This is a genomic window from Curvibacter gracilis ATCC BAA-807 (genome assembly GCF_000518645.1).
In the GTDB taxonomy this organism is placed as follows: Bacteria; Pseudomonadota; Gammaproteobacteria; order Burkholderiales; family Burkholderiaceae_C; genus Curvibacter; species Curvibacter gracilis.
Map to the genome: position 1 here is coordinate 1 of NZ_JADZ01000033.1, position 56,687 is coordinate 56,687.

Genomic DNA, 56,687 nt, shown 5'->3' on the forward strand with positions numbered 1-56,687 from the left:
TAAGGATCCAACTACTCAGAATTTCTTCTTTTCGCAAACTTCGCTGCGATCAGCGAAGCCCTCTATCTTAGCACAGTTTTTAAGTAACTGGCAAAACTTTTTTTCTTTTCTGCTTCAGCAACACCACCAACTTGGCAGCACCGCTTTCTGCAGAGCCTCGAATTATACATCGCTTTTTACAGCAGCAAACTCAAAACCAGAAAACTTCTCAAACCACTCACAACCACCACCCCAACCAGGCACCAGAGGCTTTCCACCTCCGACACCCGTAGAGCACTGTTCTGTGCAGCCGAGCCAGCTAGTATACACAGAGAAACGCGACGGAAAGATGAAACGGCGCAGAATTCATTAATGACCAAGTTACTGATTTGGGTATTGGGTATCAAATTCAACCGAATCCAGAAGCGCACCCACGTCAAAGTCTCTTCGCTCAGATGGCTTTCTGTACCAACCAGCCTTTGAAGAGATAGGGCAAGCGCGGGCCCTGGCTATCGCTGACGCCGCCCTTTTCCTCGACGCTGATCGCGAGCTCGGTCACCCCACTCAAGTCGTCGATCTTGGCCGGCAGTTGGAGTGTTTTGTACCGACTCAGCACCAGTCCCAATGAGCGAGGGGGCTGACTCCCACCACTCAACGCCCAGACCTGCATGCTGTCTTCGGGCCCCTCGGCCACGTTGTTCAGCCGTTGAAGCTGCAAAACGCCTGCAGTTGGATCAAATGTGATCAACAACGCCGCTTGCTGCTTGTCGTCTAACAGCACCGAGACATACCTGACTTGCGGAAGTACTTGCAGCTTGGCTTGAAGGTGCCCGATCTGAGCTTTCAACTGCTCGTACATGCTTGCGCTGGCTGCCCAGCCGACCAAGAGCGCAACCATCAAAGCGACGGCGACAAGACGCCACCATGAGCTCACGGTCCGGCCGGTGGCATAGGGCTGGGTTGACACTTGAGTGTCAGAAGGAGAAGTGTCGACCATGTTTTCAGCATTCAAAAGAGGGGGGGCACAGGCGCCATAAGGTGAAAGTATGCATCGTCGCGCTGGCTTCCCCAGCCGGAGACTTTGAATGATGGATCAAGCCTGCACTGCTGCCATCCAGCCCATCAATGACAGCGACATGGGTTTGGACGGGCACTCGGCTCAGATCATGAGAAAGATCTGTCCGCGCTCAACGCCCCTGAGTTCGTCTCAAATTTGCATCAAGCCCTGCAATAGGGTGTCCATGGTCATCGCACCCTCACGCAGCGGTGATATAAAAATGTCAATCTTTCAGAATGAAATCGGGGCAACCCCGTTTCGCCTTGCGCCTTCAATTTTCAATGCCACCAGATACCCTCCCCTCGCGTTTACAAGACGACAGCTCACACAGCTCAACTGTTTCTCAGAACTCTCGGCACGCCACGGCTGGCGATCTTTTCTTCATCCTTTTGTTGATCGCTGTTGTGCTCGCCATCATCGGCATGGTCTGCTTTGGGGTGTATACCAAGATGATGGCCTGATCTTCGGGAGTCCCTGGTTGCTTTTCACCCCGCCATGGGTGGAGGGCTTGTTAGCGCATGTGCGCTACCGTGCTCGATGATCTTTCACGCGTGAATATTTCAAGGCAGATTGGACCCGACAACTCCAGCTTGCTCGTTATGCTGATGTCCAGCGAGGGCACGCAAGAGGCTAGGTGCGGGGGAACCATTGGAATCCAGTGGCTGATCCACGTTTTCTCAATCAAGTCTGAAAGAACAGTGGCATGGACCTAGATGGCACCGTGGAACATGGTGATGGGTCATCAAATCGAATGGCAGGCGACGCGATCTTTTCCATTTGGCTCGCGCATCGTCAGGCAGACCCTTACGACCCAGTCTGTGCCGCAGCCACCAGACGTCTGTACGGCAGCATTTGGAAGTTGTGGCTCTCCCACTTACACCGCCGAGGCGTGCTCTGGATGGATGCCAGCGCAGTTGACGTGTCCCAATTTCTGAAACAACTCAAAGCACGTCGAGCGAAAGCCAGTGACGGGACGATCAGATCGGTGAGTGAGGTATCGCAGAAACGGTACTGGCAATTGCTCCACTGGGTCTACGGGTACGCATTCGATTTAAAGCTGAGCCAGAACTTACCGACCGGTGAGTTGCACGGCATTGACCGCCCTCGCAAGCTGAACGATGACCCCACTGTGTTGGATCCTGCATTGTGGCGCGTGCTGCCTCAGGCCTTCCCTCGCGCTGAATCCTGCGACTGTTACGGCATTCGCGATCTGGTCATTTTGAAGCTTCTGTATGAGCATGGGCTGACCAGCGAGGAAGTGCGCGGAATGCGGACAGAGGACCTGATATGGGATGACCCGAAACTAACCGACACAACGAAAGACAGTGTGCCTCGATTGGTAGGTGCCCATATTCAAGGGTCCAGGTCATGTCAGGAACGATTGATCTCGTTTTCGATGCCCTTGAGTAAAAGCATGGAAGATTGGCTCGATTTCAGGGCGTCGCAGGCCAAATACTCCAAAAAGGAGTGGGTTTTTTTATCAGACCGCTCAAATCAAATATCAATTCGCATTCTTTTTCACCTGGTCAGTCGAACCATTGTGACCGCTGCACGAGAAGCGAATCTGCCTCTACCCCTGCGTTGCGGGCCACAAGTCATTCGCAACACGGTGATCAGGGAGAAATTGGATCAGCAATGGCCCCTGGAGAAGATCATGGCCTTTGCAGGCTTGAAAAATCGCGAGAGCGTGTGGCGCCACGCCAGGTGGAAACCGGGTCAAGGATTTGCATAGACCCGCGGAGCCGCATGGGGCTCGTCGCTCAGAGCCAGAGATTCAAATCCATGAGCTGTGAGCGCTCATGACCCGCGAAAAGCACTGGCGTCGTGCCATTTCTTGTCACGCTTTGGCCCCAGAAGAGGCTTGTAAAAAGTCGGAAATCGCTTGGTCATCAGGTTCGCCCCAAAGTCGAACGGCGAGCCAATCGTAGAAATGAACCTGGACAATCTTGGCTTCCAGGCCTTTTCTCCTGGCGGTTGAAGCAAGTGTTTTGTTCCCGAATGAATCCATCTGGTTCAGGTATTCGTGCCAGATGTTGTCGCTCTCACGCCGAGTCATCTCCAGGAACAGATTTTGGGCTTCTGTGCGTCGATGGGAGATCAGCTCCAACCGTGCCCGCTTGGTGTCCCTTTCCACTTGGGCTTGATTCGGTTTGGCTGGTGCTTGAGTCGAGGTCGTTTGTTCCTCAAAGACCATGCCATCGGCGTAGTTGTTCTTGATGGCCGCTTTGAGATAAGCCGTTGGGTTGCGCAATGCGGCTGACTCGGACACCGCTGCACTTCGTTGCTTCACGTAGGCCACGTTGGCCATCACCCGTTCAGAGCCATAGGTCGTGACGATGGAAATAGCCTCTGTGGCCTTCAAACCAAGCGCACGCAATTCGGCTTCGGCCAATTTGATCGCCTCTTTTGCCGCATCTCCCAGCAGCAGAGGAAGAACTTCGACCGTCTTTGGCTCGATCCGGAATTGAATCTCGACTACGACTCTGCCTTCCTTGTGTTCAATCAGTTCAAGGTTCAAGTGTGTCAGCCGGTTGACTTCCTCGATCGCTGGCAGCAGCGTGTCTCGCTTGAAGTACTTGTACTCAAATGCCGCCCCGTGCCCCTGAGGTTTGACACGCAGGTACATGTCCCACTCTTCGGGAGGTTTTCTGAAGGTCAGTTTGGAGGGGTTGGTCTCGTAGGCTACAGCGATCCGATAAAGATTCAGCGCTGATTGATTTTTCAACTCACGCGCCATGATGAGGTTCAGTTCCGAAAACTGTTCAAGTTCTCGAACGCCGCGACTGATGTCTGGCGGGAGGCTGACCTCCACAATGTTCTGTGAGGGGCTTCGGATGATCTTTGCTTGGGAAAGCAGGCTGCTGACCGTCCATTGAGTCCCGCCCGAGTTGACTTCGTTCCACTCAACCTGCACGGCGTTGAGTGATCTCAGCGTGGATTTGAGACGTTCGTAATTGCTCTTGTCACCCAGGAAATCCATCAAGACCGGCATGGGGATCTTGTAGGTGTCGGCCTTGGGCTGTTGCTGGATCTCCCGCACGATTTTTAGCCAGGTCAACATCATTTGGCGCGTGATGGCGCCATTCATCGGCTTGAGCGCGATGCTCGGCATCGGTTGTTGAACCACCTGCGCGACCGCCGTGGCACCTTTGCGCGCCGCCTGTTGCGCAGGGCTGTCTTGCGGGCCCTCGTCGATGAACCCATCAGGGTGGGCAGGAAGGTCCTGTTCGTCGAACAGACTTTCAGAGGGTGTTTCAGAGCGCTTGCGTCGCGTGGCCATGGTGAAAGTTTACCACTTGTATTTTTTCACCTGAGACAAGCGCGGCGACACCCCTTGTAGAGTGTTTAGAAGATAACACTTGAATACTTAGAGAAGACATAGAGATTGGCGAAATCGTTGTCTGGCGCGGGTTTCAAGGCATCGAGGTGAGTTTTTTGTTGGGATGCAGTGAGACTTTTGTTGTGGCAAGGTGAGTGGATTGTTGTGCGCTTCGCACTTTAGGTGAGGTGCTTGTTGTGCTTAGGTGAGTGAGTTGTTGGGTTTGATGCACCTCAGGTGAGGGTTTTGTTGGGTCGCTTTTTTTCGACTTTTTTCGTCGTTGGCGATGCAATGTGCACCGCCTGGCGCCTTCTCGCAAGCCTCTGGCCTGCTGTGCAGCAAGAACGCAGGTCCATTTTTTGGTTCTACCTGTCTGAATGCGTTCAAGGTGAGCTTTTTGTTGGGGTCGGGCTGTGGATGAGTCGAACCGAAGGTGAGAGATTTGTTGGGGGGCTTGGTTGGCTGCTGCCTGATGGGTGAGAGTTTTGTTGGGGGATCGCCGATCCGGTCTTGCACCGTTTTGGGTGAGAACTTTGTTGGGGTCGGAAGTTGATGGCCTGATTTTTGAGGGTGAGAGATTTGTTGGGGCGGTCCAGCCTTGGCTCATCGATCCTGATGGTGAGAGTTTTGTTGGGGTTGATCGAGGAGGTCATTTCGAGATTGCTGGCCGTGCCCAACAAAATTCTCACCTTTTGCCACCGCGGCACCCAAGCGACCCCAACAAAAATCTCACCTGAGACTTCCAAGTGAGCAAATGCAGGGCGGTTTTGCCCAACAAAGTTCTCACCTTTGGGTGTTCAAAGTAGCTGCCCGATGATTGCGGCCCCCAACAAAGTTCTCACCTGATGGCCCACATTTCTGTGTTTGATGCCGTATCCGGATGCCCTCTTGGCCTGTCGTGATGTCCCCCAACATTTTTCTCACCCATTGCACATAGGTGAGAGAGTTGTTGGGGTGTTTTTCGTGAAATGTAAGTACCTGCTTCTATTGAGAGCCTTTCAAAACAATATTTCATGTCTAGAAGACTGAAAGGTGAGATTTTTTTTGGGGTGTGCACCTAACTCAGCCGCGAAGCCCCAACAAAAGACTCACCTTGCGCACATGGACGCCTCATGGCGGTAGGCGTCGGTTCTTCCATTTCGGGACGGAAGCACATCAGCCTCACCTGGTTTTCAGGTTGGGTGTTCTAAGGTGAGTCAATTGTTGGGGGTCACCCTGTTCAAAATGATCAATGGGGCCGCATTGGTCCTCGACTTGGGTGGCATGTAGGGCCTCCAAGGCCAATAGGTGAGCTTTTTGTTGGGGTCAAGAATGGGTGTCCGCTCGATGTTTGCGCAAGCGTCTCACCTTTCGCGGTACCACCAGAATCCGGTTCAGGTCTGAACAAGGTGAGAGTTTTGTTGGGGGGTGACGGTGTCCATGCCTATCAATGAGCTTTGCTGCAGTTGTGGCTTCAGTGGCACATGGGACCGGCTGCAGGCTGATTTCGGGGGGGCAATGCCGGTGTGAGCGGGTGTCGGAGAACAGCGGGTTCAAGCGGCAGTTGGTCGATACACAGTTGGATTCGCCGGCTCAAAAGCGTTTCGGAGGTAAATCGCTAGCCTGCAGGGCGAGCTTGAGGTGGTTGAGTGAATGGTGAGTGATCCCCATTTGTCTGAACATCGTGTGTGCCAGCTTGTGGGAGCCATCTGGGACTGCTACCGCCTTCCGTCACTGGCCGATCAGGCCACCGTGCCACGGCACGAGAAGATCGTGCAGATGACCCATGTACGTTGTAGCCCTGGTTGCCCGCGTATTCACGACGTATTGAGCCTGCAGTCTTCTTATATCAAGCACCTGCGGGTGTTCCTGTCTATGCCGACGACAAGCCAAGCCGGCTGTGCGCATGCGCAAACAGGGCAGGCGGTCCATGAACGAGCGGTTGCCGCTGAACGTGTTGTCGAGCGAGGTCGTCAATGTGCAGGCGATCTGGCTCATCACCTGCCAACCCCCAATCAATCGGAATCACCTTGATCTTGCAGATCGGCGTTGAAGTGGGTCGTCTGGAGACCGGGTTGCTTGGCAGTGCCAGTGGTGGTCACTGGCGCGCTGGGGCATTGCACCTCAGCGCATCGGTTCAGTTTGCTGCTCAGCCAGGCATCTCGGCGGTCGGGGCTGGGGTATTGGGTGTTTCCGCCAGATCGAATCGGCTGCGCAGTTCTGCAACAAGCGCTTCTCGGTCGGCCGTGTCGGCCAGCACGATTTCAAATGAAACCTTGCCGGAGTCCCATTCCTTCAGGTGTCCAATCTGTTGTCCATTGCGTTGAATCTTGTATTGACGGGAGATTTCCTTGCGTTTGCGCTCCCGCGGTGACTGCACTTTGGCCCTCGCCTCCTGGATTTCCTTGCGACCGGCCTCCCCGTCCTTGACCAACTTGGCCATGGCCAGCGCGCTTGGGGTATCCACGGCCTGCTCGTACAGCACCAATTCATACAGTGCACTCATGGCGAAAGCCTTGGGGTCCTCTTTGAGGACCTCCAGCACAGGTGCAGACAAGCGAAGGATCGCCAATGTCTTGTTCACATTGGGCTGAGATTGGCCCGTGGCTTCTGCAATCTCCGTCTCGCTGGCAAAAACGCCCTGGTCCAGCAAGGTTCGCCATGACAGCGCGTTGTCCAGAGCGGTCTGTGTTTCCCGCTCGGCGTTTTCGCGATAGCTGTGCGAATACAACTCGCGATCGTTCAATGAGTCATAGACCATCAGGTCCATGGTTTTGGCACCGATCAGCTTCAAGGCACGAAGCCGGTAGTGTCCGGCTGCCAGCACGTAGCGCCCGCCTTGCTTGGCTGCCAGGCCAGGGATCTCTTGCCCGTGCGCGCTGATACTGGCGGCCAATTCACTGACACGTTCGGGGCGGTAGATGTGGCGTGCGTTGAAGGGGTTGACGTCGATCAGCTCAATCGCCACCTTTTCGAAACGCGCACCTGAGGAATTTGTTGGCTGTACCTCTGGGATGGCAAGGGCCTGAAGGCTTTGCCCGACCGGGATGAACGAGGCTCGAGGGGTTTCGTCTGCAGGGTGGGTGTGCACCAGGTCCTGGGCATGACGAAGTCGGTCACCGATGGTTGGCGCACTCTTGGCGGCCAGGGCGGCGCGCGCAGCCATATCACCTTTTTTAATATTCATTTTTTACTTAGCCTTAGATACTTTTATTTCCAACAAACCTGCTACCTCGTCGACCAAAGCATCGACTTCTGAGGCTGCCACCGACTTGCCAAAAGAGCGAACAACGCAGCCATAGAGCTGAGATTCCGGGAAGACATTGCGCATTGCCAAGGTGGACTTCAGGATGGGGATCTGTGCGCCTGACTTGAGCGTTTGCAGGCAACTGTCAAAGATATTGCCTCGGCGCACCATGCTGAGCAAGTAAACCGCCTTCAGGTTGTCGCCACCGCGGCTGGCCCGTGCTTGACGGGCCTCCAACACCAACTCTTCTGCTTGTTTGGAAGCCCAAACATTGTCCATCACGGGCACAACAGGAATGATCGCCAAATCGGACGCCACCAATGCAGCCCATGGCACTCGAGAGCCCAGGGCGGGTGGGCAGTCAATGATGATCACGTCGTACTTCTCGGCAATGGCCGACAGCTTGTCGAGAAACGCCTCTTTCAACGGGGCCATCGACAGCACTTCCGCAGGGAAAGGGGCCTCGGTCGACGCCTGGTGAAACCACAGTGCCGCGGTGTTTTGGGGATCCATGTCGACCACAAACACCCTCAAGCCACGCAAACCAAGGGTGCCAGCCAACTGCATGGTCGTCATGGTTTTGGCGCAGCCGCCTTTTTGATTGAAAACAGTAACGATCTTGGCTGTCATGAGCACCCCTTTTGACCTGTGCGTCTATTCACGCGTGAATGAAATGGCTGCTTGATTGTAGCAATGACCTTTCGTGTTAATTTTAAATTAAAGAGAAATATTCAATGAATATAGATGAGGTTGTGCGTTCTGGTTCTGGTTCTGGTTCTGGTTCTGGTTCTGGTTCTGGTTCTGGTTCTGGCGTTGGTGTTGGTGTTGGTGTTGGTGTTGGTGTTGGTGTTGGTGTTGGTGTGTGGGGTCTTGGGGTTCGTCGGGGTGTGTTTGGTATTCACGCGCGAATGAATCGCGGGGCTAGGTTCGATGGGGCTGGCTCTGTGGTGTGTGAATTTGCTGCCCAACGGGTATTCACGCGTGAATGCTTGTTGGTGGCTGGATGTGCCATCTCTAGCGAGCAGGTGGCTTGGCGGAATGTTGTGGGTGGCCACGCCCTTTTGTGCATCGCATGTCAGGTCTCTGTCTATCGCGTGCGGGCGTTTGTGCTGTTTAGATGCCAGGCCCACCTCAGGGCTCAGAACTTGTTGCTCGTAAATTGCTGGGCTGTCTCCAAGCCCTGGTGATGGGGGTGTTTTTGCCCGTTCAGGCTGCGTGTCTGGTCTGGGGTGCTCGGCGGCGCGGGGGAGTCTGGCCTGTTGGTAAGCGTTGCGTCGTGCGCCGTCTGGGGCTTGAGGTGGGGCTGAAAGTGGGGTGGGGCGGGTTGTTTGGCGCTTTGCATGGCGGCGGGTGCGTGCTCCGGCGTCATGCCCTCCCTGTTTGTGCGCATCATCCGCCAATCACTCATGCCATTGATGTCTGATATTTCAAGCCCGAATGTGGTCCATCAGGGTGGCGTTGGCGTCCTCTCCATGGCACTTGACGCGTGTTGTCCTGTCATTGCCATTGCGCGGCGAGTGCTATGCCCGCCCTTGATCGTCTGTTCGTTGCGATCGTGTGGCCTGCCTGCCTGCCTGCCTGCGCGGTGCCCAAAGCCTGTTGGCATCCGTGCTCAAGGCGTGGCGGGCGGAGGCTTGTTCGAAAGCGCGCGGCGCTCATGTTTGGCTGCGCAGTGCCAGTCCACTTCTTGGGTTGGCAATGCTTGATCGTTTGATTTGATGAGGTGGTGAGTTGAGTCAGCCCTTGGAGTCGCTGGCTTGCGCTCGGGTGTGGCAATGGGCAGCCGGGCGCGGTACTCCTCCCGAGGCTCATATCAAGATCAAGTCAGCATTCTTGCGGCGCAAGGGATGGATGAAACGGCCCATGGTGTCGCCGGTCCTGTGCTGATTCTTCAATCGCCCTGGGTGGCCTGGTGGCACGGCCTGACGGGATGCGCGCTGCGCTTGCTCAGCCAATCGCGGCCGGTTTGCCGATTGCATGGAAGATCGGGTGCCGTCGCGCTTCATCGGTTCTGTGGGGTTGCGCATTGTTTGAAATATAGAGTAGTCATTATCAAGAGAACGGCTGACTCACACCGGTGAGATTCAGCAGAGGAGATCCCGGCGCAGTGCATGAAAGTCTCTTGGAAAGAACATCTCTGCGCAGGCAGCCCTTTTGATGCTCTTCAAGACGGGCGTGTTTTTAGGGCGAGGCTTCGTTGATGTTCTTGTGCGCTTGTTGCCTGTGGGCCCAGGCACGGCTTGTCCTCGTCGCATGGAATCAATTTGGAGCCATTTGAAAGATTCGCTGGTGCAGCCTTCACCAAAAGTGCCTGGCCTGTCAGGCGCCCCTCAAGGGGGCATCATCGAGCCCGCTGCAAGCGTCGCCCGAAATTTGCTGTTGATGTTCCAGGTGTTGGATTCCCCTATGTATTTGATCCCAACGATGAAAATGAATTGATGTATTTTCAGAATCTGCGCTGGCTTGCCGTCGAACTGGGCTCTTCAAGCTTGGCCTCGAGCCCGGCCACTCTGTCCGTCAAGCGGCTGATTCCTGCCGCAATCCGACTCAGCTCCAGGAACGAGTCACCGCCTCGGCCTTCTGCCCCGCCGCCGCGATTCGATTTAAGTTCGGCAATCAGCTGCAACTGCATGGCATTGGATTCGTCGTACTTGCGCATCAAGGCCATCCTGGCGACTCGGAAGTCGGACGCGTCACGTTGTATCTCGCGCATGCTGCCCATCATTTGCTGAACCTGTTCGCTCAACCTGTGCAACTGATCCTGCATGGCTTGGAAGTCCGCGGCGGGCAATGTCAGCATGGGGATTGCGGTGGGGCTTGGTTCGGACATGGCTGGTCCGGCCCCACCTTGTCCACCCGTCGGGCCAGGGGGCTCCGTCACAGCAGCGGAGCCATGGCCCCCCCCTGGCGCCCCTTCAGCCTCCTGGCGCGGGTGCCAGCGCGCAAGAATCAAACGCCTGGCAATCACCAGATCAAATTTGACCCGGTGGCTTCGACCATCCTTTGCTTGCTCGTACTGCCGCGCCGTGTCCAGCAACCCTGCTGCAGCCCAGCGCTTGAGTGTGGCGATGGAGGGGCCGTGCCCATTGAACTCCTGGTCCAGGCGCTGTTGCAATGCGGGCAGTGAAAGGTAGCGAATCTGGCTCATATCGGAATCAATTTGGCATCATGATACCGAAACGTTGACGATCACGGAAGCCGTCGTGAAACATTCCGCCAATTTCCAAGAAATGACATCTCAATTCAACGATAAGCCCATGTTTTTAATGAAAATTATTCTGTGGTCAGGGGTGGCCGTGAAACATCGACGATTGGCTGGCCATGGCGGTGTTCCAGGGGTGGGATGGGCACCAGCCACGCGGGTCGCCCGCCCATGGCTCACAGGCTCTGTCATCGTGCCAAAGGGTGTGCGCAGTCAAGCGCCCCTGGGCGTGTCGCAAGGCTCGGGATCCGCTTCAATGGCCTGTTGCACTCATCGGGCAGAATTCGCCCACAACCAAGCAGGCATGGCATGAGTGACCTCACGATCTACACCCCCAGTGCTGAAGAAGTCCACTCGGGCGAACTGGGCCGGCGTCTGCGCCAGTTCAACTACCGGGTGGTGGGGGAGTACGGCCAGGTCCAGCCGGTCTGGCTGAGCGCCAAGAACGCCAGCGGCGCTTTGGTGGCGGGCTTGCGCGGCTTTGTGTTTCTGCACTGGCTGAATGTGGATGTGCTCTTTGTGGATGAGCCGGTCAGGCGCCAAGGCCTTGGCCAACGCCTGCTGGCCGCAGCAGAGCAAAAGGCCCGCGACCTGGGTGCACGCCATGCCAAGCTGGAGACCTTCGAGTGGCAAGCGCGCGAGTTCTACCTGAAACAGGGCTACCAAGAATTCAGCCGCATCGACAACTACATCGGCCCCTACTATCTGGCCTTGATGAAGAAGGCCTTGTAGACCCATGGCGCCCTGCGGCGCGCATTTTTCAAGCAGCCTGTCCACGCCAAGTGTGGCACGGGCATTCGGGCCGTGCCGGCAGCGGGTCAGCAGCCTGGTGAGCCTTGCAATTCCGTTCAATACGAAAGTCTGTGTGCGCCACACACTCCCGCCACTTGAATCACGATGGTGGAGGGTCGGTCGATGGGATTACTTTTGATGGCGATGGGTAGCTTTGCCCTGGTCGGGGCGATCACCCCAGGGCCGGTCAACGTCCTGGCCCTGCGGCACGGCGCCGCTGCCAGGCGTGGCGTGGCGCTGGCCTATGTGCTGGGGGCCAGTCTGAGCTACGCGTCCGTCGTCTGGCTCATGGGCGTGGGGGGCGAGATCGTGCTGAGCAACCCAGGGGTCGTCCAGACGGCTCGCTGGATGGGGGCCGCTTACATGGTCTACCTGGCTTGGCGCATCGCAAGCGCAGCGCCCTCTGAACTGAATGGCCAGGTGCCCCTCACGCGTCATTCCGGTCTCCAAACCCTGGCTGAAGGAGTCCTCACCCAGTCGCTCAATCCCAAGGCATGGATCGTTGCACTTTCCGGCGTCAGCCTGTTCGTGCTGCCGCAAGACAACGTACCGCAGGCCCGCTGGCTTTTTGTGGCGGTCTCGCTGCTGGCCTGCTTTGTGGGCGTTGGCAGTTGGGCCTGGGTCGGCAGGGCGTTGGCTCAATGGCTGAGCTTGCCCGCGCGGCAGCGGGCATTCAACAGAACGATGGGCATCGTCCTGGCGCTGTGCGTCGTCGGCATGCTCGGATAATCTGGCGCTCGATATGCCTGCTGACAGCCAAAATCGAATCCACCGACACCCTGCAGCCCCTTGGGCCGAGCTGCGCGTCAGTGTGGACACGCTCGCCTGCTACCGTGCCCACTCCCACGATGAATACTCGATCGGCGTGGTCGATCAGGGCAGTGCCACCTTCCACCATCCCAGCGGGCCGCATGCCGTGAGAGCGGGCACCGCCGTTCTGATCGAACCCACGGTGGTGCACTCCTGCAATCCCTCGTCGCGCCAACGTTGGTCGTATCGCATGCTGTTCGTTGACGCCACTTGGCTGCACGGGGCCGTGGCGCAGATCTGGAACTTGCCAACCCCCCCTGAGCACCTGGAGTTTCTCTCTCGCTGTGTCGACGATGCGGCTGTTGTTCAAAGGGTCAGCAGCTTCTGTGATCCGCTGGCTTCCGATGCTGCCGCAAACGCCTTGGCCCTGGAGCTGCCCGCATGGCTTGCCACCTGGGCCCGCCCAGGGCGGGCGCAAGACGCCGAGCCCCTGCCCGCTGAACTGGCCCCGGCCCTCGAGACCTTGCATGCGCAGCTTGAGCGCAAGATCACGGTGGGTGAATTGGCCGCCCGCTGCAACATGCCGGCCTCGCAGTTCATCCGGCGATTCCAGGTGGTGTTGCACATGACGCCGGGCCGCTACCTGCAGAACCTGCGCATCAACGGCGCAAGAAGGCTCTTGTCCCAAGGCATGTCGCTGGCCGAAGCGGCGCACACCATGGGGTTTGCCGATCAGGCGCACCTGCAGCGCACGTTCAAGGCCCACCACGCCATGACACCCGGCAGCTATCGGCTGCGGCCTTGATCAAGGGGCGGCCTGCAGCAGGTCAAGCAGTGAACCCGATGGGCCTCTGCCAACTCGGGGCTGCACAGGCGATCGCGTGAGCCGTGCCCTCTTTCTCGGCTCACGCCGCAGACCGGGCCAGCGCTAGCTCGCTGCGGCCATCTGGTCCATCCTGACCGCCGCCGCCAGCAGGGTCTGGCGCAGCCACAGCAGGCCCGGGTCCTTGGAGCGGTGCTTGTGCCATTGCATCACCTGCACCATGGGCGGGATCGGCAGGGGCGGGGCCAGCAGCCGGATCGGCAGGTGGCGGCTGGCCTGCAGGGCCAGGCGCCGGTGCAGCGTGGCGATGCGGTCCGTGCCCACCACCAGGTGGGGTGCGGTCATGAAGCTGAAGGTCGACACCTCCACCCGCCGTTCCACCCCGTGGCGCCGCATGAAATCGGACTCCAGCGATTGCCCGCCCGCCGGCGGCTGCATGATCACGTGGCCCGCGGCCAGGTACGAGTCCAGGGTCAGCTCGCGGTCGCGGAAGCGGCCCTGGTTGCACACCGCGCACACAAAATCGTCCAGAAACACCGTGTCGGTCGGGTGGTCGGGCGAACAGAACTCTGTCGGAATCACCAGCAGGTCGGCCTCGCCCTGTTCCAGCGCGCGCTGCGGCTGCTCCACCTGTGGCATCAGGTGAAAGCGCACCCGCCGGGCCTGCTCATGGGCCAGCACCATCAGGTGCGGCATCAGGGTGCTCAGCGAGTAGTCCGATACAAAGATGCGGAACTCGCGCTCCGAGCGCATGGGGTCGAACTCGGGCTGGGCCGTGATGGTGGTGTCCACCCGCATCAGCACATCGCGCACCGCCTCCTTCAGCACCTCGGCGCGCGGCGTCAGCTCCATGCGCCGCCCCACCTGCACCAGCAGATCGTCGTCGAAATACTCGCGCAAGCGGGCCAGGGCATTGCTCATGGCCGATTGGCTCAGGTGCTGGCGTTCGGCGGCCCGGCTGATGCTGCAGGTGCTCAGCATCGCGTCCAGGGCCACCAGCAGGTTCAGGTCCAGTTTGTTGAAGCGCATCGTGGGGGCCGGGGCTGCACCTCAGTGTTAACCCCTTAGGTATTCATGAGATCGATATCTTAGATGGATTGAAACCATTTTACGAATGTGTCTCGTGTTCGTAATCTTCGTGTCAGCGATCGGTGAAGCCGGTCACAGCCTCAGCAAGAAGGCCCCTGAAACCCACGGAGACAAACACGATGCACCTCAGACCTCAGCGCCTGCGCTTGCGCACGGCATCGACGCGACTGCCCTTCCAGCTGCGTACTCGACTGCCCTGGCTGGCCCTGCCGATGTTGCTGGCCCAAGGCGTCCACGCCCTGGAGCTGGACACCGGCAACGACGACCTCAAGATCCGCTTCGACAACACCGTCAAAGCCAGCACCCAATACCGCCTGCAAGACGCCAGCCCGGCCCTGGTCAACAGCACCCGCCAACTGGTGCCGGGCGTGGCCGCTTCGGCCTTTCCCCAGGCGCTGAACTTCAACGCGGGTGACGACAACTTCCGCAACAAGGGCATCGTCTCCAAGCGCCTGGATCTGTTGAGCGAACTCGACGTGGTGTACCGCAAAGACCTGGGCCTGCGCGTCAGTGCCGCGGCCTGGTACGACGCCTCCTACAGCGGCAGCACCGCCGCCACCGATGTGGCCAACGGCCAGGCCGTCTACAACCAGTTCTCCAGCGCCACCCGCGACCTGGCCGGCCGCAAGGCCGAGGTGCTGGACGCCTTCATCTTCGGCGCACTGCCGCTGGACAACGGCAACAAGGCCACCGGCCGCCTGGGCCGCCATGCCCTGCAGTACGGCGAAAGCCTGTTCTTCGGCGACAACGGCATTGCCCGCGCCCAGGGCCCGATCGACATCTGGAAGCTGATGTCCTCGCCCAACGCCCAGTTCAAGGAGATCATCCGCCCCGTGCCCCAGGTCTCGGCCCAGGTGCCGCTGTCGTCCGATGTGTCTGTCGGTGGCTACTACCAGTTCCGCTGGGAGGCCGATCGCATGGCGCCGGCCGGCAGCTACTTCAGCAGCGTCAACAACGCCTGGGGGGGCTCGGGCCTGAACGAAGTGGTCGGCACCAGCGTGTTGCAACCCGGCTCGGATGTGCGCCCGCCCAACAGTGGCCAGTTCGGCGCCCAGCTCAAGTGGCGCCTCGAAGAGACCGACCTCGGCTTCTACGCCGCGCGCTACCACGACAAGGCCGGTCAGCTCTACTCGCAGCTCAATGTGACGGGCGGGCAGGGCAACTGGTACTACGTCTTCCCGGATGCCGTCAAAACCGTGGGCGCCAGTGCCAGCCGCTCGCTGGGCAACACCAATGTGTCGATCGAGACCTCGCTGCGCACCAACATGCCGCTGGTCAACAGCAACATCGTCTATGCCAACGTGGCCCCCGCGGGCACCCTGGCCACGGGCAAGACGGCCCACCTCAACCTGTCGTGGATCAGCTCGCTGGGCCCCAGCTTCCTGTACCGCGAGGCCAACTTCCTGGGCGAAATCGCCTGGAACCGCGTGCTGAGCAAGAACGACCCCCAGGGCCACCTCGATCCGCTGCGCAGCCGTGACGCCACCGCGCTGCAGATGGTCTTCAGCCCCAGCTACCGCCAGGTGCTGCCGGGCCTGGACCTCAGCGTGCCCGTGGGCCTGCGCTATGTGCTGGACGGCAACTCCTCGGTCACCGGTCTGGCCTGGGGCCCCAAGGGCACGGGCTCGGCCACCCTGGGGCTGGAGGGAACCTACCAGGGGGTATGGCAGTTCGCGCTCAACTACACCCGCTTCCTGGGGGGCGCTGCGCCCTTCGTCAACTACACCCCGCTGCTCACCGGCGGCAGCGCCACCTACACCACCGGCAACCCCCTGGGCGACCGCGACTTTGTCTCGCTGTCGGTGCGCCGGACCTTCTGATTTCGACTGGAGACAAGCGTGAACAAGACAATGCTGATTTCGATGCTGACCGCCGCTGCTGCGGTTTCAGGGATGGTGCCCGCAGTGGCGGCGGTGAGTGCCGATGAGGCCGCGAAGCTCAAGTCCGAGTTGACCCCCTTCGGGGGCCAGAAGGCCGGCAATGCCGACGGCAGCATCCCGGCCTGGACCGGGGGCCACACCCAGCCCATCCCCGGCGACAAACCCGGCGGCCGCCGCGGCGACCCCTTCAAGGACGAGAAGCCCCTGTACTCGATCAACGCCAAGAACGCAGATCAGTACGCCGCCAAACTCAGCGACGGCACCCGGGCCATGCTCAAGAAGTACCCCGACAGCTTCCGGCTCGATGTGTACCCCAGCCACCGCACGGCCGCCGCCCCGCAGTGGGTGTATGACAACACCTTCAAGAACGCCACCCGCGCCCGGCTCAACAACGATGTGATCGAAGGCGCCTACGGCGGCATCCCCTTCCCCATCCCCAAGAGCGGTGCCGAGGCCATCAGCAACCACAGCCTGCGCTGGCGTGGCACCACCTGGCAGTGGCAGGCCACCCAGTACCAGCTCACCGCCGACGGCAAGGCGGTGCTGACCACCGAGGGCCAGGCCGACCAGCAGATGCCCTACTACTTCGAAGACGGCAGCCCCGAGCAGTTCGCCAAGAAGAACGAGTTCTGGCTGATCCGCCTCATCAACACCGGCCCGCCCATCCGCGCCGGCGAGGCCATCGTGGGGCGCAACCAGGTGGACGGCAGCAAAGACCAGGCCTGGGTCTACCTCACCGGCCAGCGCCGCGTGCGCAAGCTGCCCAACCCCTGCTGCGACACCCCGGCGCCCGCCACCGCCGGTGTGATGAGCTTTGACGAGCTGGAGACCTGGGCCGGCCGCATCGACCGCTTCGACTGGACCCTGGTCGGCAAGCAGGAGATGGTCATCCCCTACAACGGCAACAAGCTGCTGCAGCCCAAGACCGACGCCGAAGTGCTGGGCGCCCACCACCTCAACCCCGACCACGTGCGCTGGGAGCTGCACCGCGTCTGGGTGATCGAGGCCAAGCTGCGCCAGGGCCAGCGCCATCAGGCGGTGCGCAGCCGCTACTACTGCGATGAAGACACCTGGAACTGCGTGCTGGGTGACCGCTGGGATGCCAATGGGCAGCTCTGGCGCACCCTGTGGTCGCAGACCTTCGTGGCCCCCGACCTGCCGGGCACGGTGATCGGCGCCATGGGCGTGAACGATCTGCTCACCGGCCAGGCCTACGTGGCCAACCTCTACAACAGCAAGCCGGTGCAGTACGCCATCAAGCCGCGCCTGCCCGACACTGTGTTCACCCCCGACGCCATGGCCGGTGAGGGCATCCGCTGAACACCCCCGTGCGCCAACCCACCATCCCACACCTTCCCAGGTCTGCGGCGGGCACGCTGTGCCCGGCCCGCGGCCCGCATCTGCACAAAGAGACAAGCCATGAACGCGCAAGCTGACGCCCCGACCGCCCTGGAGGGCCGGCGTCCATCCCGTGCCGTCGCCCTGCTGTTCGGGGCCCTGCTGTCGGGCCTGTTCGGCCAGGCCCAGGCCGCTCCGGTGGGCGACAGCCTGGACCGCCCCGCGCTCACCACCCGCCTGGGGCCCGCCTCGGTGCTGCTGGCGGCGGCCCAGGCCGGCCCGACCACCGTGGCGGTGGGCGAGCGCGGGCTGGTGCTGCTCAGCGCCGACCCGGCCCGCAGCTGGCGCCAGGCCCAGGTGCCGGTCAGCGTCACCCTGACGGCCGTGCGCTTTGCCGACGAGCGCCACGGCATCGCCGTGGGCCATGCCGGCGTGGTGCTGAGCACCGACGACGGCGGCCAGAGCTGGCAGCAGCGCCTCAACGGCCGCCAGATCGCCCAGGCCCTGCTCGATGAAGCCCGGGCCAGCCAACAGAGCCGACCGCAGCCCCACACGCAACCCATGCCGCTGGCCCAGGCCGAGCGCCTGGTCCAGGACGGCGCCGACAAGCCCCTGCTCGACGTGGCCCTGCTGTCGCCACGCCGCGCCCTGGCCGTGGGCGCCTATGGCCTGGCCATGGCCAGTGAAGACGGTGGCCAGCACTGGGCCCCCTGGTCGGCCCGGCTGGACAACCCCAAGGGCCTGCACCTGTACGCCGTGCGCCACCGGGGCGGCGCCATCCTGCTGGCCGGTGAACAAGGCCTGTTGCTGTACTCCAGCGACGAGGGCGCGCATTTCCAGCGCCTGCCCAGCCCCTACGCCGGCAGCTTTTTCACGGCCGAGATGCTGAGCCCCACCGAGTTCGTGGTGGCCGGCCTGCGCGGCCAGATCTGGCACACCCGTGATGCCGGCCAGCACTGGCAGCCCATCGCCAACCCGGTGCCCGCCAGCATCACCGGCTCGGCCCAGGGCGCTGGCGGCCAACTGTGGTGGGTCAACCAGGCCGGCCTGCTGCTGCAGCAGCGCAACGGCGCCCTGCAGCCCGTCAACGCCAAGCCCCTGGCCCCGCTGAGCGCCGTGCTGCCCCTGGCCGGCGGCCGCTGGCTCACGCTCGGCTTTCAGGGGGCCCAACTGCTGGCGCCTGATGGGGCGCCTTTGCCGAGGCCCGTCAGAGAACCTGCCAACCAGCCTGCCAACCAGCCTGCGTCAGAACCTTCAACCGCGCCTTCGACCCAAGCTGCGACGGCCTCCGTGGCCACCGCCCGCGCCACGTCCTCCCCCTCTGCCGGATCCCAGCCATGAGCGCCATCGCCCCTTCCCTGTCTCAGGCCAGCCCGCCGGCCCAGGCCGATTTCGATGCCCGCTCGGGCTCGGCCATCGAGCGCCTGCTGTTCAACAACCGCCTGTGGGTGGTCCTGCTCTGTGCGCTGGCCACCGTGGTGCTGGGCTGGCAGGCCACGCGCCTGCAGCTCAACGCCAGCTTCGAAAAGACCATTCCCGCCAGCCACCCCTATGTGCAGAACTACCTGCAGCACCAGGGTGAGCTCAGCGGCCTGGGCAATGCGGTGCGCATCGTCGTGGCCAACGAGCGCGGCAGCAGCCTGTACGACCCCGCCTACCTGGAGACCCTGCGCCAGATCAGCGACGAGGTGTTCCTGATCCCCGGGGTGGCCCGCACCCAGATGAAGTCGCTCTGGACCCCCAGCACCCGCTGGGTCGGCGTGACCGAAGACGGGCTGGAAGGCGGCCCGGTGATCCCCGACGGCTACGACGGCTCGCCCGCCAGCCTGCAGCAGCTGGCGGCCAACATCGCCCGCTCGGGCGAGCAGGGCCAGGTGGTGGCGCTGGATGGCCGCTCCACCGCCTTGTACGTGCCCCTGCTGGAGCGCGACCCCGACGGCCGCCGCCTGGACTACACCGCGCTGTCCGAGCGGCTGGAGGCCTTGCGCACCAAGTACGAGGGCCGTGGCGTCACGCTGCACATCACGGGCTTTGCCAAGATCGTCGGCGACCTCATTGCCGGGGTGCGCATGGTGCTGGTCTTCTTTGCCCTGGCCGTGCTCATTGCTGCGGGCATGGTGTATGGCTTCACCCGCTGCGTGCGCTCCACCGCCCTGGTGGTGCTGGCCTCGCTGGTGGCCGTGGTGTGGCAGCTGGGCCTGCTGCCCACCCTGGGCTATGCCCTGGATCCGTACTCCATCCTGGTGCCCTTTCTGGTGTTCGCCATCGGCATGAGCCACGGCGCCCAGAAGATGAACGGCATCATGCAGGACATCGGGCGCGGCATCCCCCCGCTGGTGGCCGCCCGCTTCACCTTCCGCAGGCTGTTCCTCGCCGGCCTCACCGCCTTGCTGGCCGACGCCGTGGGCTTTGCCGTGCTGCTGGTCATCGACATCCAGGTGATCCGTGAGCTGGCCATCGCCGCCTCGCTGGGCGTGGCCATGCTGATCTTCACCAACCTGATCCTGCTGCCCATCCTGCTCAGCTACACCGGCGTCAGCCAGGCCGCAGCCGAGCGCAGCCTGCGCAGCGAGCTGGCCGATGCCGCCGGGGCCGCCCGCCACCCGGCCTGGGCCCTGCTGGACCGCTTCACCCAGCGCCGCTGGGCCCTGGCGGCCCTGGCCGTGGCCGCCGCCCTGGCCGCGGTCGGTTACCAGTGGAGCACCCGGCTGCAGATCGGCGACCTGGACCCCGGCGCCCCCGAGCTGCGCGCCGACAGCCGCTACAACCGCGACGTGGCCTACGTCAATGCCGCCTACGGTGCCTCCAGCGATGTGCTGGCCGTGATGGTCAAAACCCCCGAGGGCCAGTGCGCCAACTACGCCGTGCTCAACCGGGTGGACGCGCTGGAGTGGCAGCTGCGCCAGATCGAGGGCGTGGAAGCCACCAACACCTTGTCGCTGCTGAACCGCCGCGTGCTGTCCGGCCTCAACGAGGGCAGCCCCAAGTGGTATGAGTTCCTGCCCAACCAGGACATGCTCAACACCGTCACCGCAGGCGCGCCACGCGGCCTCTACAACGATGCCTGCAGCCTGCTCACGGTGTATGTGTACCTGCGCGACCACAAGGCCGACACCTTGAACCGCGTGGTGGCCCAGGTCGAGGCCTTCGCCCGCGACAACAACGGCCCGCAGGGCGAGTTTCTGCTGGCCGCAGGTTCGGCCGGCATCGAGGCTGCCACCAACATCGTGGTCAAGAGCGCCTGGCACGACATGCTGCTCATGGTCTATGCCGCGGTGGTGCTGCTGTGCTTCATCACCTTCCGCTCCTGGCGCGCCGTGCTGGTGGCCGTGCTGCCCCTGATGCTGACCTCGGTGTTGGCCGAGGCCCTGATGGTGGGGCTGGGCATGGGCGTGAAAGTGGCCACCCTGCCCGTGATCGCCCTGGGCGTGGGCATCGGGGTGGACTACGCGCTGTACATCCTCAGCATCACCCTGGCCCGGCTGCGTGCCGGTGCCACGCTGTCGCAGGCCTATTACCAGGCCCTGCTGTTCACCGGCAAGGTGGTCATGCTGACCGGCGTCACCCTGGCCATCGGGGTGGTCACCTGGGTGTTCAGCCCCATCAAGTTCCAGGCCGACATGGGCCTGCTGCTGGCCTTCATGTTCCTCTGGAACATGCTCGGCGCCCTGGTGTTGCTGCCCGCACTTGCCCACTTTCTGCTGCGCCCTGCCACATCCGGCACACCCGGCACGGGCCCGGCCATGAATCCGCCCCAGCCTGCCTGACCTGGCGTGAACCCACCCGAACCCACCCGAACCCGAAAGAAGGACCCCATGAAGCTGAGCAAGCTGCTCTTTGGCCGCCACCCCCTGCGCGCGGCGCTCGCCGCCGCCCTGATGAGCGGCCTTGCCGTGGCGGCCCATGCCCAGACCGCCCCCGACCAGGTGTTCCAGCAGTACCTGGCCGCCGTCAAGGCGCATGACAAGGCGGCCGTCGAGGCGCTGATCGCCGACGACGTCGAGCGCTCCGACTTCCCGGCCTGCCGCCCCGAGATGAGCAACAAGCAGTGCCTGTCGCTGTACATCGACGCCACCGTGCTCAGCCAGGCCGGCGAGATCACCGTGCTGCGCACCCAGGTCCAGGGCGACACCGTGCGCGCCACGCTGGAGCTGCGCAGCGCCCTGACCCGCCGCGCCGGGGTGGAGCGTGCGCTGGGCACCGACGAGGTGCGCGTGCGCCAGGGCCGCATCGTGGCCTTCCGCTTCGTGCCCGACTTTGCCGACGAGCCCACCCGCCGCTTCTTTGCCAGCCTGGGCATCGGGCCCGGCGCGCACTGAGCCCGGTAGCTCACCCACCGCATTTTTGAAGAGGACCTTGCATGTTTCGTTTCTTCCCCACCAACTACGTCTGGGATCTGTCCATCAACCTGGCCATCGAAATGGGCGCCCGCATGGGTGAGATCCAGGCCATGTGCGCGCCCCTGACCGAGGCCGCCAAGCAACCCGACGCGGCCGGCACCGCCGCCTTTCGCGAGACCTGGGTGCGCATGGCCAACCAGCTCAGCGAACTGGCCGCCGAAGACGAGGGCCGTGGCCGGCTGATCTCGGCCGGCGACAAGCTCAACCGCGCCGCCACCTACCTGATCACGGCCGAGCGCCTGCTGGCGCACGGCAGCGAGGGTCGGCTGGCCCTGTACCAGCAGTTTCTGCAGACCTTCCGCCGCGGCGTCGAGCTGACCGGCGAGAACTGCGAGTTCGTGCGCATCCCCTACGAGGGCCAGCACCTGTCGGGCCTGTTCGTGCGCGCCCACGGCGTCACCGGGCCGGCGCCCATCCTGGTCCAGGTCAACGGCCTGGACTCGACCAAGGAGATGAAATACCGCGTGGGCCTGCCGGCCTGGCTGGCGCAACGCGGCGTGGCCTCGCTGATCATCGACCAGCCCGGCACCGGCGAGGCCTTGCGCCTGCAGGGCCTCACCGCCCGCTACGACAGCGAGCACTGGGCCAGCCGCGTGGTGGATTGGCTGGAAACCCGCAGCGACATCGATCCCCGGCGCATCGGCCTCGAAGGCGTGTCGCTGGGCGGCTACTACTGCCCGCGTGCGGTGGCCTTCGAGCCGCGCTTTGCCTGCGGCGTGGTCTGGGGCGCCAACCACGACTGGCGCGACGTGCAGAAAAAGCGCCTGGCCCGCGAGGGCAGCCTGCCCGTGCCCCACTACTGGGAGCATGTGCGCTGGGTCTGGGGCGCCAAGGACCAGGACGACTTCATGCGCATCGCCGAGAACGTGCACCTGGACGGCGTGCTCGACCGCATCCGCGTGCCCTTCCTGGTCACCCATGGCGAGAAGGATTCGCAGATCCCGCTGCACTGGGCCCACCGCACCTACGAGCAGCTGGTGAACAGCCCCAAGCGCGAGCTCAAGGTCTTCACCGACCGTGAAGGCGGCGTGCAGCACTCGAGCTTCGACAACTCGGCCAACGCCGGTGCCTACATCGCCGACTGGGTGGCCGAAACCCTGGGCGGGCGCACCGCGCAGGGCACCCCCCTCTGATTCAACCGCCCTCTTTTCTGGAGACATTGCATGAACATCATCGGACCCGATGCCCTGGTCTTTGGCGTGGACGACCTCGCCGCCTGCAGCCGCTACCTCACCGACTACGGCCTGCAGCCGGTCGATGTGAACGCCGAGGGCGGCCGCTTTGAAGCCCTGGACGGCACGGCCATCGTGCTGGCCCGCCGTGACGACCCCACCTTGCCCGCCCCCCTGGGCACGGCCAGCCAGCTGCGCAAGACTGTCTACGGCGTGGCCGATGCCGCCACCCTGGACGCCATTGCCGCTGAACTGGGCCGCGACCGCGAGGTGCGCCGTCTGCCCGACGGCTCGCTCGAAACCCAGGACGACATGGGCTTTGCCCTGGGCTTCCAGCTCAGCGTGCGCCGTCCCCTCGATTTGCCGGCCGAAACCGTCAACGCCCCCGGTGCACCGGCACAGCGCCCGGCCAACCAGGTGGCGGCCAGCGACGACACCGCCATCCGCCCGCGCACCCTGTCGCACGTGGTCTACTTTGTGCCTGATGCGGCCCGGGCCGAGGCCTTCTATGTGCAGCGCCTGGGCTTTCGCTGCACCGACCGCTTCACCGGCGTGGGCCCCTTTCTGCGCCCCGCCGGCACGCTGGACCACCACACCCTGTTCCTGATCCAGACCCCCCCGTTCATGAAGGGGGTGGAACACTTCACCTTCCACCTGGGGGGCCCGTCCGAGCTGATGCAGGCCGGCACGCGCTTCGTCAACCAGGGCTACCAGTCGTTCTGGGGCCCGGGGCGGCACCGCTTCGGCTCCAACTGGTTCTGGTACTTCAACAGCCCGCTGGGCTGCCATGTCGAGTACGACGCCGACATGGACCTGCACGACGACCAATGGCAGGCCCGCGAGACCCCCATGGGCGCCGACGCCTCGCAGCTGTTCCTGTTCCAGCACCGCGAGAAGTGGGCCCCCTCCGGCCCGCCGCCCGGCGCAGCTCAGGCCGCTCACTCTGCTCAGGCAGAACACTGAGGCGAGCGCCACCGTGTCACCCTGGATCCGCCTGTGCCACCTGGACGATCTGCCCGAGGGCAGCTCGCGTGGCTTCGACCCCCTGCAGCAGGGGCAGGACTCGGTGCTGCTGGTGCGCCGCCAGGGCCAGGTCCATGCCTACCGCGATGCCTGCCCCCACCACGGCGGCACGCCCATGGCCTGGCGCAAGGACGCCTACCTCAACGCGGCCGGCGACCGCATCGTCTGCCACGCCCATGGCGCACAGTTCGACATCGCCACCGGGCAATGCACCCTGGGCCCCTGCCTGGGGCAGGCCCTGGCCCGGCTGGCCATCGAGCAAAGCCCCCAGGGCGAGTTGAGCCTGCACCGCCACCAACTGATTTCAAAGAACGGAGACATCCCATGACCCCATCCCACCCTCAACCATCGTCCCAACAACACAAGATCCTGATCATCGGCGGCGGCTTTTCCGGCATGGCGGCTGCCATCGAGTTGCGCAAGCGCGGCCAGCAGGTTGACCTGGTCGAGATCGACCCCGGCTGGCGCTCCTATGGCGCGGGCATCAGCCTGGGTGGCGCCACCCTGCGGGCCTTCCGACAACTGGGCATCCTGGACCCCTTCCTGCAAGTCGGCCATGCCTCGGATGGCGTCGAGCTGCTGGCCCCCAACGGCGCCACGCTGGCCCTGCTGCCCACGCCCCGCATCGCCGGGGCCGATGTGCCGGGCGGCGGCGCCATCATGCGCCCCGTGCTGGCGCGCCTGCTGGCCGAGGCCACCCGGGCCTCGGGCACCCAGGTGTTTCTGGGCAGCACCTTCACCGAGATCCGCCAGGACGCCGAAGGCGTCGACGTGCGCTTCACCGACGGCAGCCAGCGCCGCTACGACCTGGTCATCGGTGCCGACGGCCTGTACTCCAAGGTGCGGCAGGCCGTGTTCCCGCAGGCCCCGACCCCGCGCTACAGCGGCCAGGCCGTGTGGCGCGCCGTGCTGCCCCGCCCCGACAGCGTGGACCACGCCATGATGTGGGTGGGCCCCAAGATCAAGGTGGGCGTCAACCCGGTCTCCAAGACCGAGATGTACCTGTTCCTGACCGAAGACCGCGAGCACAACACCCACGTGCCGCCGGCCGACTTTCATCGCCTGCTCGACGCCTTGCTGGCCCCTTTCAGCGCCCCCCTGGTCCAGCAGCTGCGCAGCCTGCTGACGCCCGAGTCGCAGATCGTGTTCCGCCCGCTCGAAGGCCTGCTCATGCCGCGCCCCTGGCACCAGGGCCGGGTGGTGCTGATCGGCGACACCGTACACGCCACCACGCCGCACCTGGCCTCGGGCGCCTGCATCGGCATCGAAGACGCCCTGGTGCTGGCCCAGGAGCTGGAGCCCGGCGACGGCTTGGACGCCGCCCTGCAACGCTTTGAGAACCGGCGCTGGGAGCGTTGCCGCATGGTGGTCGAGAACTCGGGCCGCCTGGGCGAGATCGAGATCACGGGTGGCGACAAGGCCGAACACGCGCGCATCATGCGCGCCTCGCTGATGAGCCTGGCGGAGCCCGTATGAGCCAGCCGCTGTCCACCACGCGCGCGCCGGCTGCGGCCACCGCAGCGGCTTCTGTTCCTGCTTCCGCTTTTGCAGAACGGGCCGACACCGAGCGCTGGCCGGCCCGGCTGGCGCTGATGCTGGCGCACTGCGCCGGCATGCTCGACCTGGTGGCCCTGCCGGTCTGGGTGGGCACCCTGGTCTCGGCCTACCAACTGGACCCGCAGCAGGCCGGGGGCCTGGCCACCCTGTTCCTGGTGGGGGCGGTGTTCAGCAGCCTGGCCGTGGCGCCGCGCCTGCACCGCCTGCCCGGGCGGCTGGTGGCCGCGCTGGGCTTTGGCCTGGCCGCGCTGGCCTTTGCCGGCGTGTCGCAGACCACCGACTACGCCACCATGGCCGTGCTGCACGCCCTGGCCGGCGTCACCTCGGCCGCCGCCCTCAGCTGCACCCACGGCACCATTGCGCGCAGCGCCAACCCGCACCGGCTGTTTGCCTTTGTCGGCATCGCGCTGGGGGTGTTTGCCGTGCTGTTCTTTGCGGCGGTGCCACCCCTGTTGGCCCAGCTGGGCGGGGCTCTGCTGTTCCAGGTGTTTGCCGGCGTCATGGCCGTGGCCTGCGTGGCCACCGCGCTGGCGTTTCCGCAGCGCGTGCGGGGCCAGGTGCCGGTGGCAGGGCAGGGCAGCCCGGCTGCAGTTCCCCGTGTGGCCCTGGGTCGAGCCGTCTGGCTGGGGGCCTTGGGGGTCAGCTGCATGGCGGTGGTGCAGGCCATGATGTTCAGCTTTCTGGAGCGCATCGGCATGGACCGGGGCTTCGGCCTGCAGGCTGTCAATGCGGTGCTGGTGGCGCTGGGCCTGGTCAACCTGCTGCCCGCCGGCCTGGCCGCGCTGCTGCAGCGGCGCTGGCTGGCCGAGCGTGTGGTGCTGTGCGGCCCGCTGGCCCAGGCCGTGCTGGTGCTGGTCATCACGCAAAGCCAGCAGTTTGCCCCTTATGCCGCCGCCGCCTCGGTGTTTGCCGCGGTGATGATCTTCACCCACACCTTTGCCTTCGGCCTGCTGGCGCGGCTCGACCCCAGCGGCCGGGCCCTGGCCGCCACCCCGGCCATGATGATGGCCGGCGCCGCCCTGGGCCCCGTGCTGGGCGGCACCCTGGTCAAGTGGGCCGGTTACGAAAGCCTGGCCGTGGCGGCCGTGCTCACGGCGGCCTGTGCCGTGGCCTGCTTCTCACAGGCTCGCCAGCGCACATCAGCCCATCCAGCGCAGCCCGCCTGAGCGCGCCTCCCTTCAAGTCCTAGCCAAGCTACCCATGAGTACCAAACCCACCCGCCGCCTGGTCGACCTGTCGATCTACCTGGAAAACGATGTGCTGTCCGACCCACCGCCGCTGGCGCCGCGCATCACCTACCAGACCCACGCCGACACCCTGCCCGAGTTCATGCACATGCTGCCGGGCACCGTGCCGGCGGACTACCCCGACGGCCAGGCCGCCGCGGCCGAGTGGGTCACCCTCACCACCCACAACGGCACCCACCTGGACGCGCCCTACCACTTCCACGCCACCATGGACGCCCGCCTGGGCGAGGCCCGGCCCGCCATCACCATCGACCAGGTGCCGCTGGAGTGGTGCTTCCAGCCCGGCGTGAAGCTCGACTTCCGGCATTTCCCCGACGGCTACGTGGCCACCGCCGCCGATGTCGAGGCCGAGCTGGCCCGCATCGGCTACAGCCTGCAGCCGCTCGACATCGTGCTGGTCAACACGCGCGCGGGCGAGCGCTACGGCCACAGCGACTACCTGAACGCCGGCTGTGGCATGGGCTACGAGGCCACCATGTACCTGCTCGAGCGCGGTGTGCGGCTGACCGGCACCGACGCCTGGAGCTGGGATGCGCCCTTCTCTTACACCGCCCAGCGCATTGCCGAAACCGGCAACAAAGCCCTGATCTGGGAGGGCCACAAGGCCGGGCGCGACATCGGCTACTGCCACCTCGAGAAGCTGCACCAGCTGGAGGTGCTGCCCCCGCACGGCTTCACCATCAGCTGCTTTCCGCACAAGATCCGCGGCGCCTCGGCCGGCTGGACCCGGGCCGTGGCCATCTTCGACCCGGTCTGATCCGCCTCTTTCCATCCGAACGAAGCTTCCGCAAAAACCCTCCACACGAACCCTCCACACGAACCCAGCGTCTGCACACCATGAGCACCACCCCCTCTTTCCCGCCCATCCACCGCGTGGTCACCGGCCACGACGGCCAGGGTCGGGCCATCATCAGCAGCCAGGGCCCGCTGCCCACCGTGGTGGCCATCGAGGCCATTCCGGGCACCGTCTTCCATGAGGTCTGGAGCACCGACGCCAGCCCCGCCCGCGTGGACAACGGCGCCGATCCCACCCTGGGCGCCCTGCGCCTGCCGCCGCCGGCCCAGGGCACGCGCATGCGCTTTGTCGACATCCCGCCCGACACCGCCGACTACCTGGCCACCGGGGCCGGCCGCATGAAAGAGGCCTTCACCCAGATCGGCGACGCCGCCGCCTCCACCGTGGCCGCCGATTCGCCCCACCCCCTGATGCACCGCACCGAATCGGTGGACTACGGCGTGGTCATCGAAGGCGAGATGACCCTGGTGCTGGACGACTCCGAGGTGCTGCTGCGCCCGGGCAGCGTGGTGGTGCAGCGCGGCACCAACCACGCCTGGGCCAACCTCTCGGGCCGGCCGTGCCGCATGTTGTTCGTGCTGGTCGATGGGCACTACGACGCCGACATCGCGCGCGGCCTGGCCGGCCGCGCGGCCCACGCCGCAGGAGCCGCCTGATGCATGTGCTGATCACCGGGGCGGACGGCTTTGTGGGCGCGGCGCTGGTGCGACGCCTGTTGCAGGGGCCGCCCACAGGGGCAGGGCAGGGCGGGGCCGGGCAGGGTGACATACGCCTCACCTTGGTTGACCGGCATTTCCGCCAAGGCCCGCCGGGGCCCCAGCATCGCCACTACACCGGCAGCTTTGCCGATCCGGCCTTGCTTCAGCATCTGTCGGACGACCCGCCGCAACAGGTGTTCCACCTGGCCAGCATGCCCGGCGCCCTGGCCGAGCGCGAGCCCGAGGCCGGTATCCAGGCCAACCTGCTGGCCACCGTGCAGCTGCTGGAGCACCTGGCCGGCCTGACACGTCAGGGGCGCCAGGGGCGTACATCGCCACCCCGCGTGGTGCTGGCCAGCTCGGTGGCCGTCTACGGCGCCCTCGGGCCCGAGCCCGTCACCGAGCAGCAACTGCCCCAGCCCGAGCTCAGCTACGGCGCCCACAAGTGGATGAGCGAGCTGCTGCTGGCCGATTTCAGCCGCCGTGGCGAGCTGGACGGCTGCAGCCTGCGCCTGCCCGGCATCGTGGCCCGCCCGGCCACCGAGAGCGGGCACGGCTCGGCCTTCATGAGCCAGATCTTCCATGCCCTGCGCGAGGGCCGCCCCTACGAGTGCCCCGTGTCGCCCGAGGCCAGCGCCTGGTGGATGTCGCTGGCTTGCTGCCTCGACAACCTGCTGCACGCGGCCAGCCTGAGCGCCTCGGCCATGCCGGCCTCGCGCTGCTGGCAACTGCCGGTGCTGTGCCTGCCGGTGGCCAGCGTCATCGAGGCCACCGCCCAGCGTCTGGGGGCCTCGGCCGCTGCGCTGATCCAGCACCGCCCCGACCACCGCATCGAAGCCCTGTTCGGCCGCCAGCCGCCGCTGCTCACGCCGCTGGCCGAAGCCGCAGGCTTTGTGCACGATGGCTCGGTGCAGGGCCTGGTGGCGCGGGTGCTGGCGGCTGATGTTTGAAAAACGCAGAAAAGTACAGACGAAAAAATACCCCTGCAAGAGGGGTATCTTTTCAATTCACAGGCCAGAGGCCTGTTGAGAATCAGTAGCTGTTGCCGCCGCCGTAGCCGCCGCCGCCACCGCTACGGCCACCGCCGTAACCGCCGCCGCCGCCACCACCGTAGCCGCCACCACCGCTGCGGCCACCGCCGTAGCCGCCGCCACCACCACCACCGCCGAAGCCACCGCTACGGGGCGGGCGGGGTTCCATCGGGCGGGCTTCGTTCACAGTGATGCTGCGGCCACCCAGGGATTGTTCGTTCATGCCGTTGATGGCGGCTTGCGCTTCAGCGTCGCTGCCCATTTCGACAAAGCCGAAACCCTTGGAGCGACCGGTGTCACGTTCCATCATGACCTTGGCGCTGGTGACAGTGCCGAATTCGCTGAAAGCTTGTTCCAGATCGTTGTCACGAACCTGATAAGGCAGGTTGCCGACATACAGTTTGTTGCCCATTTTGGGACTCCTAAAAAACACATTGACAAAGCGATGGAGTCCCGAAAAACGCACACATCAGACGAAAACCTGGCCATTCACCGCAAATTGCTTGGATAAAAAATCCGCGCCAACCGATTAAACGCGCATACGGCTCCAAAAAACCGTCAAGCAGGGGTCGCACCGCTCTTTTTTTTTCATTCCCTGATTTTCAACAGGGTTTGTGGATGGAAAAAGACGAAAACGCACGGAATTGGGGCCATTCGGCCTGAAATCGCCAAGGTGCGCGCCCTGCAAAGCCGCCGTCTTGCTGGCTTCAGGCAGTCAGCATGGCCCCAAAGGCCCCCTGTCCGGCCACCGTCACCACCGGAAACTCCAACCCTTTGCTCACCTGCATGGTCATCACCTTGATGGTGTTGGCGGTCGGGTCGTCATCGCCTGAGCGGTGCGGCATCCTGGTTGTTCCAGGGCCTGTGCCCATTGGTTGATCGGCTGCCCCTCTGCGCAGGGCCCCTATCGTTGAGAAGCCCACAGTCCTCCCTCGTGGAGCCGCCTAGCACCGAAACAAGCAACTCCCAGCAAACCCAAGAATTTTGATTGGCCAATGATAAATTTGACAGCGATGCTTGTTTAATAAATAATTATGATACAAACATCATGGGGATGCTAGAAATGGCTTTTCATCACATATCCGTTCGGGCCAAGTTGTACACAGCTTTCGGTGGCTTGGCGGTTCTCGTGCTCATCGCGTCAGGCATCGCCATCAATGCACTGCAGGATGCCAACCAGGCATTTGAGTCGTTTGTGAGCGGCATCAATGCGCGGGCCGCGCTGGTCGATCGCATCCACTCGGAGGTGAACGCCCGGGCGATTGCGGCCCGCAACCTGGTGTTGGTCACCAAGCCTGCCGACCTGGAACTGGAGAAATCTGCCGTCATCCGGGCCCATGAAGCGATCCAGAAGGATCTGGCAAAAATGAAAGAAATGGTGGCGGGTAAGGAGGTGCCCTCCACCGTCAAGGCGCTGGTGGGTGAGATCGAGAAGGTTGAGCAGGCCTACGGTCCGGTCGCTCTGGCCATCGTGAAACTGGCTGCTCAAGGCAAGCGTGACGAAGCCATCGCCAAGATGAACGATGAGTGCCGCCCGCTGCTGGCGGCACTCATCGAAAAGGCGGACGCCTATGCCCAAGCCACAGCCCAGCGATCGGAGGCCATGATCAAGGAGGCCGAAGAGCACTATCGAAGCCAGCGCAATGGGTTGCTGGTCGCGTGCCTGATCGCTTTGGCGACGGCCGTCGTGGCTGGGGCCTTGATTGCGCGCAGCTTGGCTCGGGCCTTGGGGGCCGAACCCGGGGCCTTGGGGGAGGCGGCGCAACGGGTCGCGAGGGGAGATCTGAGCCCCGTGGTCGGTGCCGAATCGGCGCCATCGGGCAGCGTGCTTGAATCCCTCGGTGCCATGCAGCAAAGCCTGGTGCAGATCGTCAGCCAGGTGCGCGGCGCCTCGGACTCGATTGCGACGGGATCCTCCCAGATTTCAGTGGGCAATACTGACCTGAGCCAACGAACCGAAGAGCAGGCGAGTGCGCTGCAGCAGACGGCCGCGACCATGGACGAGTTTGGCACCACGGTGCGCCACAACGCAGACAGCGCCAAGATGGCCAACCAACTGGCTCACAACGCCTCGGATGTCGCCAGCAAGGGGGGCGCCGTGGTCGCCCAGGTGGTGGACACCATGAAGGGCATCAACGACAGCTCCAAGAAAATCGGCGACATCATCGGCGTCATTGATGGGATCGCCTTCCAGACCAACATCCTGGCGCTGAATGCGGCCGTGGAGGCCGCACGAGCGGGGGAGCAGGGGCGCGGCTTTGCTGTGGTGGCCTCGGAGGTCAGAAGCCTTGCAGGCCGCTCAGCAGAGGCGGCCAAGGAGATCAAGACACTCATTGGTGCGAGCGTGGATCAGGTCGAGCGAGGCACGCTCCTGGTGGATCAGGCGGGCCAGACCATGGACGAAGTGGTGTCCGCCATCACGCGGGTGAGCGATATCGTGGGTGAAATCAGCTCGGCGAGCTCCGAGCAGAGCTCGGGCGTGACGCAGATCGGCCAGGCCATCAATCAGCTCGATCAGATGACGCAACAGAATGCGGCATTGGTTGAAGAGAGTGCCGCCGCCGCACAAAGCCTGGAGCACCAGGCCCAGCAACTGGTGGCTGCGGTATCCATCTTCAAGCTGGCCCATGACCAGGAGCGCCTGACCCAGTCGGAGCCCCGGAAGCCCGTACCGGGCCCCCATGCCTTGAGGGCAGCGCCGGGTCAGCCCAAGCACCCACCCGCCTTGAAGCCAGTGCCCGAACTGGCGTTGGCCAAAACCAAAGCAGCAGCGCCGAGCAGCTCTGCCAAGGCGGCACCTGACGATCAATGGGAGAGCTTCTGAGTGCCTCTGTGTGCCTCTGAGCGCTTCTCACCCCCTTCGCCCATCCCGCGCAGGCCAGGCCTGGCCCGCGATGCCTTGGGGTGGACACAAGTTGCCCATAAAAAAGAGAAATTCAATGCGAATCAACGAACCCGTGACGCAGCGCGAGTTTGACTTCCCTGCGGACGCCACACTCATGTCCACCACCGATCTGGACAGTCGCATCACCTATGCGAACAGCTCATTCATCTCGGTGGCAGGCTACACCGAGGAGGAGATTCTGGGTCAACCCCACAACCTGGTGCGCCACCCCGACATGCCCAGGCAGGCCTTTGCTGACATGTGGGACACGCTGAAAAGCGGTACCGCATGGACAGGGTTGGTCAAGAATCGGCGCAAGAACGGGGATCACTACTGGGTCCGTGCCAATGCCACGCCGATCGTGCGCTCGGGCCAATGCGTGGGCTACATGTCGGTCCGAACCAAGCCCACGCGGCAGGAGGTCGAGGCCGCCGAGTCGCTGTACCGAGAATTTCGTGAAGGCAAGCGCCAGGGCTGGAAGATCTTCCGCGGGGCCTTGGTGCGCAGAGGATGGCGCTCCTGGATGTCCTGGAACCAGACGCTCTCGGTTCGGACGCGCACCTGGTTGCCCCTGATCCTGTCGGTGCCTGCGGTGGGCGTCGCTGCGCACCTCTGGGGGGCACAGGCCCAACACACGGGGGCGATCATGTTGGGCGCATTCGTGCTGCAGGCCCTCGTGGGCTATTGGCTGGAGACCCAGCTGGTGAGGCCGCTGGCTGCGTTGGGGCACCATGTCAAGGCCGTGGCCAGCGGTGCCACCGAAAGCCTGCAGATGCAGCGGATTGACGACATCGGTCTGATTGCGCGGTCCGTGAACCAACTGGGCCTGATGTTCCGCTGGATCGTGGACGATGTGGCCTCCCAGGTGGGCACGGTGGACCACGCGAGCGAGGAGATCGCCACCGGCAACATGGACCTGTCCGATCGAACCGAGCAGGCTGCGGCCGCGCTGGAGGAGATTGCGGCGTCCGTTTCCAGCGTGAGCGAGATCGTGCACCAGAATGCCCAAGCCGCAGACCAGGCCGCCCGTGCGGCCCAGGCGGCGGCGGTGAGCGCCGACGATGGTGTTGCCGTGGTCCACGGCATGTCGCAATCCATCCGGGACATCTCGGACTCCTCCAGGAAGATCAGCGAAATCACCAGCCTCATCGACAGCATTGCGTTTCAAACCAACATCCTGGCCTTGAACGCGGCGGTGGAAGCCGCCCGGGCCGGTGAACAGGGGCGAGGGTTTGCGGTGGTCGCGTCCGAGGTGAGGGCCCTGGCGACCCGTTCGGCAGCGGCAGCCAAGGAGATCCGCACCCTCATCGATGCCAGCAGCACCAACGTGGCCGTCGGCGAGGAGCAGGCCCAGTCCGTCGCCAAGGCCATTCAGAGCATTGCCGACGCGGTGGCCCAGTCCCGAGTGTTCGTGACCGAGATCAGCCAGTCATCGTCGGCGCAGTCGACGAGCGTGGCCCAGATCGAAGAGGCAGTCTCTCACCTGGATCAGACCACCCAGCAAAACGCGGCCCTGGTCGAGCAGTCTGCGGCGGCAGCACAGAGCTTGCAGGACCAGTCCAGGCTCCTGGTGGCCGCGGTATCGGTGTTCCACGGGTAATCAAATCACCAGGGCGGTACCCGAAGGCACGCTGCCGGCGTGGAGGCCGCCCTCAACCCCGCCCGAATCACTCTTCCCCGCGCGTCGCGAATGGCCTTGGTGGTGTGGCGCCTCACCCCACCACGGGGCGGGTGAATCTGAAAGCTTCCTGGTGGCTGTTCCGACGCATCGCGTCAACCTGGGCATCAACGCGCGCCGCTGCGCTGCTCCAAACGCAATCGTGCAACCCTGCAGCCCTGCAATCGCCAGCCGCGGGGCCTTGTGACGCCAATCACCTGGACCTGAAAGCCCAGAAAACCAAGCAGGGGGCGCCCCTCATGGCGGCATCACTGTCACGCCCGCCCAGTAACATGTTGTCGACGCTGCCTTGCACTGCAGTGCCGACATTTTGTTATTCGAGTCTTTTGCCGGCTGATTGCCAATGTTTCATTTATCCGTTGATTTGCCGACTGTGCTGCTGCTGCAGGTGTCGTCACTGCTGGCAGGCGCCATGGGCATTTTCAATTTGCGCAGCCGCAGCCAGCGCCACCCCGGCCTGGGTTTTCTGGCGTCTTGCTTCCTGATGCTGGGCTTCGGCGGCGTCATCGCGGCCATGGGCGAGTTCAATGTCTTGCCCGATGCGCTGTGGACGCATTTGACACTGGCCATGGGTTGCGCCGGCTACGCGCTGATGTGGATGGGGGCGTCTGAACTGAGCGGCGGCCCCTGGCGTCGCTATCAGAGGCTGGTGGCGGCGATTCCTGTGGGGTGGATCCTGGTCGGGCTGATCACCCAGTTTCCGCTGACCAACACACCGCGTGCGACTGCATTTCATCTCAACGCCTGCTTCTTCCTGATCTGGTCGGCCCTCATCATCTGGCGAGACCGTCATGCCGATCCACTGCGTTCCAGAGGGCTGCTGAGCTTGACCATGCTGAGCAGTGGTGTCGTCTACGGCGTGCTGGGCGTGTGCATGCTGAACGAGGGGGCCCATGAGCTACCCGTCGCCGAGGCCTTTTTCCTGCAGATCATTTTCAATTTCTGCATCGTCTTGTGGATCATGTCCCTCGTCAATGAGCGCACGGAGTCCAAGCTTCGCCACGCCACCGAAACCGACGAACTCACTGGCGTGGGCAATCGGCGCTACCTGACGAGTCGACTCCCTGAATTGGCCCATACCGGGTGGGCCCTGGCCGTGCTTGATTTGGACCACTTCAAGCGAATCAATGACAGCCACGGTCACGATGCCGGGGACCGCGTTCTCGCTGCCTCTGCCGCTGCGCTGAAAACAGAGTTGCGCGACTGTGACACCCTGGTTCGCCTGGGCGGTGAGGAGTTCGCGGTCTTCCTGCCGGGGGTCAGCAAGGACAACGCCCGGGCAGTCGCGGAACGTCTTCGCGGCGCAGTGGCCGGCCAAACCATCGACACCGGTGCCTCGGGCCACTGCACGGTGACTGCCAGCATCGGGCTGGTCTGGGTCAGCACCCCAGGTCAGCCTTGGAGCCATTGGCTCAATCTGGCCGACCTCGCCTGCTACGAAGCCAAGCGCCGTCAGCGCAACTGCGTCGTTTTGCACGAAGGCTGATTCCGCTTCAACCCTGCCGCTACCAATGGCTCAGGGGCGCGTGGCGCCGGGCAAGACGGTCGCCTGCAATAGCCATTCATGCGGCCGCAACGCCCTCAAGCTGCCGCGAGGATTCATGCGGGCTCACGGCCCGGCCACCGAGTGCCGGCACGGCGGCGCGCAGCTTGAAGATGCCCACGGTGTGCAACAGACTCTTCGATTGCTCGTCCAGGGAGCTGGCGGCTGCGGCGATCTCCTCCACAAAGGCCGAGTTCTGCTGCGTGCTCTGGTCCATCAACCGGATCGCTTCATGGACCTGATCGATGTTCAGGCTTTGCTCGGACGAGGAACTGGCGATGTTTGCCGTGAGTTCGGTCACCCGTTGCACGGAGGCCTGGATCTTCTCAACCAGGGTCTGGACCTGTTGCGCCTGTTGCGCCCCGTCCCGGATGTGCGACACCGAGGAGGCGATGACGTTCTTGATGTCCTGGGCTGCGCTGGCCGAGCGCTGGGCCAGGTTGCGCACCTCTGCCGCCACCACGGCGAAGCCCCGCCCCTGCTCGCCGGCGCGGGCGGCTTCGACGGCCGCGTTCAAGGCCAGGATGTTGGTCTGGAAGGCGATGCCTTCGATCACGCTGGTGATCTCCGTGATCTTTTCCGAATTGCCACTCAGGCTGTCCAGCGTGTTCTTCATCTGGTGGGCGGCTGTCCAGCCCTGTTGCGTGATGAGCTGTGACTCCGCTGCCAGGCCACAAACCACCTGGGCCCGGCCGGCATTTGTTTTGACGGCCTCGGCGACCTGGCTCATGCTGGCCGAGGTCTGCTCCAGGGCCGCGGCCTGCTGCTCCGTGCGGGCAGAGAGGTCCAGGTTGCCGGCCGAGATCTCCTGTGTCGCAAGGCTCACCCATTCGGTGGCCGTCCGGATGCGCGCCAGGGCTTGTTCCAGGCTGTCCAGAAGCCTGTCGAAGGCTTTGGCCGAGGTGCCGAACTCATCCGGCCGCGGGCTGTTGGCGCGCATGCTCAGGTCCAGCGACTCGGTCAGGGCCTTGAACTTGAGGCCCTGCCGGTTCAGGCCGCCACAGATGACCTGGTAGAAGTGGTGGCCCGCCACCAGACAGATCAGGATCGAGACCCCTTGCTGGGCGCGGTTGAAGGTGCCCACGAACGCCCCGTTGGTGGAAGCGGTCGTGGTGTTCGCCAGCAGGTCCGCCAGCAGGCCGGCGATCTGCGTCACGATCAACAGCCCGAAGGTGAGCACGATCTTGGCTCGGATGGTGAGGCTCATGTCAGCACCTGGGGGCGTGAACGAATGGCAAGGCGGCCATGGTGGGGGGGCGCTGTCGTGTCACTCAGGCCCGGCCAAGACCGACCGGCTTGCGGGAGGTCATTCTTTGCGCCACCCAGAGGGCCACGGCAGCCAGCAGAATCGGGGCCACCGGCAGCAGCAACCACTGCGGGGCGGGCAGTTCGCTGGCCACAAAGGCGCCCATCAGGCCCGGGCCCAAAACCGATCCCAGGCGGCCGATGGCGGCGCTCCAGCCAATCCCTGCCGTGCGCAGGGCCGGGGGGTACAGGCTCACCGCCAGCGCAACCTGTCCGATGGTGCCCGCGATCAGGCAGGCACCCACCACCACGATCAGCGCCAGCAGCAGGCCTGGCGTTGCGGCCAGAGACCAGCCCAGCACCAAGGCGACGGCACCCAGCAGCGAGCAGGCCAGCAGGATCTTGCGCACATGGAAGCGGAAGCTCAGCGGGATCAACGCCAGCGCGGCCACCACGCCACCGATGCCCATGGCCGCCGAGCCGAAGGCCACGCCGGAGGTGTCAAAGCCCAAGCGATGGAGCATGGACGGAACCCAGAAGGTCAAGGCATAGACGGCCGTGAAAATCAAAAACGAAAACGCCCACAGCAGCATCGTCTGGGGTGCCAGGCCCGCACCGAACAGGGCGCTGACCCGCGCGGCGTGAGGGTGCCCTGCAGAGCCTGCGGTCGCCATGCCGGCCGGCGCCGGTGCATCGGCGGGCAGGTGCGCCCAGAGTGCTGGCAGCAGCAGCAAGGGGGCGATGCCGCCCAGCAGGAACACCGAGCCCCAACCCCAGCTCAGGATCAGCTTGCCGCCGATGGCGCCCCCCAGCGCGGCGCCCAGGGAGAGGCCGGACGTCACACCCACCGTCACGGATTCTCTGCGCTCCGGCGCAGTGCCCTCCACGGCCAGCGACACGACCGCCGGGATGGCCGCGCCCAGGCCGATCCCGGACAGCAGGCGGATGGCGGCCAGAACGGGCACCGACCCGGCCAGCGCGCCCAGGCAAGAGCCCAGCGCAAACAGAAACACCGAACCGAGCACGATGTCGCGGCGCTGCAGGCTCACCGCCAGTCGACCGCTGAGGGCATAGCCCAGGGCCGCGCCCAGGCTGGTGGCCACGAAGACCGGGGTGAAGGCCGACAACGGAAGCTGCCATTGGGCCGCCAGGGTTGGGACGACAAAGCCGATGGAGGTCGTGTCGAAGCCATCGACCAGAATGGTCAGGAAGGCTAGCAAGCTGATCTTGCGCATGGGGTACTCCGCAGAAGGGGATGGGGGTCAGAGGTCAGGGCGAGCCGGTGCCGTGGTCAGGGTGTGCCGGCCACCTGCTGCAGCGCTGTGCGGGGGGCGAAGTGCAGGCGCTGGATCGGCCGATCCGCTTGCACCGCGGGCCAGTCGGGCAGGGTCTCGGCTGCGGGGCGCCCATCGCGGATGAAGCCCAGAAAGGCCTGCCGCATGGGGCGGGAGATCTGCTCGAACGCCTCTTCGTCCAGTCCCCCCAGCATCGGCGCTGTCGCAAAGGCCTCGCGGTTGCCGAATACAAACGGCAGTTCGATGCAATGCGTGGCGCCCAAGGCTTCACCACCGGGCGTGTGGTCAAAGCGGTAGACGTAGGCGCCACGCCCGGCTTCGGCCGCCTGGCGCGCCCACAGCAAGGACGGGGTTTCAAACACATTCTGGGTCATGGCATCGTATGGGCCGCGCTCAAAGAACGCCGTCGATTCATCGCGTGTGGTGCCGATCATCACGTCGACCCGGGTGGCTGCTTGCGCCAGTGCGGCCTGGAGTCCGGCCGGTGTGGGCAGCAAGGCGCCATCGGCCACCGGAACAAACGGTGGCGCCACGTCGCCCGCCTTGGCCTGGTTCTCGATGAAGAATTTGGCTGCAGCGCCCTGCGCCGCCATCAACTGGCCGGGCAGCAAGGCCGACTGCAGCCGGAAGGGCTCCAGCGAGCGCGCATAGGCCGCGGCCATGGGGGCGGCGTCCTGGGGCGTGCCCAGTTCCAGGCCCAGGGGCGCACTCATCATGATGGCGCGCTGTACCGGCAACTGGGGGTAGGCACACAACAGCAGCGCAATCGAGAGCCCGCCAGCCGATTGCCCCATCAGCGTCAGCTGTTCCGGGTTGCCGCCAAACGCCGCGATGTTGTCCTTCACCCACGACACCGCCAGGGCCTGGTCCATCAGGCCCAGGTTGCCGGGCGAGACGCCGGGGCCGCACAGAAAGCCCAGGGCGCCCAGGCGGTAGTTCACACCCACCACCACGATGTCGCCTTCGCGGGCCAGCCGGGCGCCGTCGTACCAGGGCAGGTCGCCTGCACCCGTCATGAAGGCGCCGCCATGCAGCCAGATCATCACCGGGCGCCGTTTGCCATCGGCCGCCGGGGTCCACACGCTCAGGCGCAGACAGTCTTCGGAGGCCGGGCTCTGAAAGTCCCCCATGACCCGGCTGAGGCGGGAGGGCGCTTGCAGCGAGATGGCGCCCGCTGCGCGGGCCTGTGCGGGCGGGGCATCCGTCGGCACCGGGGCCGGCCGAGGTGCGGGCGGTTGAAAGCGCAGTGCGCCCACCGGGGCTTGCGCGTAAGGCAGGCCTCGGAAGGCCTGAACACCTTCCAGGGCCAGGCCTGCAAAGGTACCGCAGGGGGCGTGGGCAATGGGATGGTCAACAGTCGACATGGAATAGAGGCGTGGTGTGTGGTGGAGGTGTGTGATGGAAAAATCGCCCGGCCCGCAAGGGCCGGCTGCATGAGATTCAGAAGGTGTGCCGCAGGCCGACCAGCACCGAGGTGCCGGGGTTGATGCCCGTGACCCGGTCACGCAGCAGCGCCACATAGACGTCGGTGCGTTTCGACAGCCACTGGTCATAGCCCACCGACACCGTGGTGCGGGCCAGGCTGGCTTTGGCGCTTTGTGTCTGGGCGGTGTGTGCCACGGAGAACAGAACCCGCCCCGGGCCTGCGAGCACGGAGGTGCCGAGCTGCGAGGTGTTCAAGCGGGCTTCGGCCCCGCTGGCCGCATCGATGCGTGACTTCAGGTTCTGGGCATACAGCTTGGCCGGCCCCAGGTCGTAACTGGCCCCGGTCTGGACGTTCTGCACGCTGCTGGCTGTGATCAAGGGGCGTGCCGCGGTGGCCAGCGGGGCCACGGGGGCGCCCCAGTTCATGCTCATCTGGTCCATCTTCTCGTAAACCAGCCCGCCGTAGAACGCCCCGTGGGTGTAGCTCAGGCCCGCCGTGTTGCGCTTGCCCGTGGTGCCGCCCTGGGCCAAGGCGCTTTGAACGGTGAAGCGCCAGCCGCTCATGTCGGTGCTCGTGAAGGCCATGCTGTTGGACCAGGCCGAATCGCTGCCGCCTTCACTGGTCATGAAGGGCTGGGTCGCGCTCGGCAGGTAGGTGTGCATGATGAATGGCCCCAGGGCAGACGCCGAACCGAAGGGGTTCAGTTTGATGGCCATCAGAAAGCCCGGCGTCACGGCACGCCCCAGCTGAAGCACGCCCCAGGGGTTGGAGAGCCCCACCCAGGAGGTGCGGGCCCAGTAAGAGTCTGCGCTGCTGCGCCCCGCCGAGCCGTTGTTCACCTGCATGAACGACTCCATCTGCGAGAGCGCGCCCCAGCCGCCGCCCAGGTCCTCCTGGGTCTTGATGCCCCAGAACGAGGTGGTCATGGACCCGTTGAACACACCGGCCGTCTTGGCGGCCCCTGCCAATTGCGTGCTGCCCGTGCTGACGTCCAGCAAGCCATATATTTGCGCCTGAGATTGCGCCTGGGACGGGCTGCATAATCCACCAAGAGCCGTGCCGGTAATGATTCCCAGAGTCAGTTTTTTCAGAGGGTATTGCATGGTTTGTTTTGTGAGTGGGGGTGACGGCTGAATATAGTTTCAGTATTTGCCAAGCGTCGATGGGGTTTCGTGGAACGCTCCGTCTCAAAACAAACCTGTCATTTTCTTGAGATGTTGGGCACTTTGTCTGGCATGGCTTGTCGCCCTGGTTGGGGTTTTCTTATTGGGGTTTTCACGCAATTTGCAGCCCTGGAAGTTCTTTTTCGGGCAGTCTGGTGTACGCTCACGACGACCCCGCAAGCCGCGCCAACTCAGCAGATGGCCAGCATCAGCCCATGAAAACGGCCTTTCTCGGGCCCTGAATCCGGGTCATCCCTGATCGGCCTGGGCTCAAGCGGCTTCTGATGGCCGAGCATCAGTCAGGGCCACCCGGTGATGGATGTCGCATATTGGGGCAGAAGGTGCACGATTTTGGAATGCCGCGTCATTCAAATAAAAGAATCTGCGCTGATTTGGTGCGCTGATTGCGCGTTCAGGGTGGTTTTGAATGATTTCCGGCATTTTTCGGTGGCACGAATTTGGCTCGGTGTTTTTGAATATGGCGGGATATTCCTGTTGATCTCGGAAGCCCGATTTTTAAAATGCTCTTATTGGAATTGAACGTACATGAATGAGCAAAATTCCGTGCTGCATCACCGCCTGTGTGGCGCATTCACCGATGTGTCCGGCGCTCAGGATTGGATGCGGCGGGTCTGCGGCCCGCATGATCTGATGGTGCAGCCAGGGCGTTCACTGCGGTTTGTCCATGCGGGAGACCGCCTGGGCGCCCTGTCCACCGCCATTGGCTGCATCGAATACGGGGCCGATGTGCGCATCGGCATCAATGACAGCCGTCCTCTGGACAGCTACAGCATCAGCCTGCCCTTGATGGGCGATCAGGAGCTGCGCCTGGGCGGTGCCGTGTTCGGCTCCGACCCCGAGCACGGCCTGATCATCGACCCCTCTGCCTACCAGGAGCTTTCGATCAGCGGCGATTGCCGCAAGCTGCTGGTGGCCATCGATCGCGGCGCCATGCGCACGGCCCTGGAGCAGATGCTGGGCCGGCCGGTGCATTCAGCTATCACCTTCGAGCCCAGCATGGCGCTCGACCAGGGGGCGGCGCTGACCTGGTGGCGCTGGGTGCGATTGCTGTGGGAGGACATGGGGCACAACGGCAACCTCATGCACTACAACGGTCTGGCCCAAGGGGTCGAAACCTCCTTGATCCGCGGTCTGCTGAGCTTTCAGCCGCACAACTACTCGGCCGAGTTGGCCCGCCAGGGTTCGCCAGAGCTGCCCCGGCATGTCGAGAACCTGAAGAGCACGTTGATGGCGCGCGCCCGTGAAGAGGTGGATGTCGACGCCCTGGTGTCTGCCCAGGGGCTCAGCCCGCGGCGCATGGTGGCCGACTTCCGCACCCACCTGGGCCTGACGCCGATGCAGTTCCTGCGCCAACACCGCCTGCAGCAGGCGCGCCTCGACATCGTCCGCAACGCCTCCACCCGTTACATTTCGGAAATTGCGCTGGCCTGGGGCTTCAGCCACCTGGGCCGCTTTGCCGAGGCCTACCGGGAGGCCTTTGGCGAGTCGCCATCGGCCACGGCAGAGCGGCACCGGGCCAAGTCCTGAGGCCTGGCGCCGGTCCGCTCAGCGCAAAGCCTCGGTGCTGCCATCCACCAAGGCCTGCAAGGCCGGCTTGGCCCATTGCAGAAACTCTTGCCCCGCCAGGCTGAGGCGGCGCCGCGAGGGGTACAGCGCATAGATGGTCATGGGCGCCAGTGACCAGCGTGGCAACACCCGGCATAGGCTGCCTTCCGCCATGCACGGGGCTGCGAGGGCCGTGGGCAGCCGGGTGATGCCCAGGCCGGCGATGGCCGCTTCCTTGACGGCCAGCAGGTTGTCGGTCACGAAGCGCACCGACAACCGCAGCTCCTCGGTGCGGCCTTGCGGGTCTTGCAAGGTCCAGCAAGTCTGGGATTCGCCCGAGTTCCAGCCGATCGAATCCAGCCCGGCCAAGGCCGAGGGCTCATCGCTGCTTTCCCTGCCCTGCAGCAGCTGAGGCGAGGCATACAGGCCATAGGGCGCCTGGACCAATTGCTGGGCCACCACATCCGAGTCGGGCAGCGCCTGGGAGCTGGGGTGGATCACGATGTCGAAGTTCTGCGCCAAGGCCTCGGGCGTGCCCCGGGTGGTGCTCAGGAACAGGCGCACGCGCGGGTACTGGCACCCGAACCTGACGGCCACCGAGCACACCAGCAGCGTCGACAGGGCCATGGGGCAGGCGATGCGCAGATCCCCGGCCGGCTCCTTGGCGTTGTCCTGCGCCACCGAGACCGCTGCATGGGCCGCCTCGCGGATCTTGATGCCTTGCTCGAACAACTGGCGCCCGATGTCGGTCACCTCGAAGCGCCGCGAATTGCGCATGATCACACACACGCCCAGGCGATCTTCCAGGGCCGACACGCGCCGACTCATGCTCGACAGCGGGATGCCGGTGCGCTCGCTCGCGGCCCGGTAGCCGCCGGACTCCACCACTTCGACCAGCAGCAGCAACTCCTCGACCGTGGCCATCAGGCCGGGCGCGTTCTTGGCCAGGTCGGTGCCGCCGGATTTTTCTTTTGCAGCCATGGGGTTCATGCAGAACATACCGGTTGACGGACCGTCCGCGCCAAGCGTCGCCAGGCGCGTTCACTATAGGGGGCAAACAAGCCTTCGCGCAATGCAGGGCGCCAGGGCGCCCTGCATTCATGCGCCCGGCGTGAAGCGTTCGATGTGAAAGCCGGCCGGTTGGCACGGTGCGGCGGCCAGCCAGTCGTTCAGGGCCTGCACCATGGGTGGCGGGCCGCAGACATACAGGTCCACATCGCCCTGGTTCAGCATGGCCGGCTGCAGATGCGTGACCAGATGCCCACGCAAGCCCTGTGTGGATTGCGGATCCGACACGCACACGGTGAGCGTCAGCTGCGGCAAGCGCTCTTTCAAGGGGCTCAGCAGGTCCAGCACGGGCAGGTCCTGGTCGTCGGCCAGGCCCAGCACCAGGTGGCAAGGCGGCGCCTGCTCCGGCGCCTGGGCCAGCAGCTCCAGCATGGCCAGCATCGGGCCCAGGCCCGTGCCACCGGCCAGCATCAGCAAGGGCCGCTGTGCGGGGCGCAGGTAGAAGCCGCCATAGGGCGCGGTCAGCTTCAGCGTGTCGCCCACCTGGGCCGTGTCGTTCAGCCACTGGCTCATGCGCCCGTCCGGCAGCAGGCGCACCAGCAGGTCGACCTGGCCGGGTGCGCGCACCAGCGAGCTGAAGGAGTAGGCGCGGCTGGCGCTGCCGTCGGGCAGCCACAGGCGCAGGTACTGGCCGGGCAGAAAGCGCAAGGCCATCAGATCCGGGTGCTCCAGCGTCAGCGAGACCATGCGCGGGCCCAGGCGCCTCAGCGCACCGATTTGCACCGCCTGCTCCAGCGGCTTGTGCAGGCAGGCCGATGCGTCGATGGGCACGTGCACCACACCGCTGGAGCGCGGGCGCATCTGGCAACCCAGGGCCCAGCCGAGTCGGGCGTCTGCCGCGCTCAGCGCGTCTTCGGCGCAGTCGCCCGGGTCGTAGCTGCCCGATTCCACCTGGCAGCGGCAGGTGCCACAGGCCCCCTCCCGGCAGTCCACCGGAAAGCGCACCCCCTGGCGGATGGAGGCATCCGCCAGGGTCTCGCCGGAGCGCACCTGGATGAAGCGTGTGGCACCGTCTTCAAAGCGAAGGCCAATCTGATGTTCCATGGTCTCGCCCTTGATCACAGGTGGTAGAAGTCCAGCACCGCATTGATCCGATCATTGAGCAGCAGCACATGCTTGCGCAGGATGCTGAAGCCACCGTCAACCTGACGCAGCTCGTAGCTCACCTCGCCGAAGTAGCAGTCGGCCTGGCCGTGGCGGGTGTAATGCGTGTTCCATTTGGCGCCGACCTGGAGCAGCCCCTGGCCCCGGTCCTGGATGCGCACATTGCTGATCTGGTGCAGCGTGCGCGGCATCGGGTGGCTGGCGGCCGATTTGCCGGTGCGCAGACGGAAGATGCGGTCTTCCAGGCCGCCCCGGTTGGCGTAGTAGATCATCGACATCTCGCGCTTCGGGTCGGTGGTGGCCACGTGCTCCGAGTCCCACTGCGGCACATGGAATTCGGCCGTCGGGTCGAAGCAGGCCAGGTACTCATCCCACTGCTGGCGATCGCACAGCTCAGCCTGGGCATACAGGAATTGTTCGACGGCGTGTTGCAGCTCAAGGGTGTTCATGCTTGCACCTCCTTCTGGGTGGATGCCTGTTCCTGTTGTGCCAGTCCGTCCAGCATCAGCTGGCGCCAGGTGCTGTGCTGGTTCACGAACAGGCCCTCGTGGGTGATCTCCGTGCCGGTGAGCACGGGCTGGATGCCCAGGGTCTTGGCGTTGCCGGTCTGTTCGCGGGTCCAGGCCTGGCAGCCCCGAGAAATGTCGTTCCAGGGCTCGGCGCGGCCCTGGAAGCCGCGTTGCGCTTCGCGGAATTCGACCAGGTCATCGGGCGTGCCCATGCCGCTCACGTTGAAGAAGTCTTCGAACTGGCGGATGCGGTTCTCGCGATCCGCAGCCGACTCGCCCTTCACGCCGATGCACTGGCTGACGATTTCCGTCTTGTTCCAGGCCACCGGGCGGATGATGCGCAGTTGCGAACTGATCTGGTCCATGAAGAACAGACTGGGGTACAGGTTGAGGTTGCGCAGGCGGTGCATCATCCAGTGCGCTCTTTCGGTGCCGTATTCGGCTTGCGCCCGGGGCATCACGCTGGCGTAGCCAGGGCGCACTTCGGGGTTGGGCATTTCGCTGAAGAGCACCGAGTGCCCGTGCTTGAACGAGAACCAGCCGTCGTCGGTGGTGGCGTCGCCGGCCCCGAGCTTGCGGTAGTCCAGGGTCTTGAAGTCGGTGCTGCCCTGAGCGCTGTCGAGCTCGTGCCGGTGCACCACCGTGGCCACGTAGTTGTAGTGCACGGTGCTGACGTGGTAGCCGTCCAGGCCGTTCTCGGTCTGCAGCTTCCAGTTGCCGTCAAAGGTGTAGGTGGAGCGCCCGGGCAGCACTTCGAGCTCGCCGGTCGGAGACTGCTCCACCATCAGGTCCAGAAACACCTTGGCGTCGCCCAGGTAGTCTTCCAGGCTCAGAGGGGTGCTCAGATCGAGGTTGATGAACACAAAGCCCTTGTAGCTTGCCACCTTGGCCTTCTTCAGGCCATGCTGATGCAGGTCGAAGCCCGGGCCGTATTCGCCGGGCGCCTTCACCTTGATCAGGCGCCCGTCGGGCTTGTAGGTCCAGGCGTGGAAGGGGCAGGTGAAGGCGGCTTGCCGCCCTTTGCACACCCGTGTCAGCGTGGTGCCGCGATGCGCGCAGGCGTTCACCAGGGCGTGCAGCTCGCCCTGTGCGTCGCGGGTCACGATCAGGGGTTGGCGGCCCGCGTTCAGGGTGATGAAGTCATTGGGCTGGCTGATCTCGCTTTCGTGGCAGGCGTAGATCCAGGTCTTCTCGAAGATCAACTCCATTTCGAGATCGAACAGCTCGGGCTCGGTGAACATGGAGCGACGGACGCGATAGACCTCGTCTTCGGGTCTGAAGTCCAGACAGCCGTCGATGAAGTCGCGCCATTGTTGGGGGCTGCGTGAGGTATTCATGGGCAATTCCTGTGGGGTGGATCGATGATCTCGATTAGGCCCAGCCGCCCCAGAAACGGCTATCCACATTTCGCGCGTTCTTTATCCGCTTGCCACCGGCGTGCACGGGGCCCGGCACGGTGTCTCAGCCTCAGGCCCTGGAGTGTGCAGGCCTGGGTTGCCCGCTGGGTGTGGATGCGCCTCGCAGAGGGCATGCGGGTGAGCGGGTGAGCGGGTGAGCGGGTCGTGGGGCCCAGACAGCGCGTGCGGCGCCATGAAAAATGGGCGGCCCGCAGTGCTTGCGTGGCCGCCCTGGTGCGGGGGTCGGTGCTTGAAGGGGCAGGCCTCTTCAGGCCCGGAGATCAGGCCCCGACGGCGCGTGCGATCCGGGTGCGCGGATCGGTGTCGCGTTCGGTCACGGCTTGCTGCATCACGAAGTCGAAGCGGGCGCGCTCAAACGGCGCCTCCACACCCAGGGATTCATAGCCGGCCGGGGCAACGTCGTGTTCGATCTTCAGCACCAGGCCATCGCGTGTGGCAAAGGCAAAGTCGTCGTCGATGTAGGTGTCGCCCGGGATGTTGATCTGGGTCGTCAGGGTGCGATGCCCCTCCTTGACGATGTGGAAGTGGATGTGGGCCGGGCGGTGGCCGTGGCGGCCCAGCACCTGGAACAGCTCGGAGGTCGGGCTGTTCGGCGGGATCGCATAGCCCGGCGGCAGCGTGGTGCGGAAGCGGTAGTTGCCCTGGGCATCGGTTTCGATCTTGCGACGCAGTTCGAACTCTTTGAGGCCCGGGAAGAAGTGCGAGTAACCGCCGCTCTTGTTGGCATGCCAGGCGTCCATGATGGCATTGGCCACGGGCTGACCGGTGTGGTCCAGCACCCGGCCCTCCATGACCAGCACCTTGCCGGTGCCACGGGTGTCGCTGTCGTCGTCGAGCACGGCCTCGCCCTGGAACAGCGGGGCGCCGGCCACATACAGCGGCCCTTCGATGGCACGCGGCGTGCCGGCCGCGATGCCGGCCTTGGCATCGGCCTCGTCCATGCGGATGTCCAGCAGGCGGTCAAAGCCCAGGCCGGCGGTGATCAGACCGATCTGGCCCGAGGCGCCCAGGCGGCTCAGCCAATCGGCGGCGGCCCAGAACTCGTCAGGCGACACATCCAGCTCGTCAATCGTCTTGAACAGGTCGCTCACGATGCGGGCCACGATGGCGCGGGCGCGCGGGTTGCCCTCGGCCATCTTCACGCTGTTGACGCGCTCCAGCAGGCTTTGCTGGGTGAATTCATTTTTTGAGGTGCTCATTTTTGTCTCCGTAGGTTGGGGGAAAGGGGTTGCAGGCCAGGGCTCAGGCGATGGCCGAGGGGTGTTGCGCCAGTGGGGTGACCGAAATCTTCATGTACGGGAACAGCGGCAGTTGCGACAGCAGGGTGTGCAGCTCGTCGTTGGACGCCACGTCAAAGACGCTGTAGTTCGCATACTCGCCCACCACGCGCCAGAGATGACGCCAGCGCCCATCGCGCTGCAGCTCTTGCGAGTAGGCCTTCTCTCGGGTCTTGATGGCCTCGGCCTGCGCAGGGGGCAGGTCGGCGGGCAGGTTCACGTCCATGCGGACCAGGTACAGCATGTCTTGTCTCCTCAAGGGTGGGGGCGTTGGCCCAGGTCGATGTGCACGGCATTCAGGCCCGTGCGGGCCCGGTCGAATCGGTCGAGTTGGCCCAGGTCGACTTCGACGCCGAAGCCGGGCCCGTCGGGCAGTTGCAGTTCAAAGTCGATGATGGGCATGCGCTCGGTCACGATGTCGTCCACCAGCAATTGAGGGCCGAACAGCTCGCAGCCATGGTGCTGGTCTCCGAGGGTGGCAAAGACATGGGCGGAGGCGGCGCTGCCGATCGAGGTCTCCAGCATGGTGCCGCCATACCAGCCGATGTCGGCGGCCTCGGCGACCGCGGCCACCTGAAGCGTGCGCAACAGCCCGCCATGCTTGGCCACCTTCAGCGAGAACACCTGGCTGGCCTGATCGCGGGCCAGCGCCATCGCATCCTGGGGGGTGCACACCGATTCGTCGGCCATGATGCAGGCCCGCGAACCCAGCGTGGCGCTCAACACCTTGAGGGCTTCCCGGTTCCACTTGGCCACCGGCTGCTCGATCAGCGTGACACCGGCGTCGATCAGCTGCGGCAGGAAGCGCCTGGCCGTGCTGCCGTCCCAGGCCTGATTGACGTCGACCGTCAGCGTGGCCTGGCCTTCCAGGCCGCGGGCGATCTGGCTCACGTGGGCCACATCGTCGGCCGGGCTGCGCGCCCCGATCTTCATCTTGAAGATGCGGTGGCGCCGTTGTTCCAGGCGCAGTTGGGCTTCTTCCAGGTCCTTGCGCACATCGCCGCTGGCCAGGGTCCAGGCCAGGGGCAGGCTGGCGTGGCGCTTGCTCCCCAGCAATTGGTAGGCCGGCAGGCCCAGGCTGCGGCTGACGGCATCGATCAGCGCCATCTCGACGGCGCTCTTGGCAAAGGCATTGCCGCGGCAGAAGGTGTCCATGCGGGCCAGTGCGTGGCCGAAGGCGGCGCCGTCCTGCCCCAGCAGGCAGGGCGCCAGGTAGGCCTCGATGGCGTGCCGGATGCTCTCCGGAGACTCTTCGTTCCACGACGGCCCGCCGATGGTGGCGGCCTCGCCGAAGCCGCAGGCCCCGTTGCGCAGCCACAGCTGCACCACCACCGGGCTCTGGCGGTTGATGGCACCGAATGCCAGCTTGTGCGGCCGGATGGTGGGGATGTCCAGAATCCTCGCCTCAATGCGCTCAACCACGAAACGACTCGACATGAATGACCTTTTTTCTGTGCTTCTGTGCAATGGATGGCCAAGGTTACGAGGAAGCCCCACCGCATTCCAATGAAGTATTTATGTTCAAATGTTCGATCTCATCGAATGATTGACCTGGGGCACAGGCATGGAAATCCGGCAGCTTCGTTACTTTCTCGACATCGCGCAGACCGAGCACCTGACGCAGTCGGCGCAGAACCTGTTCGTCACCCAGTCCACGCTGTCGCACGGCCTGAGGCAGCTCGAGGAAGAGCTGGACACCGCCCTGTTCGACCGGCTCGGGCGCGGCCTCAAGCTGTCGCAGGCGGGGGCTGAATTCAGGGCCTATGCCACGCGGGCCCTCAAGGAGATCGAGGCCGGCCGCATGGCCCTGGCCGACCTGAGCGGCCTGCAGTCGGGCCGCCTGACCATCGGCGCCATCCCCACCTTCCTCAACACCGTGCTGCCGGCCACGGTGGCCGCCTTCTGCGAGCGCTACCCCAAGGTGCAGCTCGAGGTGCGGGATCTGCGCGCCGGCCCGATCGAGGACCAATTGATGAGCGGTGAGCTGGATCTGGGCATCGCATTTCACCCCACCCGCCATGGCGAGATCGAAACCGAGCCGCTGTTCGAAGAACGCATGATGGTGGTGCTGCGCAAGACCGCCCCGCAAGCCCGGGGCCAGCACATCACGCTGAAGCGGGCGGCCCAATTGCCCATGGCCCTGCTGCCGCGCAGTTTTGCCACGCGGCGCATGCTCGACGAGAAATTCAGGCAGGCCGGGGCCGAGCCCCAGGTGCGGGTCGAAATGGAGTCGGTCGAGGCCTTGCTCGGCGTGTGCCGGCACGGCCCCCTGGCCACCATCGTGCCCGAGCGGGCCGCCCTGCAGATGCCTGATCTGCATGCGATGGCGCTCACCGCGCCCGAGGTGGTGCGCCACGCCGGCCTGCTGTGGCGGCGCTCCGCCTCGCGCAGCGTGGCCGCGCGCGAGTTTGCCGCCCTGCTGCGGGCTGCCCTGATCGCCTGAAGTGGCGCCCTGCACCGTGCCCGCGGGCTTGGCCCCCCAGGGGGCGGCTGCATCAAGCGACCGCTTCGAACAATGGATCCAACAAATTTCATTGGTCGCGGCAGCGCAGGGGCGCTATGGTCGGCTTCGTTTGCCGATGACCCTTCCCCCCCTTTTTTCTTCAGTCACTCCTTGATGCCTTCCATTCACTTTGTCCGCCAGGGCCGCGGCCCCGAAATCGTGCTGAGCCATGCCTTGGGTTGCGACCTGACGATGTGGGACGAACTCGCCCAATGCCTGCAACAGCGCTTCACCGTGCTGCGCTACGACCACCGCGGGCATGGTCGCTCGCCCGCCCTGCCGGGGCCTTTCAGCATGGACGATCTGGCCGATGATGCGGCGCAGTTCATCGCGCAGCACGCCAGCGGGCCGGTGCACTTTGTCGGCCTTTCGATGGGGGGCATGACGGCGCAGGCCTTGGCCGCGCGCCACCCTGGCACAGTGCGTTCGGTCTGCATTGCGAACTCGGCCAGCCACTACGGCGAGGCGGCCAGAGCCTTGTGGCAGACGCGGGTCGACACCGTGCGGGCACGCGGCATGGAGGTGATTGCCGACGGCGCCCTGCAGCGCTGGTTCACGCCCGAGTTCCGCGCCGACCGCCAGGGGCGCGAGCGGGTGGCGGCCCTGCGCCAGGTGCTGGTCGGCACCCAGCCCGCCCCGTATGCCGAGGCCTGCCTGGCCGTGGCCCACATCGCCTTGGACGAAGGCAATCGCACCATCACCTGCCCCACCCTCGTCATCGCGGGCGAGCGCGATGAGGCCACGCCCCCGGCCTTGTCAGAGGCGATCGCGCAAGCCATCCCGGGGGCGCAGCTGCAAAGCCTGAACGCCGCCCACCTGAGTGCGGTGGAGCAGCCGCAGGCCTTTGCCGCGCTGCTGGAGCGCTTTGTGCTGGGTTGATCAGCGCGTGGCCTGGCGCTGGGCGCGTCGGTGCCCGTCACCCACCCCGCTGCCAGCGCCCCATCCAGCGTGCCATCCATCGTGCCAAGCGCCCCCAGGGCGGCCCCAGGGTTTCGAAGGGGTTGATGGGGCCCACCTGGTGCACCCCACGCGCGTGGCTGAAGCGCAGAAAGCCGGCGTGCCCGTGGTAGGCCCCGGTGCCGCTGGGGCCGATGCCGCCAAAGGGCAGGCTGTGCTGGGCAATGTGCAGCAAGGTGCCGTTCAGCGTCACGCCGCCCGAGGGGGCCGCGGCCAGCACCTGCTGGCGCGTGCTGCCCTGGTGGGTGAACAGGTACAGGGCCAGTGGGCGCTCGTGGCGGGCCACCAGGGCCAGGGCCTCGTCCAGGGTCTGGTAGGGCACGATGGGCAGGATGGGGCCGAAGATCTCCTCCTGCATCAGCCGCAGGTGCTGCCCGGGGGCCAGCACCACGGTGGGGGCCACATGCGGGTCGTCGCGCGGCAGCTCGGCGCTGCTCAGCACGCGGGCGCCGCTGGCCCGGGCCTCGTCCAGCAGGGCGTGCAGGCGGGCGCGGTGGGCGGGGCTGATGATGGCGCTGTAGTCGGGGTTGCGGCCCGGGTCGGGCAGGGTGCGGCGGGCGTGCTGCAGCACGGCGTCGGCAAAGGCCTCCAGCTGGTGGGCCGGCACCAGGGCGTAGTCGGGGGCGATGCAGGTCTGCCCCGCGTTGACGAACTTGCCGAATGCGATCGAGCGCGCCGCGGCGTCAATCGCGTGATCAGGGGCCACGATGGCGGGCGACTTGCCGCCCAGCTCCAGCGTCACGGGGGTCAGGTTGGCGGCGGCGGCCTGCATCACCTTGCGGCCCACGGCGGTCGAGCCGGTGAACACCAGGTGGTCGAACGGCAGGCTGGCAAAGGCCTGGCCCACCTCCACCCCGCCGGTGGCCACGGCCACCTCGGCCGGGTCAAAGGCCTCGGCGATCAGCCGCTGCAGCAGGTCAGAAAACGCCGGCGTCAGCTCCGAGGGCTTGAGCAAGGCCCGGTTGCCCGCTGCCAGCGCGTCGCACAGCGGCCCGAGCGTCAGCAGCAGCGGGTAGTTCCAGGGCGCCATGATGCCGATCACGCCCAGGGGCTCGTGGCGCAGCTGGTTGCGCCCGGGCAGGAACAGCCACTCCACCGCCTGGCGCCGGGGGCGCATCCAGCGGCCCACATGGGCCCGCGCATGGCGCAGTGCGCGCAGCGTGGGCAGCATCTCCAGCAGCTCGGTCTCGGTGCGGGAGCGGCCGCCAAAATCATGGTCGATGGCGCTGATCAGCGCCTCGGCGTTGCGGCTGACGAGTTGCTCCAGCCGCAGCAGCGAGGCGCGCCGGGCCTGCAGGTCGGGGGCCGGCTGGCGCCGCGAGGCCTCGTGCTGGCGCATGAACAAGGTGTCGAGGGTCATGCCCGGCCTTTCAGGATCAGGTCGGCGGCCCGTTCGCCGATCATGGCGCTGGGGGCCTGCGTGTTGCCGCTGACCAGGGTGGGCATGATGGAGGCGTCGGCCACGCGCAGGCCGCTCACGCCGCGCACCCGCAGCGCCGGGTCGAGCACCGAGGCAGGGTCGGTGCCCATGCGGCAGGTGCCTACCGGGTGGTAGATGGTGTCGGACTGGGCCCGGATCAGGGCCGCCAGCGCGTCGTCGCTCTCGTCGTCCAGCGTGCCATAGATCGGCCGGCCGCCCAGGCCGGCGAAGGGCGGGCTGCGCAGAATGCGCCGCGCCAGGCGCACCCCCTGGATCAGCAGCGGCAGGTCGTCGGGGTGCGACAGAAAGGCCGGGTCGATCAAGGGCATGTCGGCCGGGTTGGCGCTGGCCAGGCGCACCGAGCCGCGGCTGTGCGGCCGCAGTGCGCACACATGCAGCGCCACCCCGGTGGCCAGGTGCTTGCGGCGGCCGTGGTCGTCCACATTGCTCACGCAGAAATGCAGTTGCAGGTCGGGCCGCTCAAGCTGGGGCGAGCTGCGCACAAAGCCGCCCGCCTCGGCCCCGTTGGTGGTCAAAAATCCACGGCCCTGGCGGAAGGCCGGCAGGGCCGCCAGCGAGCGCAGCGTGCCCCGCGGCCCCCAGCCGAACAGGCCCGGGCCGTTGAGCCGCAGGTTCAGCGAGTAGTCGAGGTGGTCTTGCAGGTTTTGCCCCACCTGAGGCGCATCGGCCACCAGGGGGATGCCCAGGCGGGCCAGCTCGTCGGCCGGCCCGATGCCCGACAGGCACAGCAACTGGGGCGAGGCAATGGCCCCGGCGCTCAGGATCACCTCGCGCCGGGCAGCCAGCACGCGCACCCCGTCGCGGTCGCCCACCTCCACCCCGGTGGCGCGGCGCCCCTCGAAGCACACGCGGTTCACGCGCACCTCGGCCAGCACCTGCAGGTTGGGCTGCGGGGCCCGGCCCCGGTAGGCGCGCGAGGCATCCAGGCGGCGGCCCCCTTGCTGAAACACCTGGTACAGGCCCACGCCCTCTTGCCGGGCGCCGTTGAAGTCAGCATTGGCCGGCAGGCCGCAGGCCTGGGCGGCGGCCACAAAGGCCTGGCTCACGGGGCTGGGCGAGGCCAGGTCGCTCACCACCAGCGGGCCCTGGCGGCCGTGCAGGGCCTCGTCCAGGCCGCCCGGGCGCTGGTTGGCCTCGCTGCGGCGGAAGAAGGGCAGCACATCGGACCAGCCCCAACCCGGGCAGCCCAGGGCGGCCCAGCCGTCGTAGTCTTCGCGCTGGCCGCGCACGTAGATCATGGCGTTGATCAGGCTGGAGCCGCCCAGGCCGCGCCCGCGCGGCACATAGCCCGTGCGCCCGCCCAGGCCGGCCTGGGGCACGGTCTGGTAGGCGTAGTTGTGGCGGTTGCGGCTGGGCACCAGCAGGGCCAGGCCGGCCGGCATCACCGACAAGAACGAGGGCTTGGCCGGCCCGGCTTCGATCAGCAGCACCTGGGCTGCGGGGTCGCCTTCGGCCAGCCGGGTGGCCAGCGCGCTGCCGGCCGGGCCGGCGCCGACCACGATGTAGTCAGCCTGAAGCGATGTGGTGTTGGGGGTGGTCTGCGCCATGTTTGTCTCCGTGTAGGAGTGCGCAGTTTAGGATTTTTGACGAATTCGTCAAATATTTGTTCGGCAGCCCGGCCACTGGCTGGCGCCGTGGGCAATCAAGGTGGCCACGCCCTGGCACAGCCCCTCCAGATCGACCGGGTCGCCCCGGCTCATCAGCATCAGCGCCTCCAGGCCGATGGCCACCACCACCGAGGCCAGCAGGGCCAGCTCGCCATCGCTCAGGCCTTTGTTGGGCAGGGCGCGGCGCAGGTCGGCGCGCAGATCGTCCAGCAGGCCGTTGGTGTCGGCAAAGCCATGCAGGTAGGCGCGGATGTGGTGCTGGTTGCGCAGGCAGAAATCGGTGGCCCCGGGCCGTTGCAGCACCAGCTCAAAGAATGCCCGGAACGACTGCACCATCATCCCCACCAGCTCGGGCTCGCGCTGGCGCGCCTCGCGCGTGGCACTGCGGATCTCGCCCAGCAGCTCGCCCAGCAGCTCTGCAAACACGGCCTGCTGGGTGCCGAAGTAGTTGTAGAAGGTGCCGTTCGAGGCGCCGCTGCCCGCCACGATGGCGGCCACCGTGGCCCCGTCCAGCCCCACCTCGGCAAACACCTGCCAGGCCTGGGCCTTCAGGCGGTCGCGCAGTTCGGCGCGCAGCGCATCGCGTTTGGCTGAGGGGCGGTATTTGCGCAGTTCGGGCGCCGGGGCAGGGGGCTGGCTTGGCACGGAGGGCAGGCGGTGGTGTCTGAGAAAAAGCCCCGGCAAGCGGGGCCGCGGGCGGGCTTGAGCGTAACTGAAAACAGCGCCCTTGCTGTCGCACTCTTGAGCCCATGCTTCAGCGCATTCACCCGCACCCAAGCGGGCCCGCCCCGCCAGCCCCAGGGCTGGCCCACACGCTATATTCGCAGCCGAGCCGGCGGCCCGACCGGCCCACCCAACCGAAAGACCCAAGATGGAATTGAGACAGCTGCGCTACTTTGTGCGCGTGGTGGAACTGGGCTCGATGGGGCGCGCGGCACTCGACCTGAACCTGGTGCAGTCGGCCCTGAGCCAGCAGATCAGCCGGCTGGAGGGCGAGCTGTGCACCCGCCTGCTGCAGCGCAGCCCGCGCGGCGTGCAGGCCACCGAGGCCGGCCTGGCCTTTTTTCGCGAGGCCCAGCTGACCCTGCGCCACGCCGACCAGGCCGTGCGCGTGGCCCAGCAGGCAAGGCTGTCGGGCACCGTCAGCGTGGGCCTGGCCCCCACCACGGCGGCGCTGCTGGGCCTGCCCCTGATGCGCGCCATGCGCGAGCGCTACCCCGAGGTGCGCCTGCACATGGTCGAGAGCCTGTCGGGCCACCTGGCCGGCATGCTCAATGCCCGCCAGCTCGATCTGGCGGTGCTGTTCGATTCGCGCCTGTACGCCAATGGCGATGGCCCCGGCGGGCGCCGCTGGCAGATCCAGCCCCTGATCGAAGAGGCCCTGTTTCTGATCCGCGGCGGCCCCCGGGCCGGCCGCCCGGCCCTGCCCGCCGAGATGGGCCTGGCCGAGCTGGGCGACATCGGCCTGATCCTGCCCACCGGCCCGCACGGCCTGCGCAGCACCCTGGACACCGCCTTTGCCCAGGCCCGCGTCAGCCCGAACGTGGTGCTGGAGGTGGATTCGCTCTCGATGCTGATGGCCGCGGTGGACGCCGGCCTGGGCGCCACCCTGCAGCCCTGGGCCGCGGTGGGCCGCTTTGCCGATGCGGCCGAGCGCTTTGAGCTGGCGCGCATCACCGGCCCGGCCGTGTGCCGCGTGAACCTGTTGTGCAGCCTGGCCGAAGACGAGCTCTCGCCCGTGGCCCTGGCCACCCGCGTGGTGCTGGGCGACTGTGTGCGCCAGTTGGTGCAGCAGGGCCAGTGGGTGGGGGCCACGTTGGCGCTTTGAGCGCTCTTTTGAGCTCAAGACCCCGCCCCACCCATCACAAAAACTGATGGCCCCATGCCCGCCGGGGCCTGCACGGCAGGGCGCTGTCTTCCTAAAGTGGCAACTCATCGCGCAAGCGAGTGTTTTGCAAGGAGACAGCCATGGACCTGGACGTCCTGGTCATCGGTGGCGGCAACGCCGCCCTGTGTGCCGCATTGATGGCACGCGAAGCAGGGGCCAGTGTGCTCTTGCTCGAAGCCGCACCGCGCGCCTGGCGCGGCGGCAACTCGGCCCACACCCGCAACCTGCGCTGCATGCACGATGCCCCGCAGGATGTGCTGGTCGACGCCTACCCTGAAGAAGAGTACTGGCAAGACCTGCTCAAGGTCACCGGGGGCCTCACCAACGAGGCGCTGGCGCGCCTGACCATCCGCGCCTCATCCAACTGCCGCGACTGGATGCGCTCGCATGGCGTGCATTTTCAGCCGCCCTTGTCGGGGGCGCTGCACGTGGCCCGCACCAATGCCTTCTTCATGGGCGGCGGCAAGGCCTTGGTGAACGCCTACTACCGCAGCGCCGAGAAGCTGGGCGTGCAGATCCGCTACGAAGCCCCGGTGGAGCGGCTGGAGCTGGAAGACGGCCGCTTTGTGGCCGCCTGGCAGGGCGGCCAGCGCATCACGGCCCGGGCCTGTGTGCTGGCGGCCGGCGGCTTTGAATCGAACCGCGAGTGGCTGCGCGAGGCCTGGGGCCAGAACCCCGACGGCAGCTGGCCGGCCGACAACTTTCTGATCCGCGGCACGCGCTTCAACCGCGGCGT

Annotated in this window: 48 protein-coding genes and 1 pseudogene (1 of these 49 running past the window's edge); 26 read left to right on the plus strand and 23 right to left on the minus strand. The window is 65.2% G+C overall.

The window, feature by feature from the left end:
• Positions 1–430: 430 nt before the first annotated feature.
• The gene (locus L880_RS33070) at positions 431–976 is read right to left on the minus strand and encodes an anti-sigma factor (RefSeq protein WP_051443490.1); all 546 of its coding nucleotides are present in this window, start codon (positions 974–976) and stop codon (positions 431–433) included.
• Positions 977–1,739: 763 nt separating this feature from the next.
• On the opposite strand from L880_RS33070, the gene L880_RS0121345 reads away from it, so the two are divergent.
• On the plus strand, positions 1,740–2,768 hold the full coding sequence (locus tag L880_RS0121345; protein WP_084461506.1) for a tyrosine-type recombinase/integrase: 1,029 nt from the start codon (positions 1,740–1,742) through the stop codon (positions 2,766–2,768).
• Between the two features lie 105 nt (positions 2,769–2,873).
• On the opposite strand, the gene L880_RS0121350 is transcribed toward L880_RS0121345, so the two are convergent.
• The 4 genes from L880_RS0121350 to L880_RS0121365 all read right to left on the minus strand — a co-directional run bounded on the left by L880_RS0121350 (position 2,874) and on the right by L880_RS0121365 (position 8,211).
• Complete coding sequence (locus L880_RS0121350) at positions 2,874–4,316, minus strand: replication initiation protein (protein WP_027477409.1); 1,443 nt, start codon at positions 4,314–4,316, stop codon at positions 2,874–2,876.
• A gap of 1,749 nt (positions 4,317–6,065) precedes the next feature.
• Positions 6,066–6,332, minus strand: coding sequence for a hypothetical protein (locus L880_RS0121355; protein WP_157463011.1), 267 nt, complete (start codon positions 6,330–6,332; stop codon positions 6,066–6,068).
• Positions 6,333–6,483: 151 nt separating this feature from the next.
• Complete coding sequence (locus L880_RS33075) at positions 6,484–7,521, minus strand: ParB/RepB/Spo0J family partition protein (protein WP_084461509.1); 1,038 nt, start codon at positions 7,519–7,521, stop codon at positions 6,484–6,486.
• Between the two features lie 3 nt (positions 7,522–7,524).
• A complete protein-coding gene (locus L880_RS0121365) occupies positions 7,525–8,211 on the minus strand; it encodes a ParA family protein (RefSeq protein ID WP_027477411.1) in 687 nt (228 codons plus the stop codon).
• Between the two features lie 1,527 nt (positions 8,212–9,738).
• Between L880_RS0121365 and L880_RS35820 the strand changes: the two genes are divergently transcribed.
• Positions 9,739–10,020, plus strand: a complete 282-nt coding sequence (locus tag L880_RS35820) for a hypothetical protein (RefSeq protein WP_157463012.1) — start codon at positions 9,739–9,741, stop codon at positions 10,018–10,020.
• A gap of 7 nt (positions 10,021–10,027) precedes the next feature.
• Here L880_RS35820 and L880_RS0121385 read toward each other — a convergent pair whose 3' ends face one another.
• A complete protein-coding gene (locus L880_RS0121385) occupies positions 10,028–10,729 on the minus strand; it encodes a hypothetical protein (RefSeq protein ID WP_027477413.1) in 702 nt (233 codons plus the stop codon).
• A 363-nt stretch (positions 10,730–11,092) separates the two neighbouring features.
• On the opposite strand from L880_RS0121385, the gene L880_RS0121390 reads away from it, so the two are divergent.
• The 3 genes from L880_RS0121390 (at position 11,093) to L880_RS0121400 (ending at position 13,130) form a co-directional block, all read left to right on the plus strand.
• Positions 11,093–11,515 carry a GNAT family N-acetyltransferase gene (locus L880_RS0121390; protein WP_027477414.1) on the plus strand — a complete coding sequence of 141 codons (423 nt, stop codon included), beginning with the start codon at positions 11,093–11,095 and terminating at the stop codon, positions 11,513–11,515.
• A 183-nt stretch (positions 11,516–11,698) separates the two neighbouring features.
• Positions 11,699–12,304, plus strand: a complete 606-nt coding sequence (locus L880_RS0121395) for a LysE family translocator (protein ID WP_027477415.1) — start codon at positions 11,699–11,701, stop codon at positions 12,302–12,304.
• 13 nt (positions 12,305–12,317) lie between these two features.
• A complete protein-coding gene (locus tag L880_RS0121400; protein ID WP_027477416.1) occupies positions 12,318–13,130 on the plus strand; it encodes an AraC family transcriptional regulator in 813 nt (270 codons plus the stop codon).
• A 123-nt stretch (positions 13,131–13,253) separates the two neighbouring features.
• Here L880_RS0121400 and L880_RS0121405 read toward each other — a convergent pair whose 3' ends face one another.
• Positions 13,254–14,177 carry a LysR family transcriptional regulator gene (locus L880_RS0121405; RefSeq protein ID WP_027477417.1) on the minus strand — a complete coding sequence of 308 codons (924 nt, stop codon included), beginning with the start codon at positions 14,175–14,177 and terminating at the stop codon, positions 13,254–13,256.
• 179 nt (positions 14,178–14,356) lie between these two features.
• Here L880_RS0121405 and L880_RS0121410 point away from each other — a divergent pair, with 179 nt between their 5' ends.
• The 13 genes from L880_RS0121410 to L880_RS0121470 all read left to right on the plus strand — a co-directional run bounded on the left by L880_RS0121410 (position 14,357) and on the right by L880_RS0121470 (position 29,298).
• On the plus strand, positions 14,357–16,057 hold the full coding sequence (locus L880_RS0121410; protein ID WP_051443493.1) for a DUF1302 domain-containing protein: 1,701 nt from the start codon (positions 14,357–14,359) through the stop codon (positions 16,055–16,057).
• Positions 16,058–16,075: 18 nt separating this feature from the next.
• A complete protein-coding gene (locus tag L880_RS0121415; protein ID WP_342669185.1) occupies positions 16,076–17,437 on the plus strand; it encodes a DUF1329 domain-containing protein in 1,362 nt (453 codons plus the stop codon).
• A 99-nt stretch (positions 17,438–17,536) separates the two neighbouring features.
• Entirely contained in the window at positions 17,537–18,796 is a 1,260-nt protein-coding gene (locus L880_RS33080; RefSeq protein ID WP_084461511.1) for a WD40/YVTN/BNR-like repeat-containing protein, read from the plus strand.
• Positions 18,793–21,222: an efflux RND transporter permease subunit gene (locus L880_RS0121425; protein ID WP_027477420.1), complete on the plus strand. Its 2,430-nt coding sequence runs from the start codon at positions 18,793–18,795 to the stop codon at positions 21,220–21,222. The genes L880_RS33080 and L880_RS0121425 overlap by 4 nt, the downstream gene beginning before the upstream one ends.
• A 48-nt stretch (positions 21,223–21,270) precedes the next feature.
• Entirely contained in the window at positions 21,271–21,774 is a 504-nt protein-coding gene (locus L880_RS0121430; RefSeq protein WP_027477421.1) for a nuclear transport factor 2 family protein, read from the plus strand.
• Positions 21,775–21,815: 41 nt separating this feature from the next.
• The gene (locus L880_RS0121435) at positions 21,816–22,988 is read left to right on the plus strand and encodes an alpha/beta hydrolase family protein (RefSeq protein ID WP_027477422.1); all 1,173 of its coding nucleotides are present in this window, start codon (positions 21,816–21,818) and stop codon (positions 22,986–22,988) included.
• A gap of 30 nt (positions 22,989–23,018) precedes the next feature.
• A complete protein-coding gene (locus tag L880_RS0121440; protein ID WP_027477423.1) occupies positions 23,019–23,990 on the plus strand; it encodes a VOC family protein in 972 nt (323 codons plus the stop codon).
• A gap of 13 nt (positions 23,991–24,003) precedes the next feature.
• On the plus strand, positions 24,004–24,378 hold the full coding sequence (locus L880_RS0121445; RefSeq protein ID WP_027477424.1) for a Rieske (2Fe-2S) protein: 375 nt from the start codon (positions 24,004–24,006) through the stop codon (positions 24,376–24,378).
• Positions 24,375–25,526: an FAD-dependent oxidoreductase gene (locus L880_RS0121450; protein WP_051443494.1), complete on the plus strand. Its 1,152-nt coding sequence runs from the start codon at positions 24,375–24,377 to the stop codon at positions 25,524–25,526. The genes L880_RS0121445 and L880_RS0121450 overlap by 4 nt, the downstream gene beginning before the upstream one ends.
• A complete protein-coding gene (locus L880_RS0121455) occupies positions 25,523–26,773 on the plus strand; it encodes an MFS transporter (RefSeq protein WP_157463013.1) in 1,251 nt (416 codons plus the stop codon). Before L880_RS0121450 ends, L880_RS0121455 begins: the two co-directional genes overlap by 4 nt.
• 34 nt (positions 26,774–26,807) lie before the next feature.
• Positions 26,808–27,611, plus strand: a complete 804-nt coding sequence (locus L880_RS0121460) for a cyclase family protein (RefSeq protein ID WP_019577379.1) — start codon at positions 26,808–26,810, stop codon at positions 27,609–27,611.
• A gap of 80 nt (positions 27,612–27,691) precedes the next feature.
• A complete protein-coding gene (locus L880_RS0121465) occupies positions 27,692–28,306 on the plus strand; it encodes a cupin domain-containing protein (RefSeq protein WP_027477427.1) in 615 nt (204 codons plus the stop codon).
• Complete coding sequence (locus tag L880_RS0121470; RefSeq protein WP_027477428.1) at positions 28,306–29,298, plus strand: NAD-dependent epimerase/dehydratase family protein; 993 nt, start codon at positions 28,306–28,308, stop codon at positions 29,296–29,298. The genes L880_RS0121465 and L880_RS0121470 overlap by 1 nt, the downstream gene beginning before the upstream one ends.
• Positions 29,299–29,392: 94 nt before the next feature.
• On the opposite strand, the pseudogene L880_RS0121475 reads toward L880_RS0121470, so the two are convergent.
• A pseudogene (locus tag L880_RS0121475) lies at positions 29,393–29,791 on the minus strand (RNA recognition motif domain-containing protein); the annotation flags it as partial.
• Positions 29,792–30,086: 295 nt separating this feature from the next.
• Positions 30,087–30,224, minus strand: coding sequence for a hypothetical protein (locus tag L880_RS35825; protein WP_157463014.1), 138 nt, complete (start codon positions 30,222–30,224; stop codon positions 30,087–30,089).
• A 218-nt stretch (positions 30,225–30,442) separates the two neighbouring features.
• Here L880_RS35825 and L880_RS0121485 point away from each other — a divergent pair, with 218 nt between their 5' ends.
• From L880_RS0121485 to L880_RS0121495, 3 genes are all read left to right on the plus strand, one after another.
• A complete protein-coding gene (locus tag L880_RS0121485) occupies positions 30,443–32,203 on the plus strand; it encodes a methyl-accepting chemotaxis protein (RefSeq protein WP_027477430.1) in 1,761 nt (586 codons plus the stop codon).
• Between the two features lie 115 nt (positions 32,204–32,318).
• Positions 32,319–33,863, plus strand: coding sequence for a PAS domain-containing methyl-accepting chemotaxis protein (locus L880_RS0121490; protein ID WP_027477431.1), 1,545 nt, complete (start codon positions 32,319–32,321; stop codon positions 33,861–33,863).
• Positions 33,864–34,284: 421 nt separating this feature from the next.
• On the plus strand, positions 34,285–35,427 hold the full coding sequence (locus L880_RS0121495; RefSeq protein WP_043330191.1) for a GGDEF domain-containing protein: 1,143 nt from the start codon (positions 34,285–34,287) through the stop codon (positions 35,425–35,427).
• 76 nt (positions 35,428–35,503) lie between these two features.
• Here the strand turns inward: L880_RS0121495 and L880_RS0121500 are convergent, their stop codons facing one another.
• The 4 genes from L880_RS0121500 to L880_RS0121515 form a co-directional block, all read right to left on the minus strand.
• Entirely contained in the window at positions 35,504–36,691 is a 1,188-nt protein-coding gene (locus tag L880_RS0121500) for a methyl-accepting chemotaxis protein (protein WP_027477433.1), read from the minus strand.
• A gap of 64 nt (positions 36,692–36,755) precedes the next feature.
• Positions 36,756–37,964, minus strand: coding sequence for an MFS transporter (locus tag L880_RS33085; protein ID WP_051443496.1), 1,209 nt, complete (start codon positions 37,962–37,964; stop codon positions 36,756–36,758).
• A gap of 56 nt (positions 37,965–38,020) precedes the next feature.
• Positions 38,021–39,388, minus strand: a complete 1,368-nt coding sequence (locus L880_RS33090; protein WP_051443497.1) for a carboxylesterase family protein — start codon at positions 39,386–39,388, stop codon at positions 38,021–38,023.
• 76 nt (positions 39,389–39,464) lie between these two features.
• On the minus strand, positions 39,465–40,553 hold the full coding sequence (locus L880_RS0121515) for a porin (RefSeq protein WP_084461512.1): 1,089 nt from the start codon (positions 40,551–40,553) through the stop codon (positions 39,465–39,467).
• A gap of 606 nt (positions 40,554–41,159) precedes the next feature.
• Between L880_RS0121515 and L880_RS0121520 the strand changes: the two genes are divergently transcribed.
• On the plus strand, positions 41,160–42,161 hold the full coding sequence (locus L880_RS0121520) for an AraC family transcriptional regulator (protein ID WP_051443499.1): 1,002 nt from the start codon (positions 41,160–41,162) through the stop codon (positions 42,159–42,161).
• A gap of 18 nt (positions 42,162–42,179) precedes the next feature.
• Here the strand turns inward: L880_RS0121520 and L880_RS33095 are convergent, their stop codons facing one another.
• The 7 genes from L880_RS33095 to L880_RS0121555 all read right to left on the minus strand — a co-directional run bounded on the left by L880_RS33095 (position 42,180) and on the right by L880_RS0121555 (position 48,992).
• The gene (locus L880_RS33095; RefSeq protein ID WP_051443500.1) at positions 42,180–43,160 is read right to left on the minus strand and encodes a LysR substrate-binding domain-containing protein; all 981 of its coding nucleotides are present in this window, start codon (positions 43,158–43,160) and stop codon (positions 42,180–42,182) included.
• Between the two features lie 117 nt (positions 43,161–43,277).
• A complete protein-coding gene (locus L880_RS0121530) occupies positions 43,278–44,291 on the minus strand; it encodes a 2Fe-2S iron-sulfur cluster binding domain-containing protein (RefSeq protein WP_027477436.1) in 1,014 nt (337 codons plus the stop codon).
• 14 nt (positions 44,292–44,305) lie between these two features.
• The gene (antB, locus tag L880_RS0121535; protein ID WP_019577354.1) at positions 44,306–44,800 is read right to left on the minus strand and encodes an anthranilate 1,2-dioxygenase small subunit; all 495 of its coding nucleotides are present in this window, start codon (positions 44,798–44,800) and stop codon (positions 44,306–44,308) included.
• Positions 44,797–46,197, minus strand: a complete 1,401-nt coding sequence (antA, locus tag L880_RS0121540) for an anthranilate 1,2-dioxygenase large subunit (RefSeq protein WP_027477437.1) — start codon at positions 46,195–46,197, stop codon at positions 44,797–44,799. Before antA ends, antB begins: the two co-directional genes overlap by 4 nt.
• A gap of 341 nt (positions 46,198–46,538) precedes the next feature.
• Positions 46,539–47,477, minus strand: a complete 939-nt coding sequence (locus L880_RS0121545; protein WP_019577352.1) for a dioxygenase family protein — start codon at positions 47,475–47,477, stop codon at positions 46,539–46,541.
• Between the two features lie 43 nt (positions 47,478–47,520).
• On the minus strand, positions 47,521–47,799 hold the full coding sequence (gene catC / locus L880_RS0121550; protein ID WP_019577351.1) for a muconolactone Delta-isomerase: 279 nt from the start codon (positions 47,797–47,799) through the stop codon (positions 47,521–47,523).
• An 11-nt stretch (positions 47,800–47,810) separates the two neighbouring features.
• Positions 47,811–48,992, minus strand: a complete 1,182-nt coding sequence (locus tag L880_RS0121555; RefSeq protein ID WP_027477438.1) for a muconate cycloisomerase family protein — start codon at positions 48,990–48,992, stop codon at positions 47,811–47,813.
• A 127-nt stretch (positions 48,993–49,119) separates the two neighbouring features.
• On the opposite strand from L880_RS0121555, the gene cynR reads away from it, so the two are divergent.
• Positions 49,120–49,998, plus strand: a complete 879-nt coding sequence (gene cynR / locus L880_RS0121560) for a transcriptional regulator CynR (RefSeq protein ID WP_027477439.1) — start codon at positions 49,120–49,122, stop codon at positions 49,996–49,998.
• 174 nt (positions 49,999–50,172) lie between these two features.
• A complete protein-coding gene (locus L880_RS0121565; protein ID WP_027477440.1) occupies positions 50,173–50,937 on the plus strand; it encodes an alpha/beta fold hydrolase in 765 nt (254 codons plus the stop codon).
• A 37-nt stretch (positions 50,938–50,974) separates the two neighbouring features.
• Here the strand turns inward: L880_RS0121565 and L880_RS0121570 are convergent, their stop codons facing one another.
• Genes L880_RS0121570 through L880_RS33100 form a run of 3 tightly spaced genes read right to left on the minus strand, consistent with a single transcriptional unit; the run spans position 50,975 to position 54,708 of the window.
• Entirely contained in the window at positions 50,975–52,375 is a 1,401-nt protein-coding gene (locus tag L880_RS0121570) for a coniferyl aldehyde dehydrogenase (protein ID WP_027477441.1), read from the minus strand.
• A complete protein-coding gene (locus L880_RS0121575) occupies positions 52,372–54,003 on the minus strand; it encodes a GMC family oxidoreductase (RefSeq protein WP_043330193.1) in 1,632 nt (543 codons plus the stop codon). Before L880_RS0121575 ends, L880_RS0121570 begins: the two co-directional genes overlap by 4 nt.
• A 48-nt stretch (positions 54,004–54,051) precedes the next feature.
• Positions 54,052–54,708 carry a TetR/AcrR family transcriptional regulator gene (locus L880_RS33100; RefSeq protein ID WP_051443502.1) on the minus strand — a complete coding sequence of 219 codons (657 nt, stop codon included), beginning with the start codon at positions 54,706–54,708 and terminating at the stop codon, positions 54,052–54,054.
• 226 nt (positions 54,709–54,934) lie between these two features.
• Between L880_RS33100 and L880_RS0121585 the strand changes: the two genes are divergently transcribed.
• A complete protein-coding gene (locus L880_RS0121585) occupies positions 54,935–55,891 on the plus strand; it encodes a LysR family transcriptional regulator (RefSeq protein WP_027477443.1) in 957 nt (318 codons plus the stop codon).
• Between the two features lie 140 nt (positions 55,892–56,031).
• A protein-coding gene (gene tcuA, locus L880_RS0121590) for an FAD-dependent tricarballylate dehydrogenase TcuA (RefSeq protein ID WP_027477444.1) crosses the window boundary here: on the plus strand, positions 56,032–56,687 show its start. Its footprint extends 772 nt past the window's final position; 656 of the gene's 1,428 nt are visible here — the first part of the coding sequence; its start codon is at positions 56,032–56,034; the stop codon falls past the right edge of the window.

Excerpts from the sequence above, each read along its gene's own strand:
- L880_RS33070 (WP_051443490.1), bottom strand. The coding sequence starts at position 976 with ATGGTCGACACTTCTCCTTCTGACACTCAAGTGTCAACCCAGCCCTAT.
- L880_RS0121345 (WP_084461506.1), top strand. The coding sequence starts at position 1,740 with ATGGACCTAGATGGCACCGTGGAACATGGTGATGGGTCATCAAATCGA.
- L880_RS0121350 (WP_027477409.1), bottom strand. The coding sequence starts at position 4,316 with ATGGCCACGCGACGCAAGCGCTCTGAAACACCCTCTGAAAGTCTGTTC.
- L880_RS0121355 (WP_157463011.1), bottom strand. The coding sequence starts at position 6,332 with ATGAGCCAGATCGCCTGCACATTGACGACCTCGCTCGACAACACGTTC.
- L880_RS33075 (WP_084461509.1), bottom strand. The coding sequence starts at position 7,521 with ATGAATATTAAAAAAGGTGATATGGCTGCGCGCGCCGCCCTGGCCGCC.
- L880_RS0121365 (WP_027477411.1), bottom strand. The coding sequence starts at position 8,211 with ATGACAGCCAAGATCGTTACTGTTTTCAATCAAAAAGGCGGCTGCGCC.
- L880_RS35820 (WP_157463012.1), top strand. The coding sequence starts at position 9,739 with ATGCTCTTCAAGACGGGCGTGTTTTTAGGGCGAGGCTTCGTTGATGTT.
- L880_RS0121385 (WP_027477413.1), bottom strand. The coding sequence starts at position 10,729 with ATGAGCCAGATTCGCTACCTTTCACTGCCCGCATTGCAACAGCGCCTG.
- L880_RS0121390 (WP_027477414.1), top strand. The coding sequence starts at position 11,093 with ATGAGTGACCTCACGATCTACACCCCCAGTGCTGAAGAAGTCCACTCG.
- L880_RS0121395 (WP_027477415.1), top strand. The coding sequence starts at position 11,699 with ATGGGATTACTTTTGATGGCGATGGGTAGCTTTGCCCTGGTCGGGGCG.
- L880_RS0121400 (WP_027477416.1), top strand. The coding sequence starts at position 12,318 with ATGCCTGCTGACAGCCAAAATCGAATCCACCGACACCCTGCAGCCCCT.
- L880_RS0121405 (WP_027477417.1), bottom strand. The coding sequence starts at position 14,177 with ATGCGCTTCAACAAACTGGACCTGAACCTGCTGGTGGCCCTGGACGCG.
- L880_RS0121410 (WP_051443493.1), top strand. The coding sequence starts at position 14,357 with ATGCACCTCAGACCTCAGCGCCTGCGCTTGCGCACGGCATCGACGCGA.
- L880_RS33080 (WP_084461511.1), top strand. The coding sequence starts at position 17,537 with ATGAACGCGCAAGCTGACGCCCCGACCGCCCTGGAGGGCCGGCGTCCA.
- L880_RS0121425 (WP_027477420.1), top strand. The coding sequence starts at position 18,793 with ATGAGCGCCATCGCCCCTTCCCTGTCTCAGGCCAGCCCGCCGGCCCAG.
- L880_RS0121430 (WP_027477421.1), top strand. The coding sequence starts at position 21,271 with ATGAAGCTGAGCAAGCTGCTCTTTGGCCGCCACCCCCTGCGCGCGGCG.
- L880_RS0121435 (WP_027477422.1), top strand. The coding sequence starts at position 21,816 with ATGTTTCGTTTCTTCCCCACCAACTACGTCTGGGATCTGTCCATCAAC.
- L880_RS0121440 (WP_027477423.1), top strand. The coding sequence starts at position 23,019 with ATGAACATCATCGGACCCGATGCCCTGGTCTTTGGCGTGGACGACCTC.
- L880_RS0121450 (WP_051443494.1), top strand. The coding sequence starts at position 24,375 with ATGACCCCATCCCACCCTCAACCATCGTCCCAACAACACAAGATCCTG.
- L880_RS0121455 (WP_157463013.1), top strand. The coding sequence starts at position 25,523 with ATGAGCCAGCCGCTGTCCACCACGCGCGCGCCGGCTGCGGCCACCGCA.
- L880_RS0121460 (WP_019577379.1), top strand. The coding sequence starts at position 26,808 with ATGAGTACCAAACCCACCCGCCGCCTGGTCGACCTGTCGATCTACCTG.
- L880_RS0121465 (WP_027477427.1), top strand. The coding sequence starts at position 27,692 with ATGAGCACCACCCCCTCTTTCCCGCCCATCCACCGCGTGGTCACCGGC.
- L880_RS0121470 (WP_027477428.1), top strand. The coding sequence starts at position 28,306 with ATGCATGTGCTGATCACCGGGGCGGACGGCTTTGTGGGCGCGGCGCTG.
- L880_RS35825 (WP_157463014.1), bottom strand. The coding sequence starts at position 30,224 with ATGCCGCACCGCTCAGGCGATGACGACCCGACCGCCAACACCATCAAG.
- L880_RS0121485 (WP_027477430.1), top strand. The coding sequence starts at position 30,443 with ATGGCTTTTCATCACATATCCGTTCGGGCCAAGTTGTACACAGCTTTC.
- L880_RS0121490 (WP_027477431.1), top strand. The coding sequence starts at position 32,319 with ATGCGAATCAACGAACCCGTGACGCAGCGCGAGTTTGACTTCCCTGCG.
- L880_RS0121495 (WP_043330191.1), top strand. The coding sequence starts at position 34,285 with ATGTTTCATTTATCCGTTGATTTGCCGACTGTGCTGCTGCTGCAGGTG.
- L880_RS0121500 (WP_027477433.1), bottom strand. The coding sequence starts at position 36,691 with ATGAGCCTCACCATCCGAGCCAAGATCGTGCTCACCTTCGGGCTGTTG.
- L880_RS33085 (WP_051443496.1), bottom strand. The coding sequence starts at position 37,964 with ATGCGCAAGATCAGCTTGCTAGCCTTCCTGACCATTCTGGTCGATGGC.
- L880_RS33090 (WP_051443497.1), bottom strand. The coding sequence starts at position 39,388 with ATGTCGACTGTTGACCATCCCATTGCCCACGCCCCCTGCGGTACCTTT.
- L880_RS0121515 (WP_084461512.1), bottom strand. The coding sequence starts at position 40,553 with ATGCAATACCCTCTGAAAAAACTGACTCTGGGAATCATTACCGGCACG.
- L880_RS0121520 (WP_051443499.1), top strand. The coding sequence starts at position 41,160 with ATGAATGAGCAAAATTCCGTGCTGCATCACCGCCTGTGTGGCGCATTC.
- L880_RS33095 (WP_051443500.1), bottom strand. The coding sequence starts at position 43,160 with ATGGCTGCAAAAGAAAAATCCGGCGGCACCGACCTGGCCAAGAACGCG.
- L880_RS0121530 (WP_027477436.1), bottom strand. The coding sequence starts at position 44,291 with ATGGAACATCAGATTGGCCTTCGCTTTGAAGACGGTGCCACACGCTTC.
- antB (WP_019577354.1), bottom strand. The coding sequence starts at position 44,800 with ATGAACACCCTTGAGCTGCAACACGCCGTCGAACAATTCCTGTATGCC.
- antA (WP_027477437.1), bottom strand. The coding sequence starts at position 46,197 with ATGAATACCTCACGCAGCCCCCAACAATGGCGCGACTTCATCGACGGC.
- L880_RS0121545 (WP_019577352.1), bottom strand. The coding sequence starts at position 47,477 with ATGAGCACCTCAAAAAATGAATTCACCCAGCAAAGCCTGCTGGAGCGC.
- catC (WP_019577351.1), bottom strand. The coding sequence starts at position 47,799 with ATGCTGTACCTGGTCCGCATGGACGTGAACCTGCCCGCCGACCTGCCC.
- L880_RS0121555 (WP_027477438.1), bottom strand. The coding sequence starts at position 48,992 with ATGTCGAGTCGTTTCGTGGTTGAGCGCATTGAGGCGAGGATTCTGGAC.
- cynR (WP_027477439.1), top strand. The coding sequence starts at position 49,120 with ATGGAAATCCGGCAGCTTCGTTACTTTCTCGACATCGCGCAGACCGAG.
- L880_RS0121565 (WP_027477440.1), top strand. The coding sequence starts at position 50,173 with ATGCCTTCCATTCACTTTGTCCGCCAGGGCCGCGGCCCCGAAATCGTG.
- L880_RS0121570 (WP_027477441.1), bottom strand. The coding sequence starts at position 52,375 with ATGACCCTCGACACCTTGTTCATGCGCCAGCACGAGGCCTCGCGGCGC.
- L880_RS0121575 (WP_043330193.1), bottom strand. The coding sequence starts at position 54,003 with ATGGCGCAGACCACCCCCAACACCACATCGCTTCAGGCTGACTACATC.
- L880_RS0121585 (WP_027477443.1), top strand. The coding sequence starts at position 54,935 with ATGGAATTGAGACAGCTGCGCTACTTTGTGCGCGTGGTGGAACTGGGC.